Consider the following 55,543-nt stretch of genomic DNA (forward strand, 5'->3'; position numbering starts at 1 on the left):
ATGGTGCATCCGGGAGGATTCGAACCTCCGACCGCTCGGTTCGTAGCCGAGTACTCTATCCAGCTGAGCTACGGATGCATCAGGGAACTGCTTCAGAAATAGTAAATGGTGCATCCGGGAGGATTCGAACCTCCGACCGCTCGGTTCGTAGCCGAGTACTCTATCCAGCTGAGCTACGGATGCATCGGGATTTACTACTGTACTGCTCGATATTCATATCACTTCGAAAGCAATATGAAGTAATAGATGGTGCATCCGGGAGGATTCGAACCTCCGACCGCTCGGTTCGTAGCCGAGTACTCTATCCAGCTGAGCTACGGATGCAAAATGGCGGTGAGGCGGGGATTCGAACCCCGGATGCAGCTTTTGACCGCATACTCCCTTAGCAGGGGAGCGCCTTCAGCCTCTCGGCCACCTCACCACACAACGCCTCTTTCGAGTGCTCCGAGTAACTCGTTAAGAGCTTCTCGTCGCTGCGTGGCGCATATATTACTTTCTGGGACTTATAAGTCAAACAATTTTCCACAACCTTTTATCGTTTGGACAAATCGCAGGCAATTCGCATGTAAAAGCCGCAAAGAGGGTGTTTTATAAGCGGATTTTGCAGTCATCTTCACAGAAAACTCTTGTGAGAAACATGCAGTCAGGGCGAGATAAGAGTGAGGGAGTGGTCAAAAACAGAGCGATTGAAATAGAACGGTAACTTTATGCAGGAAAAATAGCAGGAGGGTTGCGTCTCGCCCGACAGCGAGACGCGACAATATCAGTAACTGGACTGCTGGGATTTTTCAGCCTGGATACGCTGGTAGATCTCTTCACGGTGGACAGATACTTCTTTAGGAGCGTTAACACCAATACGTACCTGGTTACCCTTTACCCCTAAAACTGTCACGGTGACCTCATCCCCAATCATGAGGGTCTCACCAACTCGACGAGTCAGAATCAGCATTCTTTGCTCCTTGAAAGATTAAAAGAGTCGGGTCTCTTGTATCCCGGCATTATCCATCATATAACGCCAAAAAGTAAGCGATGACAAACACGTAAAGTGTAAGCAGTCACGGCATCACATTCTGTTAAACGTAAGTTTAGCCGATATACACAAACTCAACCTGACTTTATCGTTATCGATAGCGCAGTGAACAAGACGCCATAACGTTACCGCTATGGCGTCTGCTTGTGCTTTGTAGTTATTACAGTTTCGCGCTTACCCAGCTTTCAACGCTGGCCAATGCCGCAGGAAGTGCCGCCGCATCCGTACCACCGGCTTGCGCCATGTCCGGACGACCGCCACCCTTGCCGCCCACCTGCTGGGCGACCATACCAATCAGTTCCCCTGCTTTAACGCGGTCGGTCACATCCTTAGAGACGCCCGCAATCAGAGAAACCTTACCTTCTGCCACCGTCGCCAGCACGATAACGGTAGAACCAAGCTGGTTCTTGAGATCGTCGACCATAGTACGCAGCATCTTAGGCTCAACGCCCGCCAGATCGCTGACCAGCAGTTTGACGCCCTTAATGTCTACAGCCTTGCTGGAGAGGTTTGCACTCTCCTGCGCCGCAGCCTGCTCTTTCAGCTGCTGCAGCTCTTTTTCCAGCTGACGCGTGCGATCCAGCGCAACGCGCACTTTCTCGCCCAGGTTCTGGCTATCGCCTTTCAGCAGTTGCGCGATGTCGTGCAGCTGATCGCTCTGCGCATGCAGGCTGGCGATTGCGCCTTCACCGGTCACCGCTTCAATACGACGCACGCCTGCCGCCGTACCTGATTCGGAAACAATGCGGAACAGGCCGATGTCACCGGTGCGCGATGCGTGCGTACCGCCGCACAGCTCGGTAGAGAAGTCGCCCATGCTCAGCACACGAACGCGTTCGTCATATTTCTCACCAAACAGCGCCATCGCACCTTTTTTCTTCGCGTCCTCGAGCTCCATGATGTGGGTCTCGATTGGCAGGTTACGACGGATCTGCGCGTTCACCAGATCTTCCACCGCGCGGATTTCAGACGGTTTCATCGCTTCAAAATGCGAGAAGTCGAAACGCAGCACTTTGTCGTTAACCAGAGAACCTTTCTGTGCAACGTGGGTACCCAGCACATCACGCAGGGCAGCGTGCATCAGGTGGGTTGCAGAGTGGTTCAGACGAATGCGCGCGCGACGAGCTTCATCCACGTTAGCCTGTACGCCCTCGCCCACTTTCAGAGAACCGGAAACCAGTTTGCCCTGGTGACCAATCGCCTGACCGTATTTCTGCGTGTCGCTGACGCTGAAGCTAAAGCCGTTGCCTTTCAGTTCGCCTTTATCGCCAACCTGGCCGCCGGATTCCGCGTAGAACGGCGTTTTGTCCAGAATGACAACCGCATCCTGACCCGCGCTGATGCTGTCTACGGCTTTACCGTCAACAAACAGAGCGGTCACTTTGCCGGTCAGTTCCAGTGCGTCATAGCCTTTGAATTCAGACGCACTATCAACGCGGATCATCGCGTTATAGTCTGCGCCAAAACCGCTGGATTCACGCGCACGACGGCGCTGCTCTTCCATCGCGGCTTCGAAGCCCGCTTCGTCAACTTTGATATTGCGCTCGCGGCAAACGTCCGCCGTCAGGTCAACCGGGAAGCCGTAGGTGTCGTACAGGCGGAAAGCGGTTTCGCCATCCAGCGTGTCGCCCTTAAGCTTCGCCAGCTCCTCGTCCAGCAGCGCCAGACCGCGCTCCAGCGTACGAGCAAACTGCTCTTCTTCGGTTTTCAGAACCTGCTCAACCTGAGACTGCTGGCGTTTCAGTTCGTCACCGGCAGCACCCATCACGCCAATCAGTGGCCCAACGAGTTTATAGAAGAAGGTGTCCTTCGCGCCCAGCATGTTGCCGTGACGGATGGCACGACGAATGATACGACGCAGCACGTAGCCACGGTTTTCATTCGACGGGATAACGCCGTCGGCAATCAGGAACGCACAAGAACGAATGTGGTCTGCGATAACGCGCAGAGATTTGTTGCTGAGGTCGGTCGCACCGGTTACTTCCGCGACGGACTTGATCAGCGTGCTGAACAGGTCGATGTCATAGTTGGAGTTAACATGCTGCAGTACAGCGGCAATACGCTCCAGACCCATACCGGTATCAACGGACGGCTTCGGCAGCGGCTCCATGGTACCGTCGGCCTGACGGTTGAACTGCATGAAGACGATGTTCCAGATCTCAATGTAGCGGTCGCCATCTTCTTCAGCGCTTCCCGGAGGGCCGCCCCAGATGTGGTCGCCGTGATCGTAGAAGATCTCGGTACACGGACCGCAAGGACCGGTATCACCCATCTGCCAGAAGTTGTCAGACGCATAAGGTGCGCCTTTGTTATCGCCAATGCGAATAATACGCTCGCGCGGGATACCGACTTCTTTTTCCCAGATTTCGAACGCTTCGTCATCGGTTTCGTAAACGGTAACCCACAGACGCTCTTTCGGCAGGTTGAACCAGTTTTCACCGGTCAGCAGTTCCCATGCGTACTGGATGGCATCGTGTTTGAAGTAGTCGCCGAAGCTGAAGTTACCCAGCATTTCGAAGAACGTATGGTGGCGCGCAGTGTAACCGACGTTTTCCAGATCGTTGTGTTTACCGCCCGCACGCACGCAACGCTGTGAGGTTGTGGCGCGGGAATAATTACGCTTGTCGAGACCAAGGAACACATCCTTGAACTGGTTCATCCCGGCGTTGGTAAACAGTAAAGTCGGGTCATTGTTCGGTACCAGGGAGCTGCTGGCAACAACCTGGTGTCCCTTACTATGGAAAAAATCGAGAAACGCCTGACGGATCTCAGCGGTGCTCTTGCTCATAATTATCCTGAAATCAAGCTAACGAAATGTCGTAGCAAGCCTGTATCGGTAAACCGTTGGACAGACCAGCTACTGGAAAAAGTGGGAATAAGATAAGTTTTCTTTAGTGGGAAGTAAAATCCCGCATGCGTTCAATCGGCAAAATTACGCCAGATATCCTGAATATCTTCCATCAGGAAGCCGCGGTAGAGCAAAAAGCGCTGGATTTTGACTTTTTCTGAAAATTCACGCGGCAGCGGTTCGCCGTATTTACGAACCGCCTGTTCTCTTGCCAGCTCGCACCAGTCGGTATCGCATTCGCGCATCGCTTTCTCGATGGATTCCCGGGCCACCCCTTTCTGGTTCAGCTCCTGGCGGATGCGCGCAGGGCCGTAGCCTTTGCGGCCACGGCTGGCGAGAAAGCGGGAAGCAAAGCGCTCGTCGTCAAGATAGTGATGCTCATAGCACCAGGCAATCACGCGTTCGTAATCTTCTGCTGAAGCATCAATGTCTTCCGGCCCATTTTTGCTCATTACGGGTGCGGACAGTTTTCGCCGCAGCTCTTGTTCGCTGTGGTCACGCACGGCAAGGATGCGCACCGCGCGATCGAGCAGTCGTGCGTAGGCGGGTCGACGTGATGGGGATTCACTCATAAAAAACCTGCAGATTCAGAAATGCAAAAAGGGCCGCATCAGCAGCCCTTCATCTTTACACGAGAGACTTAAAAGTCTTCGTTGGTTTCTTCAGCATCCGCGGCATCCACCACGAAATCAGGTTTGGAGTCCTGGTTGTTCAGCAGAAGCTCACGCACTTTCTTCTCAATCTCTTTCGCTGCAGCCGGGTTCTCTTTCAGCCAGGAGATAGCATTCGCTTTACCCTGACCAATCTTGTCACCGTTGTAGCTATACCATGCGCCCGCTTTTTCAATCAGCTTCTCTTTCACGCCCAGGTCAACCAGCTCGCCGAGGAAGTTGATACCTTCACCGTAGAGGATCTGGAACTCAGCCTGTTTAAACGGCGCGGCGATTTTGTTCTTCACAACCTTCACGCGGGTTTCGCTACCGACCACGTTCTCGCCCTCTTTCACCGCGCCGATACGGCGGATATCCAGACGGACAGAGGCGTAGAATTTCAGTGCGTTACCACCGGTAGTGGTTTCCGGGTTACCGAACATCACACCAATTTTCATACGGATCTGGTTGATGAAGATCAGCAGCGTGTTGGACTGCTTCAGGTTACCCGCCAGCTTACGCATCGCCTGGCTCATCATACGTGCCGCGAGGCCCATGTGAGAGTCACCGATTTCACCTTCGATTTCCGCTTTTGGCGTCAGCGCCGCAACGGAGTCGACGATGATCACGTCAACCGCACCAGAACGCGCCAGCGCGTCACAAATTTCCAGTGCCTGCTCGCCGGTGTCCGGCTGGGAACACAGCAGGTTGTCGATATCAACACCCAGTTTACGGGCATAGACAGGGTCCAGCGCGTGCTCGGCATCGATAAACGCACAGGTTTTACCTTCGCGCTGCGCCGCTGCAACAACCTGCAGGGTCAGGGTGGTTTTACCCGAGGATTCCGGTCCGTAGATTTCTACGATACGGCCCATTGGCAAACCGCCAGCGCCCAGTGCGATATCCAGAGAAAGCGAACCGGTGGAGATAGTTTCCACATCCATGGAACGGTCTTCACCCAGGCGCATGATGGAGCCTTTACCGAATTGCTTTTCGATCTGGCCCAGTGCTGCCGCCAACGCTTTCTGTTTGTTCTCGTCGATAGCCATTATTACTCCTGTCATGCCGGGAGAAGCGACTGCGCTTCACCGTGGATTTCTGTTCTGTTGGTGCAATTATACTGTATGGTCATACAGTATCAAGTATTTTGTAGAAATTGTTGCCAGAGCGTTTTCAATGCGTATTCCGTTGCCTGCCGACGTACGCTTTCGCGGTCGCCGCTGAAGCACTCCCGGCGGGTGATCCCCTCGCCTTTGGCGGTGGCAAAACCAAACCAGACGGTGCCGACAGGCTTCACGTCGCTGCCGCCGTCCGGGCCCGCAATGCCGCTAATGGAAATGGCATAATCTGCCCGCGCCTCTTTCAGCGCGCCAATGGCCATCTCAATCACCACCGGTTCGCTCACCGCACCATGCTGTTCGAGCGTCGATTCACGCACGCCAATCATCTGTGCTTTAGCTTCGTTACTGTAGGTCACAAAACCGCGTTCAAACCAGGCGGAACTGCCGGCGATATCGGTAATCGCTTTCGCCACCCAGCCGCCGGTGCAGGATTCCGCAGTGGTGATTGTCGCGCCACGCTGCTTCAGCGCAAGGCCAACGATCTCGCTAAGCTGCATCAATTCATGGTCAGTCATTCTGGCTCCAGGCTTCGGAAAAACGTGCTGCACAAGATAGCACTTTCTCGTCAGATATGGGGATGAGCTTGCGGTTTTACGAGGGGGCTTCAGAAAAAAGCCGATGCAGGCGCACCGGCTCAGGGCATGTTATTTCATGCTGTTCGCAATCGTATCGACATTGTGACGAAACGCCTTAACGTAGGTGTCCGCTACGCCGCCTTTTGACGACAGCGCTTCCGGGTAGAGTTCGCCGCCCGGCTGCGCCCCCGTGGCGCTGGCAATCTGTTTCACCAGTCGCGGGTCAAGCTGGTTTTCCATAAACCAGGTTTTTACACCGTCAGCTTTAATCTGATTAATGATCTCAACCACCTGCGCCGCGCTGGCCTCGCTCTCTGACGACAGCCCCTGCGGGGCCATAAACGTCACGCCGTAGGCGCGGCTGAAATAGCCGAACGCGTCATGGCTGGTCAGCACCTTGCGCTTATCCTTCGGAATCGCGCTAAAACGCGTTTTGGCCCAGCTATCCAGCTGGTTGAGCTGCGCAATATACGTTTTTCCGGAGGCTTCCAGCGCAGCTTTATCTTGCGGGTCAGCTTTCACCAGCCCATCCAGAATATTTTGTGCATACAGCGCCCCGTTCGCCGCGCTGTTCCACGCGTGCGGATCGGTCACGGTTTTGCCCTCTTCCTCAAGCGTGTGGGTTTTCACCCCGGTCGACGCCACCACCAGTTGGCCTTTAAATCCGGAGGCTTTTACCAGACGGTCAAGCCAGCCCTCCAGCCCCAGACCGTTGACCACCACCACATCAGCCTTATTCAGCGCCGCGCTGTCTTTCGGTGACGGTTCGAAGGTATGCGGATCGCCGTCCGGCCCGACCAGCGTTGTCACTTTCACGTGGTCACCGCCTACCTCCTGCGTGATATCCCCCAGTATCGAAAAGCTGGTGACCACATTCAGCGTTTTCGCCATCACGCCGTGCGACATCATCCCCAGCGCGAGCGCCACTACAAATCCTGTACGTTTCATCATTTCCCCTTGCGTTAAAAAAGCGCCCGCAGGCTGCCAGCCAGCCTGCTGCGCGTACCAAATAAAACAGAGATAAAGAACAGCGCGCTGGCGGTGAGCACGATGGATGGCCCCGCAGGCAAACTCGCCGCCCAGGAGAGGCTTAGCCCGAGCCACGCACAGAAAATACCGCTGATGCCCGCCATCAATAACAACCCAGGTAACGTGCGTACCCAGCAGCGTGCGGCCACCGCGGGGAGCATCATCAGCCCGACGGCCATCAGCGTGCCAAGCACCTGAAACCCGGCCACCAGGTTAAGCACCAGCAGCGCCAGAAACAGTCCGTGCAATACGCCAGGTAGCCCGCGAGCATTCACCTGCAGCCAGGCGGTATCAAAGGCCTCTGTCACCATCCCGCGATAGAAAATCGCCAGCGTGATAAGAGTGAAAATGCAAACGCCGGTGACGAACAGCGCGGCGTCGTTGTCCACGGCGAGAATGGAGCCAAACAGCAGATGCAGCAGATCGACGTTTGAGCCGCGCAGCGAGACCAGCGTGACGCCCAGTGCCAGCGAGCCAAGATAAAACCCGGCAAAGCTGGCATCTTCTTTGAGCGGCGTGCGGCGACTGACCAGACCGGCCACCAGCGCCACGGTAATTCCGGCAATAAAGCCGCCGATGCTCATCGCCAGCAGCGACATACCGCTGAGCAAATACCCCACGGCAACACCCGGCAAAATGGCGTGAGAAAGCGCATCCCCCATCAGGCTCATCCGACGCAGCTGAAGAAACACGCCGAGCGCGGTGGTGCTGACGGAGAGCGCCAGGCAAACTACCAGCGCGCGGCGCATAAAGCCGTATTCGATAAACGGCTGGAAAAATGTATGCCAGATCATGCCACCCTCACCCGCTCGGTTTTCCATTGGGGAACGTCAGCATCCAACCGTAGGGTTTGCGGGAAGTGGCGCGACACGCGCTCGCTGTCGTGTAAAACCGCGAGCAGGGTTTGCCCCTGCATATACATCTCCAGCATCAGGTCCATCAGCACGTTGCAGGTGGCTTCATCGACGCCAGTAAAGGGTTCATCCAGCATCACCAGCGGCGCCTGCTGCACTAACACGCGGGCAAACAGCATGCGCTGAAACTGACCGCCGGAGAGTTCATCGATGGTGGATAACGCCATGGATTCCAGCCCGACGCGCTCAAGCGCGCTGGCAATCCGCAACCGCGTCTCGCGACGAAACCCGGAAAAAAGCGATATGCGCGGCCAGCAGCCCATGCTCACCACGTCCTGTACGGTCAGCGGAAACTGCGCCTCCAGCGCGTGACGCTGTGCCAGCCAGCCGATTACCGGGTGCTTACCCTGCCAGCGGAAGCCGCCGCTGACGGGAGGAATAAACCCCGCCAGCGTTTTCAGCAGCGTGGATTTCCCGCAGCCGTTAGCGCCGATAATGGCGGTCATGCTCCCCCGTTCAATGACACCTGAAAGAGGACGCGTAACAGGCTGGCGGTCGTAGCCCGCGACCAGTTCGTTCATCACGATCATGGCAGTGCCACCGCCCAGCGCACGGCCAGCCCGATAAAGACAACAAGCACCAGCGCCAGCAAAAGCCGAACCAGAGCAGAGAGAGAAAACAGGGACGTTGACATGTCGACACCACATTAAATGTTATAACATAACAATAATGAAAGGCGGTTAAGATGTAAATGGCGGGTTTGAAAAGGGAGTGTGGCGAAATGTTTCTGCGGAATTTCCCTCTCCCGTGGGAGAGGGTCAGGGTGAGGGGATCAGGCCGCACGGTGCGTGCAGCCATGCCGGGTGGCGGCGTTGCCTTACCCGGCCTACCCGTCAGAGCGTCTTACTGACTAAACGGTGACGCCGCCGGCACGCGGGCCTGCGACACCGCCAGCCCCAGCTGCCACACCGCCATTGCATAGTGGGTGCTGTGGTTATAGCGGGTGATGGTGTAGAAGTTCGGCATGCCGTACCAGTACTGATAACCGGTACCCACATCCAGACGCAGGAGGCTCACCTGATCGACATTGCCCAGCGGCTGCGTCGGCGTTAAGCCTGCCGCCGTCAGCTGTGCGACGCTGTATTTGGTTTTGAAGCCGTTTTCCAGACCAAACGCCTCGCCGTTTGCCTGCACTGCAACTTGCCCACCCGGCGTCCAGCCGTGTGCTTTGAAGTAGTTCGCCACGCTGCCGATGGCATCCACCGGATCCCACAGGTTGATGTGACCATCCCCGTTAAAGTCGACGGCATATTGCTTATAGGAGGATGGCATAAACTGGCCGTAGCCCATCGCACCGGCAAACGACCCTTTCAGATCGAGCGGATCGTCCTGCTCGCTGCGCGCCATCAGCAGGAAGGTTTCCAGCTCGGAAGAGAAATACTCGGCGCGGCGCGGATAGTTAAAGGAGAGCGTCGCCAGCGCGTCGAGGATGCGGGTTTTACCCATCACGCGGCCCCAGCGGGTTTCCACGCCGATAATCCCAACGATGATTTCCGGCGGTACGCCGTAGGTCTGCCAGGCGCGGTTGAGCGCATCTTCATACTGATTCCAGAACACCACGCCGTTTTGCACGTTGTCCGGGGTAATAAACTGTTTGCGATAGCGCAGCCACGCGCCGTTCGGCCCGCTCGGTACCTGGGCCGTCGGTGCCTGTCGGTCCATCAGGCGCAGCACGTAGTCCAGACGCTTGGCCTGAGACAAAATTTCGTGCAGCTGCTGACGGTCAAAGCCGTGTTTGCTCACCATTTTATCGATGAACTGTTCGGCCGCCGGGTTATTCGCGAAATCGCCGCCCATCTGCATCATATTGTGCTGCGGCTCCAGCAGGAATCCTCCGGAAGGCGCGCCCGCCGTTTGCTGAACGGCTTCGGTCTTAGGTTTGCTACTACAGGCAGACAGCAGAATAAGCGCAGGCAACAGCGCTGCATAACGACGCTTGAACATGAGACATCCATTTAACGGGTTCGATAAGAACCCAGTATGGTAAAGCATCCGCAACACCTCAAGGAAGCGGTACGCACTTCCCCCACGCAAATCCGCGCTTTTTTCCACCGAAAATCATTCACACCATCAATAAACTTTCAAAATAATCCATTTTTCTTTCATTGTGAGATCTCACTAACACTTTAAAACCTTTCAAAGTGATTATTATTAACCGCAGTCAGACAAAAACAAAAAAGCCCCACAGGAGAGAAGAATGATAGAAACCATCACCCACGGCGCCGAGTGGTTCATCGGGCTGTTTCAGAAAGGCGGAGAAGTGTTCACCGGAATGGTGACCGGGATCCTGCCCCTGCTGATCAGCCTGCTGGTGATCATGAACGCGCTGATCAACTTTATCGGCCAGCAGCGCATTGAACGCTTCGCCCAGCGCTGCGCCGGGAATCCGCTGTCCCGTTACCTGGTACTGCCGTTCATCGGTACCTTCGTGTTCTGTAACCCGATGACCTTAAGCCTCGGTCGATTCATGCCGGAAAAGTACAAGCCGAGCTATTACGCCGCCGCCTCCTACAGCTGCCATTCCATGAACGGCCTGTTCCCGCACATCAACCCCGGCGAGCTGTTTGTCTATCTCGGGATCGCCAGCGGCCTTACCACCCTTGGCCTGCCGCTCGGCCCGCTGGCGGTGAGCTATCTGCTGGTCGGCCTGGTCACCAACTTCTTCCGCGGCTGGGTGACTGACCTCACCACCGCCATTTTTGAGAAAAAAATGGGCATCCAGCTTGAACAAAAAGTCCATCTTTCAGGAGCCACAGCATGAACCGGATCCGCATTGAGAAAGGCACGGGCGGCTGGGGCGGCCCGCTGGAGTTCGACGCCACCGAAGGCAAAAAGATCGTCTACATCACCGCAGGGACGCGCCCGGCGATCGTCGACAGGCTGCGCGAGCTGACCGGCTGGGAAGCGGTCGACGGCTTCAAGGAAGGCGAACCGCCGGAAGCGGAAATCGGCGTGGCGGTGATCGACTGCGGCGGCACGCTGCGCTGCGGTATCTATCCGAAGCGCCGTATCCCGACGGTGAATATTCACTCCACCGGAAAATCCGGCCCGCTGGCGCAGTACATCCTTGAGGACATTTATGTCTCGGGCGTGAAGGAGGACAACATCACGCTGGTGAATGGGACTCCCGCGCCGCAAAAAGCGGCCCCGCGCGAGTACGACACCAGTAAGAAAATCACCGAGCAGAGCGACGGCCTGCTGGCGAAGGTCGGGATGGGCATGGGTTCCGCCGTGGCGGTGCTGTTCCAGTCCGGGCGCGACACCATCGACACGGTGCTGAAAACCATCCTGCCATTTATGGCGTTCGTCTCGGCACTGATCGGCATCATCATGGCGTCCGGCCTGGGCGACTGGATTGCCCACGGCCTCGCCCCGCTCGCCAGCCACCCACTGGGGCTGGTGACGCTGGCGCTGATCTGCTCCTTCCCGCTGCTGTCGCCGTTCCTCGGCCCGGGCGCGGTGATTGCCCAGGTCATCGGCGTGCTGATTGGCGTGCAGATTGGTCTGGGGAACATTCCTCCGCACCTCGCCCTGCCCGCGCTGTTTGCCATTAACGCCCAGGCGGCGTGCGATTTCATCCCCGTTGGGCTGTCGCTGGCCGAAGCGCGCCAGGACACCGTGCGCGTGGGCGTGCCGTCCGTGCTGGTCAGCCGCTTCCTGACGGGCGCGCCGACGGTGCTGATTGCCTGGTTTGTCTCCGGCTTTATTTATCAATAAGAGGTTCCTGCGATGACCGTCATTTACCAGACCACCATTACCCGCATCGGCCAGAGCGCGGCCGACGCGCTGAGCGACCAGATGCTGATCACCTTCCGCGAAGGCGCCCCGGCGGATATCGAAGAGTTTTGTTTTATCCACTGCCACGGCGAGCTGAACGGTGAGCTGAAGGCAGGAAGCCAGCTGGAGCTGGGCGAGGCGCGCTATGCCGTCACCGCCGTCGGCGACGTGGCCGAGCAAAACCTGCGCGAGCTGGGACACATCACCCTGCGTTTCGACGGCCAGCCTCAGGCCGAGTATCCCGGCACGGTTCACGTGGCGGGCCCGGTTCCGCAGGCTGTCACCCCAGGCTGCACGTTAAAATTTGTTGCGTAATTAAGGAGAAACACATGAGTCAGGTTGCCGTTGTCATTGGTGGAGGACAAACCTTAGGCGAGTTCCTCTGCCGTGGGCTTGCCGCAGAGGGTTACCGCGTGGCGGTAGTGGACATTCAGAGTGAAAAAGCCGCCCGCGTGGCGGATACCCTCAACACCGAGTTTGGTGAAGGGACGGCCTACGGGTTTGGTGCCGACGCCACCAGCGAGCAGAGCGTGATGGCGCTGGCTCGCGGCGTGGACGAGATTTTTGGACGTACCGACCTGCTGGTCTACAGCGCGGGGATTGCGAAAGCGGCCTTTATCAGCGATTTCGAACTGGGAGACTTTGACCGTTCGCTGCAGGTGAATCTGGTGGGCTATTTCCTCTGCGCCCGCGAGTTTTCCCGTCTGATGATCCGCGACGGCATTCAGGGGCGCATCATTCAGATCAACTCCAAATCAGGGAAAGTGGGCAGCAAGCATAACTCCGGCTACAGCGCGGCGAAGTTTGGCGGCGTGGGGCTGACGCAGTCTCTGGCGCTGGATCTGGCCGAGTACGGCATTACCGTGCATTCGCTGATGCTGGGCAACCTGCTGAAATCGCCGATGTTCCAGTCCCTGTTGCCGCAGTACGCCACCAAGCTCGGCATCAAGGCTGAGGAAGTGGAGCAGTACTACATCGATAAAGTGCCGCTGAAGCGCGGGTGCGATTATCAGGACGTGCTGAACATGCTGCTGTTTTACGCCAGCCCGAAAGCCTCGTACTGCACCGGGCAGTCGATTAACGTCACCGGCGGGCAGGTCATGTTCTGAGTACACTCCCCGGTGGCGCTGCGCTTACCGGGGCTACAAAACCCCGTAGGCCGGGTAAGGCGCAGCCGCCACCCGGCAATTAAGGAGTGAAATATGGTAACCGCACTCATCACCGTCGCCGCCCTCGCCTGGATTTGCCAGATGGCGTTTGGCGGCTGGCAGATCCACCAGTTTAACCGCGCCTTTGACGCGCTGTGCCAGAAAGGTCGCGTCGGGGTCGGACGTTCCGGCGGACGCTTCAAACCGCGCGTGGTCGTCGCCGTTGCGCTGGATGAAAACAATAATGTCTGCGATTCCCTGATCATGCGCGGCATGACCGTCTTCGCCCGTCCGGTGAAAATCCAGGCAATCAACGGCATTTCGCTGCAGGAATTACGGCCTGATGTGATCTTTCCCCATGATCCACTCTGTCAGAATGCACTATCATTAGCGCTTAATCTGAAACATGGATAATTTCGTTGTGAAAGCTATAGACTTGCGAAATTATCATTTCGCAACCTAAGGAACGAAGCGCCTATGAAACCTCGTCAGCGGCAGGCGGCCATTCTCGAACATCTGCAAAAGCAGGGAAAATGTTCGGTAGAGGATCTGGCCCACTACTTTGACACCACCGGCACGACAATACGCAAGGACCTGGTATTGCTCGAAAACTCTGGCGCCGTCATTCGAACCTACGGCGGCGTGGTGCTCAATAAAGACGAAGCCGACCCGCCTATCGATCACAAAACGCTGATCAATACCCACCAGAAAGCGCTAATTGCCGAAGCTGCCGTCAAATTTATCCACGATGGCGATTCCATCATTCTGGATGCAGGCAGTACCGTCCTGCAGATGATCCCGCTGCTCAGCCGCTTTAACAACATCACGGTGATGACCAACAGCCTGCACATCGTCAACGCTCTGTCGGAGTTCGACAGCGAGCAGACCATCCTGATGCCCGGCGGCACCTTCCGCAAAAAATCGGCGTCGTTTCACGGCCAGCTGGCGGAGAATGCCTTCGAGCACTTCAGCTTTGATAAACTGTTTATGGGCACCGACGGCATCGACCTGAACGCGGGCGTGACGACCTTCAACGAGGTATTCAGCGTCAGTAAAGCGATGTGCAACGCCGCGCGGGAAGTCATTTTGATGGCAGACTCGTCGAAGTTTGGCCGCAAAAGCCCCAACATTGTCTGTAGCCTTGAAAGCGTTGATAAGCTGATTACCGACGCGGGTATCGACCCGGCGTTCAAGAAAGCGCTGGAAGAGAAAGGTATCGACGTGATCGTAACCGGAGAAAGAGATGAGTGATTTTCTGTTAGAAACGGGCCGCCAGACGCTGATGCTGGAACTGCAGGAAGCCAGCCGCCTGCCGGAACGTCTGGGCGAGGATTTTGTCCGCGCCGCCAACACCATTATCCACTGCGAAGGTAAAGTGATCGTGGCGGGCATCGGTAAATCCGGCCATATCGGCAAAAAGATTGCCGCGACGCTCGCCAGCACCGGCACCCCGGCGTTCTTCGTGCATCCTGCTGAGGCGCTGCACGGCGATCTGGGGATGATTGAAAGCCGCGACGTGATGCTGTTTATCTCCTACTCCGGTTCGGCCAAAGAGCTGGACCTGATTATTCCGCGCCTGCAGGAAAAATCGGTCGCCCTGCTGGCGATGACCGGCAAATCCCGCTCGCCGCTGGCGCTGGCAGCCAAAGCGACGCTGGATATTTCCGTTGAGCGTGAAGCCTGTCCGATGCACCTCGCTCCGACCTCCAGCACCGTTAACACCCTGATGATGGGCGACGCGCTGGCAATGGCGGTGATGCAGGCGCGCGGCTTTAACGAAGAAGATTTCGCCCGTTCGCATCCGGCGGGTGCGCTCGGCGCACGCCTCCTCAACAAGGTTCACCACCTGATGCGCACCGACGATGCCATTCCGCAGGTCAAACTCGATACCAGCGTCATGGATGCAATGCTGGAGCTGAGCCGCACCGGTCTGGGGCTGGTAGCGGTGTGCGATGACAACGGGAGCGTCAAGGGCGTGTTCACCGACGGCGACCTGCGCCGCTGGCTGGTGGGCGGCGGCAGGCTGGAAACCAACGTGTCGGACGCCATGACCAAAGGCGGGCTGACGCTGAACGCCGAGAGCCGCGCCATTGAAGCCAAAGAGGTGCTGATGAAGCGCAAAATCACCGCCGCACCGGTGGTGGATGACGCCGGCAGGCTATGCGGCGCCATCAACCTGCAGGATTTCTATCAGGCCGGCATTATCTAACCCTTCAGCCCCAGACGCTTCGCCAGCCTGTGCAGGTTGGCGACGTCCATCTCCAGCGCCCGCGCGCACGCCGCCCAGCTGCGGTTATTCTGCTCCAGCGCGCGGGTAATCCTCTGACGCTGAAACGCCTCCGTGGCTTCACGCAGATTTTCATTCGCTATCTCTGGCGCAGCCTGCGCAACAGCCGGTGCGCTTTCATCCTGCAGCGCAAAATGCCGCGCGTGGATCACCACCTCGTCACCCGAACGCGTCGCCCGCGCCAGCACCACCGCGCGGTGGATCGCATGCTCCAGCTCGCGCACGTTGCCCGGCCAGCCATAGCTCAGCAGATGCGACCTCGCTCCCGGGCTCAGCACCACGCGGGAAAGCCCCATCCTGAGACGGCACTGCTCGCAGAAAAAGCCCGCCAGCAGCACCACGTCGTCCCCGCGCTCGCGCAGCGGCGGCACGGTAAGCGGGAACACGCTCAGGCGATGAAACAGGTCAGCGCGGAACTGCCCGGCCAGCACCGCTTCACGCAGGTCGCGGTTGGTGGCCGCCAGCACGCGCACGTCCACTCGGTGACTGCGGTCATCCCCCACGCGCTGGATGTCGCCGTACTGCAATACGCGCAGCAGCTTGGCCTGCAGCGACAGGGACAGCTCGCCGATTTCATCCAGAAACAGCGTGCCGTTATCGGCCATTTCGAACTTGCCGCTGCGGTTGCTGATGGCCCCGGTAAACGCTCCCTTAACGTGACCAAACAGCTCGCTTTCCGCCACGCTTTCAGGCAGCGCGGCGCAATTGAGGTACACCAGCGGGTTCACCGCACGCGGCGAAGCTTCGTGAATGGACTTCGCGACAAGCTCCTTACCGGTGCCGGTTTCCCCGAAGATCAGCACGTTCAAATCTGAGGCGGCAACAATCTCAATCTCTTTTTTGAGCTGCGCCATACCCGGAGAAAGGCCGATCATCTCCGTGTGCGTCACCTGCTCAAACGCCGCCGGGCTGCCGGGAAGAATGTTCTGGCTCTCGAGCTGTTCAATCAGCAGGGCATTGTTCAGCGCCCCGGCGGCCAGGGCGGCAATCAGGCGCAGCTCTTCGTCGCTAAAGGTGTCGAACTGGTCCGACGACAGGCCGTCGAGGGTCAGGGCGCCAATCAGGTTTTGTCCGGCAAACAGCGGCAGGCCGATACAGGCGTGTACCTTCAGGCTCTCCTGTCCGGGAATCAACCCGTCGTACGGGTCGGGCAAGTCGCTGTCCGCCGGGAAACGCACCACGTCACCCGCCCGGGCGATGGTTTCCAGACGCGGATGGCCTTCCAGGGTGAAGCGCCGCCCGAGCACGTCCTTCGCCAGCCCATCGATAGCCAGCGGAATAAACTGCCGCCCTTCGTAGCGCAGCAGCGCGGACGCATCGCACTCAAGCACGTGGCGCAGCGTGGAGATCAGCCGCTGAAAGCGGTCCTGATGGCCGATACCGGTTTGCAGCTCAATGGCGATCTTCGCCAGCACGTCCACGGAAAAGCTCATATTGACCTCGCTGTCATTTTGACAATACATATTGTCATATTGACACTGCTTTTGATAGTCAAAATGACTACCCATTACGGATCATGAAAAAATTAATTCACTAAAATCAGCAAATTAAAAGTTGGCACGCAACTTGATATAGGCAAACCATCTTATTTGAACATGTTGTATTACGTAGAGGTTGCTATGTCTATTCTGGTTAAAAATAACATTCATTGGGTGGGTCAACGTGACTGGGAAGTGCGCGATTTCCACGGGACGGAATACAAAACGCTGCGCGGCAGCAGCTACAACAGCTATCTCATCCGCGAAGGAAAAAACGTGCTGATCGATACCGTCGATCACAAGTTCAGCCGCGAGTTCGTGCAGAACCTGCGCAGTGAAATCGACCTGGATGCCATCGACTACATCATCATCAACCACGCGGAAGAAGATCACGCCGGTGCGCTGACCGAGCTGATGTCTTACATTCCGAATACGCCTATCTACTGCACTACTAACGCCATCGACTCAATCAACGGTCACCACCACCATCCGGAGTGGAACTTCCACACCGTGAAAACCGGCGACGCGCTGGATATCGGCAACGGCAAGCAACTGATCTTTGTTGAAACACCCATGCTGCACTGGCCGGACAGCATGATGACCTACATGACCGGCGACGCGGTGCTGTTCAGCAACGACGCCTTCGGCCAGCACTACTGCGACGAGCGCCTGTTCAACGACGAAGTGGACCAGACCGAGCTGTTCGAGCAGTGCCAACGCTACTACGCCAACATCCTGACCCCGTTCAGCCGCCTGGTGACGCCAAAAATCACCGAGATCCTCGGCTTCAACCTGCCGGTGGACATGATTGCCACCTCCCACGGCGTGGTATGGCGTGAAAATCCCACCCAGATCGTCGAGCTGTACCTGAAGTGGGCGGCGGACTATCAGGAAGACCGCATCACTATTTTCTACGACACCATGTCCAACAACACCCGCATGATGGCGGACGCCATTGCCCAGGGCATCAACGAAGTTGACCCCAACGTGGCGGTGAAAATCTTCAACGTGGCGCGCAGCGATAAGAACGAAGTATTGACCAACGTGTTCCGCTCCAAGGGCGTGCTGGTGGGCACCTCCACCATGAACAATGTGATGATGCCGAAAATTGCCGGTCTGGTAGAAGAGATGACCGGCCTGCGTTTTCGCAACAAGCGCGCCAGCGCCTTTGGCTCCCACGGCTGGAGCGGCGGCGCGGTAGACCGTCTGTCGACCCGCCTGCAGGATGCCGGTTTTGAAATGTCCCTGAGCCTGAAGGCAAAATGGCGTCCGGATATCGACGCCCTGGAGATCTGCCGCCAGCACGGTCGCGACATTGCCCGTCAGTGGGCGCTCGCCCCCCTTCCGCAAGCGGCACAACCATCCGAACAGCAGGAAGCCTGCGCCTGTGCGGCAGCCGCGGCAGCCGCCGATCTCGGCCCGCGCATGCAGTGCAGCGTCTGCCAGTGGATTTACGATCCTGAGCTGGGCGAGCCGCTGCAGGATGTTGCTCCGGGCACGCCGTGGCGCGACGTGCCGGACAACTTCCTCTGCCCGGAATGTTCCCTCGGAAAAGACGTTTTTGACGAACTGGGTACGGAGGCAAAATGAGCAACGGTATCGTCATCATCGGCTCGGGCTTTGCCGCCCGCCAGTTGGTGAAAAACATCCGCAAGCAGGATGCCAGCGTGCCGCTGACGGTGATTGCCGCCGACAGCATGGACGAGTACAACAAGCCCGATTTAAGCCACGTCATTAGCCAGAATCAGCGCGCCGAAGATCTCACCCGCCAGACGGCGGGGGAGTTCGCCGAGCAGTTTAACCTGCGTCTGTTCCCGTACACCTGGGTCACCGATATCGACGCCGCCGCCCGCGTGGTTAAAGCAAAAGAGAAGACCTGGCATTACGACAGGCTGGTGCTCGCCACCGGTGCCTCTGCGTTCGTACCGCCGATTGAGGGGCGTGAGCTGATGCTCACCCTCAACAGCCAGCTGGAGTATCAGGCTAGCGAAACGGCGCTTCGCGACGCGCAGCGCGTGATGATTGTCGGCGGCGGGCTGATCGGCACCGAGCTGGCGATGGATTTCTGCCGGGCGGGCAAATCCGTCACCCTGGTTGACCACGCGGCGAGCATTCTGTCGTCGCTGATGCCCGCAGAAGTAAGCAGTCGCTTACAGCATCGTCTGACCGACATGGGGGTGCATCTGCTGCTCAAATCGCAGCTGCACAGCCTGAGCAAAACCGAAGGCGGTATTCGTGCCACGCTCGACCGCAGCCGCAGCGTTGAGGTGGATGCGGTTATCGCGGCGACGGGCCTGCGCCCGGAAACCGCGCTGGCGCATCGCGCCGGGGCCGAAACAGGCCGCGGCGTGAAGGTAAATAACTACCTGCAAACCACGCAGCCGGATATTTACGCCCTCGGCGACTGCGCTGAAATTAACGGTCAGGTGCTGCCCTTTTTACAGCCAATTCAATTAAGCGCGATGTATCTGGCGAAAAACCTGCTCGGCGGCAGCGCGCCGCTGAAATTACCCGCCATGCTGATTAAAGTCAAAACGCCGGAATTACCGCTGCATCTTGCCGGTGAAACGCAGCGTCAGGATCTCAACTGGCAAATAACTCTGGAGCCGCAGGGAATGGTCGCACGCGGTGCCGATAACGAGGGCCAGCTACGTGCTTTTGTCGTCAGTGAAGATCGGATGAAGGAGGCTTTCGCGCTGCTGAAGCTTTTACCTGCTTAACCCTCGTCTTGCCGGGTGACGCTTCGCTTACCCGGCCTACAGCACGGCCACGCTTACTTAACCTTTGGATTTTATTATCCACCGCCCCGATGTCCCGGGGCTTTTTTTTTACGCATCCTATTCATCAAATAAATGCAAAGCAGGTATATCATCGCCATCAATCCTTTATTAATTATTTTCATAAATACTTAAATGCGGAACAGCTGAAAAACATCACCCTGTTTTATTATTCTCGGCCGGACTAGTCTGATAAGTAATTAATCAGCCGGAGGTAAATCATGGCGACTTTTAATACAGAACTCAAATATCTTTCTCATTATTTCAGACAAACAAAACATGCTGAGCACATTTTATTTCGCTGGCTTTATCTTAGCCCTGAGGCGCGCATTGAGCGTTTGCGTGAATTGATGGTACCGGTCAGTGAACGCAGTAGGTGACTGCCGGACAAAAAACCGGAACACTTTACGTAAACCAGCACTTTTTCTTCCGCAAAAAAATCCTACACTCTCAGCATCCCTTTTTTACCGGTATGCCGCTATGCGCCAGCTTCAGAAAATCCGTCAGTATCAACGGCTTTATCAGCACTACGGCGTAACACCTGCGTCCACGACCATTGCCGAAGTCGCGGAGGTTGCGCTGTGCAGCGAACGTCATGCGCGCACCCTGCTGCGACAGCTCGCGCAAAGCGGCTGGCTAAGCTGGGACGCGCAGCCGGGGCGCGGGCACCGTGCCACCCTGCACTGCCTGACCACCACCAGCGAGCTGAGCGCGCCGCTGATGCACGCCTGCCTTGAGAAAGGCGATTACCAGAGCGCGCTGCAGCTGGCCGACGGCGATCCGGCCAGCCTGCATCATATCATCACCCCGTTTTTAGGCGGCAAATGGCTTAAGCATCAGCCGACGCTGCGCATTCCGTGGTATCGCGCGCTGACCTCACTGCACCCTGCCCTTCAGCGCCGCCGCGCCGAACAGCATATTATCTGCGCGGTTCACGCGGGACTGACGCGCTACGTGCCCGGCCAGCCGCAGCCGGTAGCGGATTTAGCCCACCACTGGGATACCCGTGACGACAAACGTCGCTGGCGCTTTTACCTGCGCAGCGGCGCGCACTGGCATAACGGGCAGGCCATCAGCGATGAAGATATTCTCAGCGCGATGCAGCAGATGCTGGCCGATCCGGCGCGCAGCGCGGGGCTCGCGCACGTTCAAACGGTGTCGCTTGTCGCCCCCTGGTGTCTGGAGATCACGCTTAACGCGCCCGATGCCATGCTGGTGCATCGTCTCGCGCATCACGCCTGTCGCCTGCCGCATCCGCAGCAGCCGACTATCGGCGCGGGTCCCTTTGCTATCGCCCATCACCACTCGCACTACCTGCGCCTTGAGCGTCAGCCCTGGTACTTTGCAGCACACCCGCTGCTGCATGCGATTGAGTTCTGGCGAACCCGCAGCGAGGCGGAAAAATCGGCGTGGATCACCGTGGGGAAAGGCGAAAATGCCCGGGAGTCCGTCACCTCCACCAGCGGCGGGTTTGCCTGGCTGATGCTGAATGCCGGGCTGCCGCAGCCGCTGGCCGCCTGGCTGCGTCAGGAAATTCAGCATATTAACCAACAGCACCTCCGCCGGGAGGATGTCGATACCCGCACGGAAATCCTGCCCGGCATCACCACGCCCGCGTTTGCGGATGCGTCCGACGTGGCGCTGCCCGCGGCCCTTTCGCTGGTCTGCTACGACACGCCGGGGCTGTGCGATCTGGCCAGCATGCTGCAAACGCGTCTTAAAAAGCGCGGCTGTAACGTTAACATCCAGCGGAAGGACCGCGAGGCGTGGCATGCTCCCGACGCGCTGGCGCAGGGGGATATTTTACTGGGGGATTATCTGGCGGGTGAAGCCGCGGAATTCGCGCTGGCTGAGTGGTTTACCGAAGAGCCCGCGTGGGCCGCCGCGCTGGGGCAGACCGCCTGGCAAAAAGCGAAGCAGGCGCTGATGACATACTGCGAAAGCGAAGAAAGCCTGCGAAAACACCTGCCCGCCTTCTTTCAGCATCTGCTGGAAAGCGGCGCCTGCACGCCGCTGTTCCACTACCGCTATCGCCTTAACACCCTGGAAAACGTGCAGGACATTGTGCTGACCGCCAGCGGCTGGCTTGATTTTACCCGCGCCTGGCTGCCGCCGGTTCAGGAGCGCACCACCAGCGCGTCGTAGCCGCGCCAGCGGTAGTTGACCATGGAGATCAGCCAGCAGGCAACGAACAGCCCAACCACCACAAACCCGGCGTTGCCCAGGTTGTCGTTGACCGCGCCAATCAGATCCCAGACGCCGCCGCTGAGGGCGAACTTGTCCATCAGCAGGCCCAGCGCTTCCAGCCCGCCGATAAACAGCGCCACCACCACGGAGGTGCCGGTGATGGTCATGTTGTAGTAGAGCTTGCGCTGCGGCTTGTTAAACGCCCAGCCGTAGGCACCGACCATCAGCAGGTTGTCGAGGGTATCCACCAGCGCCATGCCGCTGGCGAAGAGCGCCGGAAAAATCATGATTGACCACACCGACATCCCGCTGGAGGCGCTGGCGGCAGAGATCCCCAGCACGCCAATCTCGGTGGCCGTGTCAAAGCCGAGGCCAAACAGGAAACCGACCAGGTACATCTGCCAGCTTTTATTCACCAGGCGGAAGGTTTTGCCAAACAGCCAGTTCATGACGCCGCCCTGCGCAGGCAGCGTAATGTCGCCCTGCACGGGCCTGCCGTGTTTCAGCGCCTGAAAACTGCGCCAGACGCCGCGCAGGATCACCATGTTCACCAGCGCCATTGCCAGCAGGAAGGTGGCGGAAACGGCGGTGCCAATCAGGCTGCCGGTTTCGTGGAACCATTCCATGTTTTTCTGAAACGCCGTTGCGGTAGCGGCGATAGCAATGGAGGCCAGCACTACGATGGTGGAGTGCCCCAGCGAGAACCACGCCCCCACGCCGGACGGGCGTTTGCCCTGCTGCATCATCTTACGCGTCACGGTATCAATGGCCGCGATGTGATCGGCGTCCACCGCGTGACGCAGCCCGTAGCACCACGCCAGCAGGCTGGCGGCCATCAGCGCCGTGCTGCCGCTAAAGGCGTGCCATGCCCATCCCCAGGCCAGCAGGTTTGCCATTACCAGAGCCAGCAGCAGAAGCGCGGCGCGAGGTTCATTGCGTAAGCGTCGTAACATTTTAAATCCTTTGTGAACATGACCGGGCGGCGGCGATCGCCGCCTGCCCGAAGGAGATCGCTCCGTCACCTGCGGGCAGGCGCGAAGGAAAAAGAAGCGTAAAGTCAGAAAGATAATGACGCAGGCGCACGCACAGCAGACGGTTGTGCAACACGCCACCGCTGAGGCAGATTGTCGACAGCGATAAGCGTCGGGCATGGAGCGCGGCGAGTTCCGCCAGCCCTTTTGCCAGCGCGTCGTGAAACGCCCACGCGCGCTCGCACGGCTCAGCCTGCCAGGCCAACCACTGCTGCCAGAAAAGCGCGAGGTTGTCGACAGACAGCGTCACCGGATGGTCGACGCCCGTGCACTGCGAGGCCAGCGCTTCCAGCCTGCAGGCGGCTTCACCCTCCCAGGACTGCGCGTCGATACCGAGCGCACAGGCGACGGCATCAAACAGGCGACCACAGGATGAGGCACGCGGCGCGTTGATGCCGCGCCCGATCGCCGTCGCCAGCAGCGGCCAGTTCTGGTGCTGAACCACGCGCGTTTCCGGGTACTGCTGCCAGTCAGGGACAAACGCCAGACAGTGGGCGAGCAGATTGCGCCACGGCTGCCGCGCCGCCAGATCGCCGCCCGGCAGCGCAACGGCAGGCAGCCCGCCCAGACGCTCGCACGCGAGATAGTTCACCCGCAGGCACTCCCCACCCCACAGCGCGCCGTTTTCACCCATGCCGATCCCGTCCAGCGTCAGGGCGATAACGTCACCGCCGTCAAGCGGCCAGCCGTTTTCCGCCAGGCACGCCGCCGCGTGGGCGTGATGGTGCAGTACGGTTTCAACCGGCAGCCCCTGTGCCTGTGCCCATTGTTGCGTGTGGTAGCCCGGATGGGCATCGCACACCACGCGCTCCGGCTGGAAGGCGTAGATGTCCTGCATCGTCGAGAGCGCGGCGCGCCACTGCGCTTCGACACCCTCGTCGCCGAGATCGCCAAAGTGCTGGCTCAGCACCGCCTGGCTGCCACGCACCAGGCAGAAGGTGTTTTTCATCTCCGCGCCGGTGCATAACATGGCGGGGATATTCTCGAAACCCGCAGGCAACGTGATGGCATCCGGCACAAAACCGCGCGCCCGGCGCAGCATCGCGCCGTCCCGATCCATCACCGAATCGTCCATCCGTTGAAGAATAGCGCGATTGTGCAGCAGGAAGCCGTCCGCAATGCTGCCCAGTTCATCCAGCGCCTGTTGATTACTGATGGCAGGCGGCCTGCCGCTGAGGTTGCCGGAGGTCATCACCAGCGGGCGCCGGCAGTCCATCATCAGAAGATGCTGCAGCGGATTGGCGGGCAGCATGATGCCCACGCTATCCAGACCCGGCGCAATAGCCCCAGGCAAGTCAGGCAGCCAGGCTTTTGGCGTGAGCACGATGGGTGCAGCGGGTGAGCCGAGCAGCGTCTGAATCGACTCAGGCAGCTTATCCGCCTGCGGGCTCATCACCGCCAGCGGCTTCGACGGGCGCTGCTTGCGTGAGCGCAATTTCTGTATCGCCTGCGGGTTTTGCGCATCGCAGACGAGGTGAAAACCGCCCAGCCCTTTAACCGCAACGATGCCGCCGCTTTTCAGCATCTCCACCGCCGCACGCAGTGCCGCTTCACGGGTGGCAAGAGTGTCGCCCGCACGCCATTCCAGCGCGGGCCCGCAGTCCAGGCAGGCCACCGGCTGGGCGTGAAAGCGGCGGTCGGACGGATTACGGTATTCCGTTTCGCACGGCACGCAGAGCGGGAAAGGTGCCATCGACGTGGCCGGACGGTCATAGGGCATGGCGCGGATAATGGTAAACCGCGGCCCGCAGTGGGTGCAGTTGATAAACGGGTAGCGATAACGGCGCTCGCCGGGGTCGCGCATTTCAGCCAGGCACGCCGGACAGGTCGCGGCATCGGGGACAATCTGTGTGTCCATCGCCCCGCCCGCGCTGTGGCGGATGGTAAAATCCTCCGGCAGATGCGCCCAGGTAAACGGCTGCGTGTCAACGTGGTCAATGCGTGCCAGCGGTGGGCAGTCCTGATGCAGCCTCGCGGTAAAGGCCCCCCCATTACCCGCGAGGCGCACCAGTACGCCCTCTCCGTCGTTGCAGACATCGCCCGTTAGCTGAAGCTGATGCGCAAGCTGCCAGACGAAGGGCCGAAACCCCACGCCCTGCACCTTGCCGCGCACGCGCAGCTGTACGCCGTTACTGCTCATGGCGGATCAGAACAGCAGTGATGCTGAGGTATCGAACGCCGCACGACGGCGCTTTTCGGCGCTCATCTGCTCAAGTTTGTCGCGATCCACGCAGACCAGCGCGTGTGTCGGGCAGGCTTCCATGCAGGCCGGGCCGGCATCGCGGTGGTAGCACAGGTCACATTTGTTGGCTTCGGCTTTCTCCGCCCGCACGCTCAGCCCCATGCCGCTGTTGCGCACAACCGGACGGACAACCACCTCCATCGCGCCGTACGGGCAGGCGACCACGCAGGTTTTGCAGCCAATGCAGCGCTCCTGCATGACATGCACAAAGCCTTTCTCGCGTTTAATCGCCCCGTTCGGGCAGACGTTCGCACAGGGTGCGTCTTCGCACTGGCGACAGATGGCGGCGGTAGAAATATTCACGCCTTTGATGACGTGGATGCGCGGCAGGAACGTGTCAGGAGTCAGCGACGCGCAGTCCTGCTCCGCCTGATGGGAAACCACGCACGCCACTTCACAGGTACGGCAACCAATACACTTACTGGCATCGGCCATAATAAAACGGTTCATCTGCTTCTCCAGCATTACAGTTATGCGCGGAGATATTCATAAACCGTGCCAATTATTAACACGATGATTTTTAAGTATTTTAAAAATGAGCATGGTGCTGTCATCGTCACTTATGACGACAACAGCTGTCGACGTCACCGATGCGGACCGTCGATCACGGAGTCGCGCAGGATAAGCTCGCCGGAGAAGGTTTGCTGGTATTTAAACTCACCGCCGTCGAGCATGAAGATCAGGCGGCTGATGGTCTCCTTGATCATCTCCGTCACCGGAATGCGCACGCTGGAAAGCGACGGCACCATGTACGGCGCGATGGCCACATCGTCAAAGCCAATCACCGACACCGCGTCCGGCGTGGCGACACCGCTGTCGTGCAGCTGCTTCATGGCACCAATCGCCATATCGTCATTACTTGCCACCAGCGCCGTAAAGCCTTCGCCGCGGGATAACAGCTCCGCCACTGCCGCCGCGCCGCTGGCCGGATTCCATTTCCCCTGCGCAATCAGCCCCTCCCGCAGAGGAATGCCGTGCTGCATCAGCGCTGCCCGGTAACCGGAAAGACGCTCAACGCCGGTCGGGGAATCGAGTGAGCCGGTGATAAACGCAATATCCCGGTGGCCTTTCGCAATCAGCTTCGACACCGCGTCCTGGCAGGAGGCGTTATGATCGGACCAGACGCTGTGGCTGCTGTTTTTCCGCAGGCGGCGGTTGAGCACCATAATCGGCTGCTCGCACTTTTCGACGATCTCGTCCATCTCCTCGACGCTCAGAAAACGCGGATAGATGATCACCGCGTCGCAGCGCATGTCGAGCAGATACTGAATGGCCTCGCGCTCCTCGTCGGCGCTGTGCTTGCCGTCCGCGAGGATCAGCTGCCGCCCCTTCTCTTCGGTCATGCGCGCGGCGTGAAACAGCAGTTCGCTAAAGTAGACGCCGTGGTAAAGGGTGTTGGTCACCACCAGCCCCAGCGTCTGGGTACGTTTGGTCGCCAGGTTGCGCGCCAGCAAATTCGGGCGATAGCCGCTCTCTTCAATGGCCTGAAACACCCGGTCTTTGGTCTCCTGGCTGACGTAGCCATTTCCCGACAGCACCCGGGAGACCGTCGCTTTCGAAACGCCTGCCCGCTTCGCCACTTCCAGCATCGTGGTCATGTTGTTATTCCGTTTGAAACTGATGAGCGCAGTGTACTGCACTGCAAAAAAATTGTCGCAGCGGTGAAATCACGCTTTCACCGTCGATAGGTGATCGTCATCACGAATGTGAAAAATGTACAAAAAGCGATCTTGTTTCATTCAAAGAAACTCATGATGATTATGTGAAACCGGTTTCCTACATTTCTCACAACGATAACAGGATCACATCCGATGGCCAAAAATTACGCCGCGCTGGCGAACGACGTTGTCAGCGCGCTGGGCGGCAAAGAGAACATTGTCGCCGTCACTCACTGCATGACGCGTCTGCGCTTCGTCCTGAAAGACGAAAGCCTCACCGATGCCGCGCGCCTGAAAAGCATCAGCGGCGTGCTCGGCGTGGTGCGCAATGACAACCAGTGTCAGGTCATTATTGGCAACACCGTTTCTCAGGCGTACCGCGAAGTGGTGAGCCTGCTGCCAACCAGCCTGCAGCCTGCCGTACCGGAAGGCCCGCAGAAACTGACCTTACGCCGCATTGGCGCGGGGATCCTCGACGCGCTGATCGGCACCATGTCCCCGCTGATCCCGGCGATCATCGGCGGCTCGATGGTCAAGCTGCTGGCAATGATCCTCGAGATGACCGGCGTGCTGGGCAAGGGCGATCCCACGCTGACCATCCTGACGGTCATTGGCGACGGCGCGTTCTTCTTCCTGCCGCTGATGGTGGCGGCCTCGGCGGCGGTGAAGTTCAAAACCAACATGTCGCTGGCGATTGCCATTGCGGGCGTGCTGGTGCACCCGAGCTTTATCGAGCTGATGGCGAAAGCCGCACAGGGCGAGCACGTTGAGTTCGCCTTTATCCCGGTGACGGCGGTGAAATACACCTACACGGTGATCCCGGCGCTGGTGATGACCTGGTGCCTGTCGTACATCGAACGCTGGGTGGATCGCATCACCCCGGCGGTGACGAAAAACTTCCTCAAGCCGATGCTGATCGTGCTGATTGCCGCCCCGCTCGCCATCGTGCTGATTGGCCCGCTGGGGATCTGGATCGGTAGCGCCATCTCTGCGCTGGTCTACACCATTCACGGCTATCTGGGCTGGCTCTCCGTCGCCATTATGGGCGCGCTGTGGCCGCTGCTGGTGATGACCGGTATGCACCGCGTGTTTACGCCGACCATCATTCAGACCATTGCCGAAACGGGCAAGGAAGGGATGGTGATGCCGTCGGAAATCGGCGCCAACCTGTCGCTCGGCGGCTCGTCGCTGGCGGTGGCGTGGAAAACTAAAAACCCGGAACTGCGCCAGACGGCGCTGGCGGCGGCGGCCTCCGCCATCATGGCGGGGATCTCTGAACCGGCCCTGTACGGCGTGGCGGTGCGGCTGAAACGTCCGCTGATTGCAAGCCTGATCAGTGGCTTTATCTGCGGCGCGGTGGCGGGCATGGCCGGACTTGCCAGCCACTCGATGGCGGCACCGGGGCTGTTCACCAGCGTGCAGTTCTTCGACCCGGCCAACCCGATGACCATCGTATGGGTGTTTGGCGTGATGGGTCTGGCAGTGGTGCTCTCGTTTGTTCTGACCCTGATCTTAGGCTTTGAGGATATTCCGGTCGAAGACGAGGCCGAAAAAGCGCGCGCCCTGCAGACCGCACCGGTACAGAGCAAAGCAGCACAAGCATAAATTGAAAGCGAGGTAAGAATGTCTGTTTTTCCACAAGGATTTTTATGGGGCGGCGCGCTTGCCGCCAACCAGAGTGAAGGTGCTTACCGCGAAGGCGGCAAAGGGCTGACGACGGTCGATATGATCCCCCACGGCGCGAATCGTCTGGCGGTGAAGATCGGTAAGGAAAAGCGTTTCTCGCTGCGTGACGACGAGTTCTACCCGAGCCACGAGGCGATTGATTTTTACCATCGCTATAAAGAAGACATCGCCCTGATGGCGGAGATGGGCTTTACGGTATTCCGCACCTCGATTGCCTGGAGCCGCCTCTACCCGAACGGCGACGAGCCGCTGCCGAACAAAGAGGGTATTGCCTTCTACCGCGCGGTGTTCGAGGAGTGCAAAAAGTACAACATCGAGCCGCTGGTCACCCTGTGCCACTTCGACGTGCCGATGCACCTGGTGACGGAGTACGGCTCGTGGCGCAACCGTAAGATGGTCGATTTCTTCGCCCGCTACGCCCGCACCTGCTTCGAGGAGTTTAACGGGCTGGTGAAATACTGGCTGACCTTCAACGAAATCAACATCATGCTGCACAGCCCGTTCTCCGGCGCGGGGCTGGTGTTTGAGGAAGGTGAAAACGAGGACCAGGTGAAATACCAGGCCGCGCACCACGAGCTGGTGGCGAGCGCGCTGGCGACCAAAATTGCCCACGAGGTGAACCCGGAAAACCAGGTCGGCTGCATGCTGGCGGGCGGCAATTTCTACCCGTACTCCTGCAAGCCGGAAGACGTGTGGATGGCGCTGGAGAAAGACCGCGAGAACCTGTTCTTTATCGACGTGCAGGCGCGCGGCAGCTACCCGGCCTACTCCGCCCGCGTGTTCCGCGAGAAAGGCGTGGTGATTGTGAAAGACCCTGGCGACGATCTACTTCTGAAAAACACCGTCGACTTTGTCTCGTTCAGCTATTACGCCTCGCGCTGCGCGTCGGCGGACATGAACGCGGGCAACACCAGCGCGGCGAACATCGTGAAGTCCCTGCGCAACCCGCATATTCAGGTGAGCGAATGGGGCTGGGGCATCGACCCGCTCGGCCTGCGCATCACCATGAACATGATGTACGACCGCTACCAGAAGCCGCTGTTCCTGGTGGAAAACGGCCTCGGTGCGAAGGACGAGATCGATGCCAACGGCGAGATCAACGACGACTACCGTATCAGCTACCTGCGCGAGCACATCCGCGCGATGGGCGACGCGATTGAAGACGGCGTGCCGCTAATGGGCTACACCACCTGGGGCTGCATCGACCTGGTGGCCGCCTCAACGGGCGAGATGAGCAAGCGCTACGGGTTTGTGTACGTCGACCGGGACGATACCGGGAACGGCACGCTGGACCGCAAGCGCAAGAAATCGTTCGGGTGGTATAAGAAGGTGATTGCGAGTAACGGGGCGGATCTGGAGTAGCCTGTTGCCCTCACCCCAGCCCTCTCCCGGTGGGAGAGGGAGATGGGTCTGGTAGGCCGGGTAAGGCGAAGCCGCCACCCGGCACTGCTCAGAGCTGAGAAAAACCTCCATCCCCAACCCACTCCGCAAGCCGTGAATAGACCACTTCCACCGCCTCTTTCACCGGCGGCGTCATCGGGTAATAAAATCCGACAATGTCCGGCTGGATCCCCAAAAACAGCACCTCGCCCACGTCGTCTTTAATCTGATCGACCAGGTAGTTCAGCGGCATATTGTGCGTCGTCATCATAAACATCTCGGCAATGTCGTCCGGGTCAATCAGGCGGATCTCGCCGGGATTGAGCCCCATATCGGTGGCATCGACGATCAACAGCCTGTCCGGGCGCAGTTCGCGAATGGCGACCACGTCGTTTTCCGGCGCGCTGCCGCCGTCGATAACCACCCAGCTGCCCTGCGGGTTCGCAGCGCACATCTCTGCCAGCAGTGGGCCCGCGCCGTCGTCGCCCATCATGCTGTTGCCAACACACAGTAAAACGTCAGTCACGTAATCTCCTCACCATCAGGTAGATGGCGCTCTCCTGATGAATATCGTGCAGCATGCTTAGCAGCGTTTTGCTCCACGCCTGCTGCACGGGGGTTTGCCTGCTCAGCGCCGCGTCAAAGGCGTTGGCGAGCATCGCAATGTGGTTGGCGTCGATGACGATCTCGCCGTACTTCGGCACGCCCTCCATCTTGCGCCGCGCCGTGCTGCCCTCCTCCAGCGTGGCGATCCACGCCAGGTAATCGGCCCACGGGCAGCTCAGCGCCGCCTCCAGGCAGTCGATCACCCCGAGGTGATGCCCAATCGCCAGGCTGTAATAGACCACCTGCTGCGCCGCATCCGGCGTGGCATCGTTCTCATCAATAAACTTACGGCTCAGCTGGCTGAACACCACCGTTTCACTCATCGGATACGCGCCTCATCCACGATGCTGTTCAGGTTCGCCACGATCTCATTGAGACGCGGATCGTTTTCCGCCTCCAGCCAGCGCGCCACCTGATGGTCACCCTGGCTGAGCAGACGCAGATAATCGTCGGCAATCTGACGCCCGTAGCGATAGCCCGCCAGCCTGCGCGCCGTGCGGTCGACCTTCACGCGCAGCGGCTGCACCATGTCCGGGTGCAGAATGGCGGCCGGCTGGTTGTCCAGCTCGCCCGGTTCGCGGGCGTGGATTTTCTGCTCCAGCAGGCCGAGCGCCATCGCAAAGCCGTACAGCGTCGCGGCGGGTGTCGGCGGGCAGCCTGGAATGTAGACGTCCACCGGCACGATTTTGTCGGTGCCGCCCCAGACGCAGTAAAGGTCGTGGAAGATGCCGCCGCTGTTGCCGCAGGCCCCGTACGAGATGCATATTTTCGGGTCCGGCGCGGACTGCCAGGCGCGCAGCGCGGGGGATCGCATGGCGCGGGTGACGGCCCCGGTAAACAGCAGAATGTCCGCATGGCGCGGGGACGGCACCACCTTGATGCCGAAGCGCTCGGCGTCAAACAGCGGCGACAGCGTGGCGAAGATCTCGATCTCACAGCCATTGCAGCCACCGCAGTCCACGCGGTAGACGTAGGCCGAGCGTTTGATTTTTTTCAGCAGCGACGCCTTCATGCTGGCGATGGACTCCTCCACCGTCATCGGCACCGGAATGCCGTTAGCGTCGCGCGGGCCCAGTAGGTTTTCCATCAGCTGGCCTCTCTCATATGGCGGGTGATATCAATGCGGTCGGACGGCAGCAGGCACTTCTGGCGCTTGCACTCCGGGCAGGTTTCAAAGCTTTCGCGGTGATGCTCTGCGCGGGCGTCGCCGTTGTGCTGCAGCAGCGCGATGGCGTAGTCGATCTCTTTCTGCACGGCGAACGGGCGTCTGCAGACGCGGCAGTTGCACAGGTCAAAGCGCGACTGCTGCAGAAAATCCTCTTTCTTCCACACCGCCAGCTCGTATTCCTGCGACAGGCGAATGGCGACCGTCGGGCAGACCTCCTCGCAGCGGCCGCAGAAGATGCAGCGCCCGAGGTTAAACTGCCAGGCCAGCTCGCCGGTTTTGAGATCCGTTTCGACCGTTAAGGCGTTCGACGGGCAGGCGTTGACGCAGGCCGCGCAGCCGATGCACTGCTGCGGATTGTGCTCCGGCTTGCCGCGAAAGTTTTTATCCACCGGCATCGGCTCCAGCGGATAGCTGCTGGTCTGCGTGCCCGTTTTGATCACTTTTTTGATAAAGGTAAACATGGCGAGTCCTTATTTCAGCGGCGAGTTTTTACGCTCGATGCTGTATCGCTCAAGCTCTTTGTACGGCACTACCTGGCTTTTCTTCTTGCGTACGTCCACGACGGTCATGCGGTCGGTGCAGGAGTAGCACGGGTCGAGGCTGCCGATGATCAGCGGCGCATCGGAAACCGTGTTGCCGCGTAGCATATAGCGCAGGGTTGGCCAGTTGGCGTAGGTGGCCGCGCGGCAGCGCCAGCGGTAAAGCTTCTGGTTGTCGCCGGTCATGCTCCAGTGAATGTCATCCCCGCGCGGCGCTTCGGCAAAGCCGAGGGCAAAGCGGTTTGGAATGTAGGTGAAGCCCTCCACCATCAGCGGGCCGCCCGGCAGGTTATCGAGGCCAAAGTCGATCATGTTCAGGGCGGTAAACACTTCGTTGATGCGCACCTTAAGGCGCGAGATGACGTCGCAGCCCTGCTCGCTGTGCACGGTCATCGGCAGCAGGCCGTAGCCGACGAACGGGTGATCGGCACGCGTGTCGCGGGCGTGGCCGCTGGCGCGCACCATCGGGCCGACGTTGCTGAAGTCGCGGGCGATTTCCGGGTCAAGGCGGCCGATGCCGACGGTGCGCTGCTCGATGTTTGGCGTGCTGAGCAGCATGTCCACCAGCTCCTGCACGTCGCGGCGCATCTGCTGCGCCAGCTGACGGGTCTGGATCATGTCGTCCTTCAGCAGGTCGCGGCGGATCCCGCCGATCAGGTTCAGGCCGTAGGTTTTACGTGCCCCGGTGAGGATCTCCGCCATCTTCATCGACGCTTCGCGCACGCGGAAGAACTGCATAAACCCGGAGTCAAAGCCGACGAAGTGGCAGGCCAGGCCAAGGTTCAGCAGGTGCGAGTGCAGGCGTTCCACCTCCAGCAGAATGGCGCGGATCATCTGCGCGCGCTCCGGCACCACGATCCCCATGCCGTTCTCCACCGAGGTGGTGTAGGCGGTGCTGTGGGCGAAGCCGCAGATGCCGCACACGCGGTCAGAAAGGAACGTCACTTCGTTGTAGCCCATGCGGGTTTCCGCCAGCTTTTCCATGCCGCGATGGACGTAGAACAGGCGATAGTCGGCGTCGATGATGTTCTCGCCGTCGACGAACAGGCGGAAGTGGCCCGGTTCGTCGGAGGTGACGTGCAGCGGGCCGATCGGCACCACGTTGTTCTTTTTGCTGCCCAGCTCGTTGATAAACTCGTAGGTTTCGCTGTCGGTGGTCGGCGCCGGGCGCTGGCGGTAGTCCATGCTGTCTTTACGCAGCGGATAGAGTTCGTCCGGCCAGTCGTCCGGCAGCACCAGGCGGCGCTCGTCCGGCAGGCCGACCGGCACCAGGCCGTACATGTCGCGCACTTCGCGCTCGCCCCAGACCGCGGCAGGCACGCGCGGCGTGACGGACGGGTATTCCGGCTTAGCCGGGTCGACTTCGACGCGCACGGTGAGCCAGCATTTTTCGCCCTGCTCCATCGACATCACGTAGTACACCGCATAGCTGCCGCACAGCTGGCGCTCGTCGTTGCCGAACAGCACCGACAGCCAGCCGCCCTGCTGGTAATAGAGAAACTCCACCACTTCCGGCAGATAGTTCACCTTAATGGTGACGGTAATCTGGTCTTTGGTTTGCCAGGACTCCTCCAGCACCACGCCGGGGAACGCCTGATGCAACGCGGCGAGATACTGCTGACCTTTTTTTTCTTCAGACATAAATACTCTCTTTAATCACGCCACCAGCAAGGAGACGAACGCTAAAAATGCAAAACCAAAACCGGCCCAGGTGATGCGTGACGTTTCAACAAAACGCAGGCGCGCCATGCTGTTTTCAAACAGGGCAATCACCAGCACGCCGACCAGCAGCTTGAGGGCGGCAACTACCACGGCAAGCACCAGACCGGCCGCGGAGAAGTGCGTCATTTGCCCCCACGGGAAGAAGACGCCGACAAACATCTGCAGCACCACCAGCTGTTTAAGGCTGATGCCCCACTTCAGCACCGCGAAGCCGTAGCCGCTGTATTCGGTAAGCGGCCCTTCCTGCAGCTCCTGCTCGGCTTCCGCCAGGTCGAACGGCAGTTTGCCCATCTCAATAAAGGTGGCGAACGCGCAGGCGCACAGCGCCAGCACCAGCGGGATCGAGCGCGCCACCGGCCAGTGATAAACGGAGTCGGTGATAAAGCTGATGTGGGTTGAACCCGCCACCTGCGCGGCGACCCACAGCCCCAGCAGCAGGATCGGCTCAACCAGCACGCCGAGCATCGCCTCGCGGCTGGCACCAATGCCGGTAAACGGGCTTCCGGTGTCCAGGCCCGCAATCGCAAAGAAGAAGCGGGCAATGGCAAAGAGGTAAATCAGCGTGATCAGATCGCCGAGCACGGGCAGCGGCGACGCCACCGTGACCACCGGCAGCGCGGTGGCGATGGTCAGCATCACGCCCACCATCACGAACGGCGTCAGGCGGAAGACCCAGCCTGCGGCGTCCGGTGCCACGCTCTGACGAGAGAGCAGCTTGAAGAGATCGCGGTACTCCTGAAGCACCCCAGGCCCGCGACGATTGTGCATTCGGGCACGCGCCACGCGCGTGATGCCCGACAGCAGCGGCGCGGCGGCGAACAGCACCAGCGCCTGAAGAATTGCCAGTAACAGACTCATGTCAGGCTCCTCGTGAAATCACAATGACCACCAGCACCGCCAGCTCGATGACCGCCAGACGGCGAAACAGCGCGGGCGCGGCGGCACTCTGCCAGCCGGGTACCCAGCCCACCGGGTTCAACCAGTGGCGCAGCTTCAGCACGACGGCGAAGTTCTCTTTCACCGGCATGGCGAAACCGTGGGCGGTGATGACCATCGACTGTTCGTGTTCGTAGCCGCAGGCCCACGCCGCCCCGCGCGAGCGGGAGGCAAGACGGTCGCGCCTGAAGAACAGCATCAGCACGAACGGCAGCAGCGGTGCGCCAATCAGCAGCAGCGCCATCATCGGCTGGGAAACGACGGTATGCGCCGTCGCGAGCGGCAGCGGAATAGCGTTACCCAGCAGCGGCAGCAGCCACGGCGCGGCAACGCCGCCCGCGATGCAGCACAGTGCCAGCGCGACCACGCTCACGCCCATCAACAACGGCGCGCAGCAGGCGTTTTCCGCTTCGCGGGTGCGCGGCGCGCCGAGGAAGGTCACGCCGTAGACTTTCGCCATGCACATCACCGCCAGCGCCCCGGTAATCGCCAGCCCGACCGCCAGCAGCGGGCCGAGCAGTCGCGCGATAAATGCGTCGCTCTGACCGAGCGCGAAGAAGGACTGATAGATCACCCACTCCCCGGCAAAGCCGTTCAGCGGCGGCAGCGCGGCCATCGCCATCAGCCCAACCAGCATCGCGAGTGAAATCACCGGCATCTTTTTGCCAATCCCGCCGAGCTTTTCGATATCCCGATGACCGGTGCGGAACCAGACGCTTCCCGCGCCGAGGAACAGGGTGCTTTTAAACAGGCTGTGGTTGACGAGGTGATAAAGGCCGCCGATAAAACCGGCCGCAATCAGCGCCGGCTGGTTAAGCGCCAGCCCGGTAACACCCGCGCCAATGCCGAGCAGGATGATGCCGATGTTTTCCAGGGTGTGGTACGCCAGCAGGCGCTGGATGTTGTGCTCCATCAGGGCGTACAGGCCGCCGACGAACGCGGTGATCATGCCCGCAATCAGCAGCGCCACGCCCCACCACAGCGGCGGCTGGCCGCCGGTCAGCGTAATCGCCATGATGCCGAACAGCCCCACTTTCATCACCACCACGGAGAACAGCGCGGCGGCGGGCGCGGAGGCATTCGCATGCGCCTGCGGTACCCAGCCGTGCAGCGGGATGATCCCGGCGAGCAGGCCAAAGCCGACCACGCCCAGCAGCCAGACGTCATTCCCCAGCGGATGCCCGTTGAGCGCAGAAAAATCCAGGGTGCCGAAACGCTGCCACACCCGCCAGCAGGCCAGCGCCAGCAGCAGCGTGCCGAGGCGGCCTAGCGCAAACCACAGCTTGCCGGAGGCGCTGCAGCCCGTCAGGAACACGCCGCACAGCGCCATGATCTCCGCCATCACCACCAGCGCGCCGAGGTTGCTGGCGATAACGGTGCAGACCGCCGTCGCCATCAGCAGATTCACCAGCAGGCCGTTGGCTTTGGCGTGCGGATGGCGGTGCCAGTCGAAATTGAACAGGCTGATAAACACCCCGCACAGGCCAAAGGTCACCAGCCAGATGGCGTTCAGCGGCGTAATAGCCACGGTGTGGCGAATCAGCGGCATGAGTGTTTCAACAGATTGCCCTCCGATCAGGACGACACCGCCCGCAGCGAGCGTCATCACGCTGCCGACCGCCCCGCCGATACCGGCGATCCCGCCGCTCAGGGTTTTATGGAAAGAGAACACCAGCGCCAGCACGGCGGCGGCAGCGAAGCACGCCACGGCGCCGTTAATCATGAATATCGCGTTCATTTCGCCCCCTCGTTTAGCGCCTGCAAAAGCGAAAGATCGCCAAAATCGCTGTTGATGGTCAGCTCGCGCTTGCGCTTGCTGGTGCGGGCGATGTCGCGAATGTTGACCAGAATCAATGCCTTAGTCGGACAGGTGCGCACGCAGGCCGGGCCCTGCTCATCGAAGCTGCACAGGTCGCATTTCACCGCAACGGCGCGAATGCCGGGCACCCAGTCCAGCAGCGTGCTTACGCGTGCAGGAGCCGGTGGTGCAGGTGGGGCTTTTGGCGAGTTGGCGTTCGCCGGAATGTGCAGCGGACGGCTGCCGGAAAATTCAATCGCGCCGAACGGGCAGGCAATGCCGCACAGCTTGCAGCTTACGCACAGGCTTTCGTTCAGCTGGACCGCGCCATCAACGCGGGTGATGGCATTCACGGGACAGACACCCGCACACGGAGCATCTTCACAGTGGTGGCAGAGCTGCGGAGCAGACTCCTTTTCATTACGCATGACGCGCAGACGCGGCATGGACTGCAGCCCATGCAGGCGGTGGGTTTCCGAACACGCCGCCTCACAGGTTCGACAGCCAATACAGACCGTCGAGTCAGCAATTACAAAACGGTTCACCGGGCAATCCTCAGGTGATGGTCATTTTTGACGAAGAAAAACTGTCTTATCGACACTTTCGACACTTGGTTATCAGGCAACGTGTGCGGAGGCATTTCCCGCCGTCAGCTGTTTCAGATCGACCGGCAGGTCGTGCTCAACCGCGGTATAAAGACCGTTGTAAACCGGCGCGATTTTCTCCAGATAGTGCTCGAGCACCTGCTGGCGATCGCGGTTGCTGACGTAGCCATCGACCATGCCGTCAGCCATCAACTGCGCTTGCGCAATACACTGTTTTTCACCCTCTTTGTTCTCAACAAAGTACTCAATGGTGTGGCTGTTAAAGCTGTCTGCCAGGGTGACAAAGACCGTGAAGTGGCCGAAAAGGACAAAGCGCATATCGCCCTGCGCCGCGCAGCTCATCGCATGATGCAGACGGGCTTTTGACAGGGTGATCCCCTGAACCAGAGAGTTGCAGTAGAGGTGCCACTGATCCTGAAGCTGCTGATGACGCTGCGCGATGTAATCCGCTTTTTCGCTGATTTCCCAAATAGTCATAGAAGGTATCCGGTTAATGGAGATAGCGGCTGTTAAGCAGATTCCATGCCAATCTTTAACTTATTGAATTTCGTCGACTTTAATTCTTATCACACTGTCAACCGCGCGGTGTCGACGTGTCATTTCGACAGCGTTGACATCGTCACGCCTTAACAAAAATCAAGCTGGCACCGTTATTGCATTCAATGGCGCAATTCATTGAGGAGGCGTCATGCACGAAATCACCCTCTGCCAGCGGGCCCTGGAGCTTATCGAACAGCAGGCAGTGCAAAACCACGCGAAGCGCGTTACCGGCGTCTGGCTGAAGGTCGGCGCGTTTTCCTGCGTCGAGACCAGCGCCCTGACCTTCTGTTTTGAGCTGGTGTGCCGCGGCACGCTGGCGGAAGGCTGCGAGCTTCATATTGAAGAGCAGCAGGCGGAGTGCTGGTGCGAGCAGTGTCAGCAGTACGTGACCCTGCTGTCGTCAAAGGTTCAGCGCTGCCCGCAGTGCCAGAATACCGGGCTGCGGATCGTGGCGGATGACGGTATGCAGATCCAACGCCTCGAAATTGAGAAGGAGTAATGTATGTGTAGCACCTGCGGTTGCGCCGAAGGCAACCTGTATATCGAAGGGGATGAACATCGCCCTCACTCCGCGTTTCGCTCCGCGCCCTTTTCACCGGCCCCGCGTCCTGCGGCAACGCTGACCGGCATCACCTTTGCGCCTCAGCAATCCCCTGCGGGCGATCTGCACTACGGCCACGGCGAAGCGGGCACCCACGCGCCGGGCATCAGCCAGCGCCAGATGCTGGAGGTAGAGATCGACGTGCTGGACAAAAATAACCGGCTCGCGGCGCGCAACCGCGCGCGCTTTGCCGCCCGTCAACAGCTGGTGCTGAACCTGGTCTCCAGCCCCGGCTCCGGTAAAACCACGCTGCTGACCGAAACCCTCAAACGCCTGAACGAACGTGTTTCCTGCGCTGTGATTGAAGGCGATCAGCAAACCGTTAACGACGCGGCGCGCATTCGTGAAACCGGCACGCCGGCAATTCAGGTCAACACCGGCAAAGGCTGCCACCTGGATGCGCAGATGATTGCCGATGCGGCCCCGCGCCTGCCGCTGGCGGATAACGGCATCCTGTTTATTGAAAACGTCGGCAACCTGGTCTGCCCGGCGAGCTTTGACCTTGGGGAACGGCATAAAGTCGCGGTGCTCTCCGTCACCGAAGGAGAAGACAAACCGCTGAAGTACCCGCATATGTTTGCCGCCGCCTCCCTCATGCTGCTGAACAAAGTCGACCTGCTGCCGTACCTGAATTTCGACGTGGATAAGTGCCTGGCGTATGCCCGGGAAGTGAACCCGGACATTACGATCCTGCTGGTCTCCGCCACGCGCGGCGACGGGATGGACGCATGGCTGAACTGGCTGGAGAGCGAACGATGTGCATAGGCGTACCGGGACAAATCCATTCCATTGACGGGAACCAGGCCAAAGTCGAGGTCTGCGGCATCCTGCGCGACGTTGACCTGACGCTGGTGGGCAGCACCGATGAAACGGGCACATCGCGTCTCGGCCAGTGGGTGCTGGTCCACGTGGGGTTCGCCATGAGCGTGATTAACGAAGCGGAAGCCCGCGACACGCTCGACGCCCTGCAAAACATGTTCGACGTGGAGCCTGACGTGGGCGCGCTCCTGTACGGCGAGGAGCGATAGCACATGCGTTACGTTGATGAATACCGCGCACCAGAACAGGTGATGCAGCTTATCGGGCACCTGAAAACACGCTCGGCGCTGCTGGACTACACCAAAGAAAGACCGCTGCGGATCATGGAGGTGTGCGGCGGGCATACGCACGCCATCTTCAAATTCGGCCTCGACCAGCTGCTGCCGGAGAACATCGAGTTTATCCACGGCCCCGGCTGCCCGGTCTGCGTTTTGCCGATGGGGCGTATCGACAGTTGCATCGAAATTGCCAGCCAGCCCGACGTCATTTTCTGCACCTTTGGCGACGCGATGCGCGTGCCAGGGAAAAATGGCTCGCTATTGCAGGCAAAAGCGCGCGGCGCCGACATCCGGATCGTCTATTCGCCGATGGATGCCCTGACGCTGGCAGCAGATAACCCCACGCGCAAGGTGGTGTTTTTTGGCCTGGGATTTGAAACCACCATGCCAGCCACCGCCATCACGCTGCAGCAGGCCAAAGCCCACAGCGTCGATAACTTCTTCTTTTTCTGCCAGCACATCACGCTCATTCCCACGCTGCGCAGCCTGCTGGAGGAGCCGGAAAACGGCATTGACGCCTTTCTGGCTCCGGGCCACGTCAGCATGGTGATTGGCACAGACGCCTATGGTTTTATCGCTGAACAGTACAATCGTCCGTTAGTGGTGGCTGGTTTCGAACCGCTTGATCTACTGCAAGGCGTAACCATGCTGGTTGAGCAGAAAATAGCGGCCCTGAGCGCGGTGGAAAATCAGTATCGCCGCGTGGTGCCCGATGCGGGTAATGAACGAGCGCAGCAGGCGATAGCCGACGTGTTTAGCGTTGAGGGCGACAGCGAGTGGCGCGGTCTGGGGGTCATTGCCGAATCCGGCGTGCGCCTGACGCCCGCGTATCAATCCTTCGACGCAGAGGCGCATTTTCGCCCGCAGCCGCAGCAGGTGTGCGACGATCCGCGCGCGCGCTGTGGCGACGTGCTTACCGGCAAATGCAAACCTCATCATTGCCCGTTATATGGCAACACCTGTAACCCGCAAACCGCGTTTGGCGCGCTGATGGTCTCCTCCGAAGGAGCCTGCGCCGCGTGGTATCAGTTCCGCAATCAGGAGTGTGAAGCATGAACACGGTTGAAATGGCGCACGGAAGCGGTGGTCAGGCGATGCAGCGGCTCATTAATCAGCTGTTTATGGAAGCATTCAACAACCCCTGGCTTGCCGAGCAGGAAGACCAGGCGCGCATTGACCTGTCAACGCTCACCGCCCACGGTGACAGGCTGGCGTTTTCGACCGACAGCTACGTCATCGACCCGCTGTTCTTTCCCGGCGGTGATATCGGCAAGCTCGCCATTTGCGGTACGGCCAATGATATCGCCGTCAGCGGCGCGGTTCCGCGCTACCTCTCGTGCGGGTTTATCCTTGAAGAGGGTTTACCGATGGCAACACTTGAAGCGGTGGTCAGCAGCATGGCGCAGACCGCACGCGAGGCGGGCATTGCTATCGTCACCGGCGATACCAAAGTGGTCCAGCGCGGCGCGGCGGATAAACTTTTTATTAATACTGCAGGAATGGGGGCGATACCGGCCGACATTCACTGGGGTGCGCAGCAGCTTAGCGCAGGCGACGTGTTGATCGTGACCGGAACGCTGGGCTGCCACGGGGCAACCATTCTTAACCTGCGCGAAGGCTTAGGGCTGGACGGCGAGCTGCGCAGTGACTGCGCGGTACTCACACCGCTGATTCAGACGCTGCGTGCCGTGCCCGGCGTGAAAGCCCTGCGGGACGCCACCCGAGGCGGCGTGAATGCCGTCGTGCACGAATTTGCGGCAAGCTGCGGATGCGGCATTGAGCTGACCGAGCGCGACCTGCCCGTCAAGCCTGCCGTGCGCGGGCTGTGCGAGCTACTGGGGCTTGATCCGCTTAACTTTGCTAACGAAGGTAAACTGGTGATCGGCGTGGAACGTACCGCTGCAGAAGCGGTGCTGGAACAGCTTCGCGCCCACCCTTCAGGAAAAAACGCCGCTATCATTGGCGAAGTGGTTGAGCGCAAAGGGGTGCGCCTGGCCGGGCTGTATGGCGTTAAACGCACGCTGGACCTGCCGCACGCTGAACCCTTACCCCGAATTTGCTAGAACCGCGCCATAAGCGGTCAGCACTGAATCTCTTTTTTTGCCAGTTTCTATTGGAAAGCAATATGCCGTATACACCGATGAGCGATCTTGGACAGCAGGGCCTGTTTGACATCACGCGCACACTTTTACAGCAGCCCGATCTCGGCGCGCTAAGCGATGCCCTGACCCGGCTGGTCAGGCAGTCTGCGCTGGCGGACAGCGCCGCGATTGTGCTCTGGCATAGCGGAACGCATCGCGCGAGCTACTACTCAACGCGTGATAATGGCAAAGCCTTTGAGTATGAGGACGAAACCTACCTCGCGCATGGCCCGGTGCGCCGTATACTCTCCCGACCTGAAGTCCTGCACTGCAATTTTGCGGAGTTCCGGATGGCGTGGCCAAGGCTGGCAGAGAGCAATCTCTATCAGCCTTTCGGGCATTACTGCATGTTGCCGCTGGCGGCAGAGGGCCAGATTTTTGGCGGCTGCGAGTTTATCCGCATGACCGACCAGCCCTGGAGCGAAGCGGAGTACGAACGCCTGCACACCTTTACCCAGATAGTGGCCGTGGTGGCGGAGCAGATCCAGAGCCGCGTCACCAACAACGTGGACTACGACCTGCTGAGCCGCGAGCGCGACAACTTCCGCATTCTGGTCGCCATCACTAACGCCGTGCTGTCGCGCCTCGACATGGATGAGCTGGTCAGCGAAGTCTCGAAAGAGATCCACCACTATTTCAAAATCGACGCTATCAGCATTGCGCTGCGCGGGCATCGCAAGGGCAAGCTGAATATCTACTCCACCCACTATCTTGATGAGGCCAATCCGGCACACGAGCAGAGCGAAGTGGACGAAGCCGGTACCCTTTCTGAGCGGGTCTTCAAAAGCAAAGAGATCCTGCTGCTCAACCTGAACGAACAGGATCCGGTCGCGCCGTACGAGCGGATGCTGTTCAACACCTGGGGCAACAAAATTCAGACCCTGTGCCTGCTGCCGCTGATGTCCGGCAACACCATGCTGGGCGTGCTGAAGCTGGCGCAGTGTGAGGAAGGCGTGTTCACCACCGCCAACCTGAAGCTGCTGCGCCAGATTGCCGAGCGTATCTCTATCGCCCTGGATAACGCCCTCGCCTACCAGGAGATCCACCGCCTGAAAGAGCGGCTGGTGGACGAAAACCTCGCCCTGACCGAACAGCTCAACAACGTGGACAGCGAGTTTGGTGAAATCATCGGGCGCAGCGACGCCATGTACAGCGTGCTTAAGCAGGTTGAGATGGTGGCGCAGAGCGACAGCACGGTGCTGATCCTCGGCGAAACCGGTACGGGTAAAGAGCTGATTGCCCGCGCTATCCACAACCTGAGCAACCGCAACAGCCGCCGGATGGTGAAGATGAACTGCGCGGCGATGCCCGCGGGTCTGCTGGAAAGCGATCTCTTCGGCCACGAGCGCGGCGCATTCACCGGGGCCAGCAGCCAGCGGCTGGGCCGCTTTGAGCTGGCGGACAAAAGCTCGCTGTTCCTCGACGAAGTGGGCGACATGCCGCTGGAGCTACAGCCGAAGCTGCTGCGCGTATTGCAGGAACAGGAATTTGAGCGCCTTGGCAGCAACAAGCTTATCCAGACCGACGTGCGGCTGATTGCCGCCACCAACCGCGACCTGAAAAAAATGGTCGCCGACCGCGAGTTTCGAAGCGATCTCTATTACCGCCTGAACGTCTTCCCGATCTGCCTGCCGCCGCTTCGCGAACGCCCGGAAGATATCCCGCTGCTGGTCAAAGCGTTTACCGCGAAGATTGCGCGGCGGATGGGCAGGAACATCGACAGCATTCCTGCCGAGACGTTGCGCACCCTTTCCTCGATGGAATGGCCTGGCAACGTGCGCGAGCTGGAAAACGTCATCGAACGTGCGGTGCTGCTGACGCGCGGGAGCGTACTGCAACTGTCGCTGCCTGAAATTTCTCTGCCAGACGAGAGCCTCGTGGCGGCAGAAGTGGCGCAGGCAGGCGAAGACGAATACCAGCTTATTATGCGCGTACTGAAAGAGACTAACGGCGTGGTCGCCGGGCCGAAAGGTGCCGCCCAGCGTCTGGGGTTAAAACGCACCACCCTGCTGTCACGCATGAAGCGTCTCGGGATTGATAAAGAGAGCCTCATTTAAAACCTTATTCCGGCGGTGTTTTTCTGACACCGCCTTTTGTTCCCCTGCGTAATTGTCCCTCATTGACACAAAATCGTTTCCTCTGTATAAAATTCCGCCTTAATAATGCGTTTCATTTGCATCAAAAATAATTTTAATGAAGGGTAGCGTTTAATGAAAAAGGTTCTCTGCGCGTTAGGCCTGGCGGTTGCTTCGATCAGTTCAGCTCTGGCTACCACGTACCCACTCACCATCGAAAATTGCGGGTATAAAGAGACGTTCACCAAAGCGCCGGAACGCGTCGTGGCCCTGGGGCAGAATACCGTTGAGATCCTGCTTCTGCTGGGTCTGGAAGATAAGGTTAAAGCCAGCGCCTTCTGGCCGACAAAAGTGCTGCCGCAGTTGGCTGAGCAGAATGCAAAAGTGAAGACGCTGACGGTTGAAATTCCTACCCTTGAATCCATCCTTTCGCAAAATCCCGATTTTGTTCCTGCCCAGCTGCCGCTGCTGCTCGGGCCGGAAAGTAAGGTCGCAAAACGTGAAGATCTGGCTACCGTCGGCGTGAACAGCTATTTATCACCAGGCATGTGCGCCACCAAAAAGGCCGCAGGCGATATGTACGGCAGCCGCCAGACGCTGTGGGATATGACGTACCTTTATAAAGAGATTGAAGACTTCGCGAAGATTTTCAACGTTGAAGCGCGCGGCCAGGCCGTCATTGCCGATTTCAAAAAACGCGAGGCCGACCTGCGTCAGGAATTTGGTAAAAACAAAAAAGATCTCTCGTTTGTCTTCTGGTTCTCAAGCGCCTCGCCTTCGGCGGATGCCTATGTCGGCGGGAAAAACAGCGCCTCCGGTTTTATTGCCAACGTGCTGGGCGGCCATAACGCCATTACCGCTGAGACCGAATGGCCAACCGTCGGCTGGGAAAGCATTATCGCCGCGAACCCGGACGTGATTGTTGTCTCCAGCCTGGACCGCAACCGCTGGGCGCTAGATAACGCCGAAGAAAAAATCAAATTCCTGAAAAGCGATCCCGCCGTCAGCCAGCTGGACGCGGTGAAGAAAGGCCATATCGTGGTGATGGACGGCCAGGCCATGAACCCGACAATCCGCACGATTTACGGTGCTGAACAGGTGGGTGGACAGCTCAGAAAGCTGGGGCTGAACTGATGACCGTTGCCGTACTTCAGGCCCGCCAGGGCCTGATCCTGACCACCTCTGCTCTGCTTGCCCTTATTCTGCTGTTTCTGGTGATTGCCCTTGGCGTCAGCGTCGGCGAGCTGTCGATTCCGCTCTCCAACGTCTTTTACGCTATCGGCAATAAGCTGGGGCTGACCGACGTTCCGCTCAACCGCATCTATGAGAGCGTGATCTGGGACTTTCGCCTGAGCCGCGCGCTGGTGGCGGCCTGCTGCGGCGCGGGGTTAGCCATCTGTGGCGCCGTGCTGCAAAGCCTGCTGAAGAACGCGCTGGCGGAACCTTACGTGCTCGGCGTGTCGGCGGGTGCGTCAACCGGTGCGGTGTCGGTCGTCGTATTGGGGATTGGCACCGGCGCGGTGTCGCTCTCTGCGGGCGCGTTTGCCGGGGCGTTTGCCGCCTTTGCGTTTGTCGCCTTCCTGACGAACGGCGCGCGCGGGGGGAATGAACGTACCATTCTGGCAGGGGTCGCCGCCTCACAGCTGTTCAACGCCATTACCGCCTATACCATCAGCACCTCCGCCAGCGCGCAGCAGGCGCGCGACGTGATGTTCTGGCTGCTGGGCAGCTTCAGCGGCGTACGCTGGCCGGAATTCCAGCTGGCGCTGGTGGTCGTGCTGGCAGGCCTTGCCGTCTGTCTTTACTATTCCCGGGCGCTGGATGCGTTCACCTTCGGTGACGATGCCGCCGCCTCTTTAGGCATTGCCGTACCCTGGGTGCGTCTTGCCTTGTTCACCACCACCGCACTGATTACCGCGACCATCGTCAGCATGGCGGGTTCAATCGGCTTTGTGGGGCTGGTGGTGCCGCACGTCATGCGCTTCCTGTTCGGGCCGCTGCACCGCACGCTGCTGATTGCCAGCGCGCTGGCGGGCGCGATCCTGATGGTGCTGGCCGATATCGCCTCGCGCATGCTGATTGCCCCACAGAGCCTGCCCGTCGGCGTAGTCACTGCGCTGGTGGGCGTGCCGTTCTTTGCCGTGATTATCTACCGTTCAAGGAATAAGTGATGAGTATCTGCGCTGAAAATATTACCTGGAAGGTAGGCAAAAAGGTCATCGTCAATGACGTCTCGCTGAAGGTTTCACGCGGCGAAACGGTAGGACTGCTCGGCCCTAACGGCTGCGGAAAATCGTCGCTTTTGCGCATTCTGGCAGGCCTGCGTCGCCCGGATAGCGGCAGCGTTACCCTGGACGGTCAGGACATCTCCCGCATCGCCAAAAAGCAGCTGGCGCGCCGCGTGGCGTTCGTTGAGCAGCACGGTATGACCGATGCCAACATGCGCGTGCGCGACGTGGTGAAGCTCGGGCGCATTCCGCACCACTCCCCTTTTTCGAACTGGAGCGCGCAGGATGACGAAACCGTCACTGCCGCCTTGCAGCGTGTCGATATGCTGGACCGCAGCGAGCAGGGCTGGATGAGCCTGTCGGGTGGGGAACGGCAGCGGGTGCATATCGCCCGCGCGCTGGCGCAAACGCCAACCGAAATCCTGCTGGATGAACCCACCAACCACCTGGACATTCACCATCAGATGCAGCTGATGCATCTCATTAGCGAGTTGCCGGTGACCAGCATCGTCGCCATCCACGATCTTAACCACGCCTCGATGTTCTGCGATTCGCTGATTGTTATGCAAAAAGGGCAGATCGTCGCAACCGGCACCCCGCAGGCGATCCTGTCGGAGGAGCTGCTCTGGGACGTTTTCAGAGTGAAAACCAAAATTGAGCTCTCGCCGTACCATGGTAAAAAGCACATTCACTTTATTGTGTAGAGCCGAGTAAACAGCATGCCATTGCGCCCTGCCGCCACCCTCTGGCCGCCCGTCCTGCTGGGCAGCCAATTTGTTTTCAACATTGGCTTTTATGCCGTTGTGCCCTTCCTGGCGATATTCCTGCGCGATGACCTGCTGCTTTCCGGCGGGCTGATCGGGCTGGTGCTTGGTCTGCGCACGTTTTCGCAGCAGGGGATGTTTATCGTTGGCGGCGCGCTGTCGGACCGCTACGGCGCGAAAATCGTTATCCTGAGCGGCTGCGTCATCCGCGTAGCGGGTTATCTGCTGCTGGCATTAGGGCAATCGCTGTGGCCTATTATTCTCGGGGCGTGTCTGACCGGCATCGGCGGTGCGCTCTTCTCGCCCTCCATTGAAGCACTGCTGGCGAAAGCGGCAACGCAAAGTGAGGCAAAAGGTAAACGGAGCCGCGCTGAGTGGTTTGCGCTCTTTGCCGTTTGCGGGGAACTGGGCGCGGTGCTAGGCCCGATTGCGGGTGCCCTGCTGACGGGGCTTGGCTTTCGTCAGGTTGCGCTGGCAGGCGCCGGCGTGTTTGTCGTCGCACTCGCGGTGCTCTACTTCAGCCTGCCGGATGCCCGCCATAGCCAGCGTCCGCTCGCTATTCAGCCCTGGTGGACAACGTTTCGACAGCCGCGATTCGTCGCCTTTATTATCGCCTACAGTTCGTGGCTGTTGAGCTATAACCAGCTCTACCTGGCGCTACCGGTGGAGATCCAGCGCTCCGGAGGCAGCGAGAAAGATCTGGGCCCACTGTTTATGCTGGCCTCGGTGCTGATCGTCGCGTTTCAGCTTCCCCTTGCGCGTGTTGCAAGGCGGATCGGCGCGGTCAGAATTTTGCCCGTGGGCTTTTTGCTGCTCTCCGCGGCCTTTGCCAGCGTGGCGCTGTTTGCCGCAAAGGAGCCGCCGGAAGGCTGGCTGCGGCTGTTGCCCTCCGCGAGCATGGTCACGCTGTTAACGCTGGGGCAGATGCTGCTGGTGCCGTCTGCGAAAGATCTCATCCCCCGCTTCGCCGAGGAATCGACGCTTGGGGCCCACTATGGCGCACTTTCAACCGCCGGGGGCATTGCGGTACTGGCAGGAAATCTGCTGTTTGGCAGCCTGCTGGATCGCGCGCTGGTGCCCTCGCTGGAGGCCGTATATCCCTGGCTGCTACTGGCCATTTTCCCACTCTGCAGCGCTGTCGCCTTGAATATTATCTGTCGACCGCTTCGGTAATAAATACGTTACGTTTTCGGTCGATACTTTTGCGGCAACGCCGGTACTGGACGACGATCGTCAATCAGGTGACGAAGAGTCAGAATCGGATGACGCCACAGCATTCTCGGCCCCGCCCAGCGCATCACCTGCTTCATCTCTTCTCGCTTCGCGGGTTGATAGCAGTGAATGGGGCACTGTTTACAGGCCGGCTTTTCTTCCCCATACGCACATTTATCGAGACGCTTATCGGCATAGGCCCTAAGCGCCTGATAATGCCCCTCCTCTGTTGAAGCCAGAGGACATTTTTTCTCATATAAGGCGATCATTTTGGCGATCGTCACTTTTTCTCTTGCGATGCGTTTACCGGACATGGGAGATCACCCTATCATAAATTGCATTTATGATACTCCTTTACGCAGTGATTTTCAGTCGTTGCATTCCGCTTTCTGAAGACGCCTTCCGCTATTAAGCCAGCAAGATGCCAGGGTTACTGGTATTTTATACAGCCAATACGTTCCCCTGTTAGCCAACCAAGTGGAGTGCCTATGCAAGCGATTACCGCGACAAAAACGTACCGTCATTTAAAAGTCGGCTATTTTAGAAAGCGCCATGAAGATCGCAAAACCAAGATCCCGCGTCGCTATAGTATGCACGCGGCCCTGAGCCTGAAAGGTGATTGGCTAGAGAAAGCGGGCTTTACAACCCATTCGCGGGTCAGAGTGGGCGTCGAACAGGGGAAAATCATCATTGAGCTGGTGGAAGAAGACGGGAAATGACCATGCCGCCGTGCAGGCGGCGACATCACCTATTCCCGGCCAGTCAGCGCGCGCAGAAGAATATTGGGCGCTTACCCACGGAGAACATAAACCCCTTAGGCCCTTGTTTTGTAATTGAATAATTCATTTTTTTATTCGGATAAACAAAGAAGTCGGGCAGAACATCGCTGATAACGTCATTGGGCAGTGATTCATCATCATTCACATGATGAATATTGAGCGACGTAAAGTGAAAGGAGTCCTTATTTTCCGTCCAAACGTAGGAGACATCCCTGCGGATAACCCCTATCACTTTATCGTTCTTATAATACGTACCGCTTACCGCAACAATGCCGGTTTGCGTCTTCATCGTGTACATGAAGTCGAGCGTAATGTGAGCGCGGGCATCCTCGTGATAAACCACGATTGACGCTGAGCAGGCCTCTGTGTTTTCCCGTTTTTCCAGACGTAAATGATACAGCCAGGAAATCAGCGCGCCCGCGGCAAAAAACATGAGGCACAGTAACACTATCGTCCGTTTCTTCAATGCATATACCCCCTAAAATACAATGCCGTGCATTCTGCATTGGGTTTTGCTTCATAAGGCTTTCTGCAGGCGAGCACGGACAGGGCAGGCGCATTGCTGGAAGAAGAGAAATAAATCCACGGGTACTTTTTACAATCAAGCCCGGTTTTCATGATGATTTTAATAAAGCGCGAGAAATTTCCAATACTTTTAATATCATCACTTTGCGAGAAATAGTGGCAACCGTTTTCGGTTCGGTTAATGGTGTAATTCTGGAAAAAATCTTTATCCGGATTATCTCGGAATATGTGATGCAGCATGAAATAGCCCAGTGCAAAGGAGATAATCATTAAGAGCACAGGAAAAAACAAGCGACGTAATTTACGCGGCGATTTTTTTTCGACCGGCACCTGATACGTATTCACCGCCGGTTGTTCAACAGGCACCTTCAGAGGCGATTCGGGCAACGAAATCTCTGCAGGTTCTTCTGTATCCACCCCATCCGTTTCAACGCGGGTGACCTTTACGCTTTTATGAATCTGGAAACCTTTTCTCGGTACCGTCGCAACCAGCGTGTCGCTCGTTTCTCCAGCCGAACGTAAACCGCGCCGGATAATAGAGATATTCTGATAAAGCGTATTTGCCGGGACGATCATTCCATCCTCGCCCCACACTTTATCGAAGAATTCTTTCTGGTTCACCACCTCTGGCGAGGATTCCAGTAAAAGCGCGAGACAACGACTTGCAGGCGTCGTCAGAATTACGCTTAATTCAGGTTTATTCAACGAGACAAGGACGTTTTTGTCAGGACAAAATTTAATATTATCGTTAATTATCCAAAACATACGCTACTCGCTCGACAGCAAACAGACTCGGGAAACTGTTGATATGAATGATAATTATACGCTGCGGCTATTTCTTGTCAAAGCAAGAAGTTACGGTATAAATCAGCGAAAGAATACGTTCCTAAATGAATTAATAATATAACGGGTGCTCTTATGCGGAAGGTACGTGCGAAAAGCCCCTTTTTCGCATAGATGGAATCCGGTACGCACTTTAGTCGAAAGAGCCTTCTCCTTCTGTTTTCCTGCCATACAGACTCCGTTATCATGGTCACCAGACATTGCATGGTAAGACGCTCAGGATTTCATGAGTTCCAATGAGACAGGAAGACACCTGACAATAAAAACAAAAGCCAACTCATTGAAATTTAATAAAATGGACACGATACGCTAATGAGTACACTAGAGAATTTCGACGCACATACCCCCATGATGCAGCAGTACCTGAAGCTGAAAGCACAGCATCCGGAAATCCTGCTGTTTTACCGTATGGGCGACTTTTACGAGCTCTTTTATGACGATGCGAAACGTGCGTCGCAGCTGCTCGACATCTCCCTGACCAAACGCGGCGCATCGGCGGGTGAGCCGATTCCTATGGCCGGTATCCCGCATCATGCGGTGGAAAACTATCTGGCGAAGCTGGTGAATCAGGGGGAATCCGTCGCCATTTGCGAGCAGATTGGTGATCCCGCCACGTCAAAAGGGCCGGTTGAGCGCAAAGTCGTGCGCATCGTCACGCCCGGAACCATCAGCGACGAAGCGCTGCTGCAAGAACGCCAGGATAACCTGCTGGCCGCACTCTGGCAGGATGGCAAAGGGTTTGGCTATGCGACGCTGGATATCAGCTCCGGGCGTTTTCGCCTGAGTGAACCGGCTGACCGTGAGACGATGGCTGCTGAATTGCAGCGTACTAACCCGGCAGAGCTGCTCTACGCCGAAGATTTCGCTGAAATGGCGCTGATTGAAGGCCGCCGTGGCCTGCGTCGCCGCCCGCTGTGGGAATTCGAAATTGATACCGCGCGCCAGCAGCTCAACCTGCAGTTTGGCACGCGCGACCTGATCGGCTTTGGCGTGGAAAACGCGCCCCGCGGGCTGTGTGCGGCAGGCTGTCTGCTGCAATATGTAAAAGATACCCAGCGTACTGCCCTGCCGCATATCCGCTCTATCACCATGGAGCGTCAGCAGGACAGCATCATTATGGACGCCGCCACGCGCCGTAATCTGGAGATCACCCAGAATCTGGCGGGCGGCGTTGAAAACACCCTGGCGTCCGTCCTCGACAGTACGGTGACGCCAATGGGCAGCCGCATGCTCAAGCGCTGGCTGCATATGCCGATTCGCGACACCAATACGCTTATCGGCCGCCAGCAAACCATTGCCGCATTGCAGGACAGTTACACCGAATTACAGCCGGTACTGCGTCAGGTGGGCGATCTGGAGCGTATCCTCGCCCGTCTGGCTCTGCGTACGGCACGCCCGCGCGACCTCGCGCGTATGCGTCATGCTTTCCAGCAGCTGCCGGAACTGCGTGCACAACTTAGCGGTGTTGACAGCGCACCGGTGCAAAAACTCCGCGAAACGATGGGCGAATTCACCGAGCTTCGCGAACTGCTTGAGCGCGCCATCATTGATGCGCCTCCGGTTCTGGTACGTGACGGCGGCGTGATTGCCCCAGGCTACAACGAAGAGCTGGACGAATGGCGCGCGCTGGCCGACGGCGCAACGGACTACCTCGACAAGCTGGAGATCCGCGAGCGCGAGCGTCTGGGTCTTGATACCCTGAAAGTGGGCTATAACGCGGTTCACGGATACTACATTCAGATCAGCCGCGGGCAGAGCCACCTGGCACCGATTCACTACGTGCGCCGCCAGACGTTGAAAAACGCTGAGCGCTACATTATTCCCGAGCTGAAAGAGTACGAGGACAAGGTCCTCACCTCGAAAGGCAAGGCGCTGGCGCTTGAAAAGCAGCTGTATGACGAGCTGTTCGACATGCTGATGCCGCACCTGGCCGATCTGCAGCTAAGCGCCGCCGCGTTGGCCGAACTGGACGTGCTGGTCAACCTGGCTGAACGTGCTGAAACGCTGAACTATACCTGCCCGACCTTTACCGACAAGCCCGGCATTCGCATTACCGAAGGGCGGCATCCGGTGGTGGAGCGCGTGCTGAACGAACCGTTCATCGCTAACCCGCTCAGCCTGTCGCCGCAGAGGCGTATGCTGATCATTACCGGTCCGAACATGGGCGGTAAGAGTACCTATATGCGGCAGACGGCGCTGATTGCACTGCTCGCGTATATCGGCAGCTACGTCCCGGCGCAAAACGTGGAGATTGGCCCAATCGACCGCATCTTTACCCGCGTCGGGGCTGCGGACGATCTTGCGAGCGGTCGCTCAACCTTCATGGTTGAGATGACCGAAACGGCCAACATTCTGCATAACGCGACCGAGCACAGCCTGGTGCTGATGGATGAAGTGGGACGTGGGACGTCTACCTATGATGGCCTGTCCCTGGCGTGGGCCTGTGCGGAAAGCCTCGCCAATAAAATCAAGGCCATGACGCTGTTTGCGACCCACTATTTCGAACTGACCCAGTTGCCGGAGAAAATGGAAGGAGTGGCGAACGTTCATCTGGATGCGCTGGAGCACGGCGATACCATTGCCTTCATGCACACGGTGCAGGATGGTGCGGCGAGCAAGAGCTATGGTCTGGCCGTCGCGGCGCTGGCAGGTGTACCGAAAGAGGTGATCAAGCGCGCGCGCCAGAAACTGCGTGAGCTGGAAAGCCTGTCACCGAATGCGGCGGCGACGCAGATTGATGGTACGCAGATGTCGCTGCTGGTTCCTGCGGAAGAGACGTCGCCAGCAGTGGAAGCGCTGGAGAACCTCGACCCGGATTTACTGACGCCGCGTCAGGCGCTGGAGTGGATTTACCGGTTGAAGAGTCTGGTTTAGTTCTCTGCGGTCTTTCGCCCGGTGGCGCTACGCTTACCGGGCCTACGGGCTTTGTAGGCCGGGTAAGGCGAAGCCGCCACCCGGCAAAACAGACCGCACGATGTTATCGCCCGGTAAGCGCAGCGCCACCGGGCTTTTTTTACAGCAGCGGCGGGATTGTCGGCACCTGCGGCGCCTCATCAATATCCTTCTGCGTCATGCGGAAGGCTTCCGGGTAGTGCTCGCGGCTGGTACGGCGCAGCGGTTCGGTATTGCGCCAGGTATACAAGCAGTGCTGGCACTGGTAAACCGTCCAGACCCCTTTAACGGGCGACGTCGCCATCACTTCAATATGCTCATCGGCACAACGTGGACAAATCATCTTTTCCTCCTTATTGGCGTGCAGCCAGCATCGCGGTCAATTTTTCAGCCCAGGCTTTGGTTTCAGGCAGATCCTGTACCGGCTGGCTGTAGTGGCCACGGGTGTCCGGCGCGACAGGCGTGGTGGCATCGATAATCAGCTTGTCGGTAATGCCCGCCGGGCTGGAGCCCGGGTCAAGTTCCAGCACCGACATGTTCGGCAGTTGCACCAGATCCCCTGCCGGGTTCACTTTCGACGACAGCGCCCACATCACCTGCGGGAGGTTAAACGGATCGACATCTTCATCTACCATGATCACCATCTTCACGTAACCCAGACCGTGCGGCGTGGTCATGGCGCGTAAACCGACCGCGCGGGCAAAACCGCCGTAGCGTTTTTTAGTGGAGATAATCGCCAGCAGGCCGTGGGTGTACATCGCGTTCACCGCCTGCACTTCCGGGAATTCTGCTTTTAGCTGCTGGTAAAGCGGCACGCAGGTAGCCGGGCCCATCAGATAATCAATCTCGGTCCACGGCATGCCGAGGTAGAGCGACTCAAAAATCGGTTTGGTGCGGTAAGAGACTTTGTCGATACGCACCACCGTCATGTTACGGCCACCGGAATAGTGCCCCGTAAACTCGCCGAACGGCCCTTCGATTTCACGCTTGCGGCCTTCAATGACCCCTTCGAGGATCACTTCAGAACCCCAGGGCACATCGAAGCCGGTCAGCGGTGCGGTGGCAATCGGGTACGGGCTTTCACGCAGTGCGCCCGCCATTTCATACTCGGACTGATCGTATTTCAGCGGCGTGGCGCCCATCAGCGTGATGATCGGGTCGTTGCCGAGGGTAATCGCAATCGGCAGATCTTCACCGCGCTCTTCCGCTTTATGCAGATGCAGAGCGATATCGTGCATCGGAACCGGCTGCAGGCCGAGCTTGCGCTTGCCCTTCACTTCCATGCGGTAAATCCCGACGTTCTGCTTGCCGAAGTGGTCTGGGTCGAGCGGGTCGCGCGAAACAACGCACGCTTTATCGAGATAAAAACCGCCGTCACCGTCGTTCAGGCGAAATAGCGGCAGGATATCGAACAGATTAATGTCTTCACCGTCCACCGTATTCTGCGCCCAGGCCGGGTTGGCGCGGCGCTCTGGCGTAACGGGGAATTTATCCCAGCGGCGGATAAACTCATCGATCTGTTTTTTTACCGGGGTGTTCGCTGGCAGCCCCATCGAAATGGCGTGGTTCTGCCAGGATCCGATGGTGTTCATCACCACGCGGGCATCGGTAAAGCCGCGAATGTTGTCGAACCACAGCGCGGGTGCGCCGTCGCCGATGCGGCCTGTCGCGTTGGCGGCCGCCGCCAGATCCGGCTCCGCGTTCACCTCTTCCTCAATTTTCAGCAGTTGCCCTTGCTCATCGAGCGCCTGCAGGAAGCTTCTCAAATCATCAAATGCCATCGTTGTTCTCCTGTGAAAAATGTTTCGCCTCCCGCAGTCCGTTCCATCGGCGCGCCTTTTTGTGCTCCAGACCAAACTGGTCGAGCACGCGGGTCACGATATGCTGGGTGATGTCATCGGCGGTTTGCGGGTGGTTGTAATAGGCAGGCATGGGCGGCACCATCGCCACGCCCATGCGGGAAAGTGCAAGCATGTTCTCAAGATGAATGGTGCTGAGCGGCGTTTCCCTGGGGACCAACACCAGCTTTCGCCCCTCTTTCAGCACCACATCCGCCGCACGCCCCACCAGCCCCTCGGCGTAACCCGCGCGGATGCCCGCCAGCGTTTTCATGCTGCAGGGAATGACGATCATGCCGTCGGTGCGAAACGAGCCGGAGGAGATGGTGGCGGCCTGGTCAGCCGGGCTGTGAACCACGTCTGCCAGTGCAGCAACGTCCTGCGCTGTGTAAGGCGTTTCCAGCTCAATCGTGGTTTTTGCCCACTTCGACATCACCAGATGGGTTTCCACCTCCGGCATGTCACGCAGTGCCTGCAATAAAGCCACACCCAGCGGCGCGCCCGTTGCTCCCGTCATTCCTACTATCAATCTCATTCATCACCTCAATTACTTTGTTCGTATACGAACATATTGATTAACCTACTCCCGTAACCTGTTCATGACAAGATCGTTCGCATACGATCACACTAAATGCTAAAAACTCCCGCGTTATAATCCAGGGCGTAAGCGGCTATCATAGAGAGTGATTTTTTTCGTCGGAGTGTTCATGGAACTAAGACAAGAAGCGTTCCACCTGTTGCGCCAGCTTTTTCAACAACATACTGCGCAATGGCAGCATGCTTTGCCGGAGCTGACCAAGCCGCAATATGCGGTTC

Annotated in this window: 55 protein-coding genes and 4 tRNA genes (1 of these 59 running past the window's edge); 26 read left to right on the top strand and 33 right to left on the bottom strand. The window is 58.8% G+C overall.

The features are described 5' to 3' along the window. Window position 1: 1 nt before the first annotated feature. The 13 genes from K5E19_RS11585 to mltB form a co-directional block, all read right to left on the bottom strand. Window positions 2–78, bottom strand: a tRNA-Arg gene (locus K5E19_RS11585). A gap of 28 nt (window positions 79–106) precedes the next feature. Continuing rightward, a tRNA-Arg gene (locus K5E19_RS11590) sits at window positions 107–183 on the bottom strand. A 64-nt stretch (window positions 184–247) separates the two neighbouring features. Then, window positions 248–324, bottom strand: a tRNA-Arg gene (locus K5E19_RS11595). Window positions 325–328: 4 nt separating this feature from the next. Beyond that, a tRNA-Ser gene (locus tag K5E19_RS11600) sits at window positions 329–421 on the bottom strand. 342 nt (window positions 422–763) lie between these two features. Beyond that, window positions 764–949 (bottom strand): carbon storage regulator CsrA, encoded by a 186-nt coding sequence (gene csrA / locus K5E19_RS11605; protein WP_000906486.1) that lies wholly within the window; start codon window positions 947–949, stop codon window positions 764–766. Between the two features lie 241 nt (window positions 950–1,190). After that, on the bottom strand, window positions 1,191–3,818 hold the full coding sequence (gene alaS, locus K5E19_RS11610) for an alanine--tRNA ligase (protein WP_221551327.1): 2,628 nt from the start codon (window positions 3,816–3,818) through the stop codon (window positions 1,191–1,193). 131 nt (window positions 3,819–3,949) lie between these two features. Continuing rightward, window positions 3,950–4,450, bottom strand: a complete 501-nt coding sequence (recX, locus tag K5E19_RS11615) for a recombination regulator RecX (RefSeq protein ID WP_221551328.1) — start codon at window positions 4,448–4,450, stop codon at window positions 3,950–3,952. A gap of 68 nt (window positions 4,451–4,518) precedes the next feature. After that, window positions 4,519–5,577, bottom strand: coding sequence for a recombinase RecA (recA, locus tag K5E19_RS11620; protein ID WP_028014189.1), 1,059 nt, complete (start codon window positions 5,575–5,577; stop codon window positions 4,519–4,521). An 89-nt stretch (window positions 5,578–5,666) separates the two neighbouring features. Continuing rightward, entirely contained in the window at window positions 5,667–6,164 is a 498-nt protein-coding gene (gene pncC / locus K5E19_RS11625) for a nicotinamide-nucleotide amidase (RefSeq protein ID WP_221551329.1), read from the bottom strand. 129 nt (window positions 6,165–6,293) lie between these two features. After that, window positions 6,294–7,172, bottom strand: coding sequence for a metal ABC transporter substrate-binding protein (locus K5E19_RS11630; RefSeq protein ID WP_221551450.1), 879 nt, complete (start codon window positions 7,170–7,172; stop codon window positions 6,294–6,296). Between the two features lie 14 nt (window positions 7,173–7,186). Continuing rightward, window positions 7,187–8,047, bottom strand: coding sequence for a metal ABC transporter permease (locus K5E19_RS11635; RefSeq protein ID WP_221551330.1), 861 nt, complete (start codon window positions 8,045–8,047; stop codon window positions 7,187–7,189). Then, a complete protein-coding gene (locus tag K5E19_RS11640) occupies window positions 8,044–8,697 on the bottom strand; it encodes a metal ABC transporter ATP-binding protein (protein WP_221551331.1) in 654 nt (217 codons plus the stop codon). Before K5E19_RS11640 ends, K5E19_RS11635 begins: the two co-directional genes overlap by 4 nt. A 313-nt stretch (window positions 8,698–9,010) precedes the next feature. Continuing rightward, window positions 9,011–10,111 (bottom strand): lytic murein transglycosylase B, encoded by a 1,101-nt coding sequence (mltB, locus tag K5E19_RS11645; protein ID WP_221551332.1) that lies wholly within the window; start codon window positions 10,109–10,111, stop codon window positions 9,011–9,013. Window positions 10,112–10,364: 253 nt separating this feature from the next. Here mltB and srlA point away from each other — a divergent pair, with 253 nt between their 5' ends. From srlA to gutQ, 7 genes are all read left to right on the top strand, one after another. After that, window positions 10,365–10,928, top strand: a complete 564-nt coding sequence (gene srlA / locus K5E19_RS11650) for a PTS glucitol/sorbitol transporter subunit IIC (protein WP_023333189.1) — start codon at window positions 10,365–10,367, stop codon at window positions 10,926–10,928. Further along, complete coding sequence (locus K5E19_RS11655; RefSeq protein WP_063144185.1) at window positions 10,925–11,884, top strand: PTS glucitol/sorbitol transporter subunit IIB; 960 nt, start codon at window positions 10,925–10,927, stop codon at window positions 11,882–11,884. Before srlA ends, K5E19_RS11655 begins: the two co-directional genes overlap by 4 nt. Before the next feature lie 12 nt (window positions 11,885–11,896). Continuing rightward, a complete protein-coding gene (gene srlB / locus K5E19_RS11660) occupies window positions 11,897–12,259 on the top strand; it encodes a PTS glucitol/sorbitol transporter subunit IIA (RefSeq protein ID WP_008499554.1) in 363 nt (120 codons plus the stop codon). Window positions 12,260–12,273: 14 nt separating this feature from the next. Then, entirely contained in the window at window positions 12,274–13,053 is a 780-nt protein-coding gene (gene srlD / locus K5E19_RS11665; RefSeq protein WP_029742071.1) for a sorbitol-6-phosphate dehydrogenase, read from the top strand. 93 nt (window positions 13,054–13,146) lie between these two features. Continuing rightward, window positions 13,147–13,506: a transcriptional regulator GutM gene (gene gutM, locus K5E19_RS11670; RefSeq protein ID WP_045286053.1), complete on the top strand. Its 360-nt coding sequence runs from the start codon at window positions 13,147–13,149 to the stop codon at window positions 13,504–13,506. A gap of 63 nt (window positions 13,507–13,569) precedes the next feature. Further along, window positions 13,570–14,343 (top strand): DNA-binding transcriptional repressor, encoded by a 774-nt coding sequence (locus K5E19_RS11675; protein ID WP_032660362.1) that lies wholly within the window; start codon window positions 13,570–13,572, stop codon window positions 14,341–14,343. After that, window positions 14,336–15,301, top strand: coding sequence for an arabinose-5-phosphate isomerase GutQ (gutQ, locus tag K5E19_RS11680; protein WP_029742068.1), 966 nt, complete (start codon window positions 14,336–14,338; stop codon window positions 15,299–15,301). Before K5E19_RS11675 ends, gutQ begins: the two co-directional genes overlap by 8 nt. On the opposite strand, the gene norR is transcribed toward gutQ, so the two are convergent. Then, window positions 15,298–16,812, bottom strand: a complete 1,515-nt coding sequence (norR, locus tag K5E19_RS11685) for a nitric oxide reductase transcriptional regulator NorR (protein WP_221551333.1) — start codon at window positions 16,810–16,812, stop codon at window positions 15,298–15,300. The genes gutQ and norR overlap by 4 nt on opposite strands. Before the next feature lie 186 nt (window positions 16,813–16,998). On the opposite strand from norR, the gene norV reads away from it, so the two are divergent. The 4 genes from norV to K5E19_RS11705 all read left to right on the top strand — a co-directional run bounded on the left by norV (window position 16,999) and on the right by K5E19_RS11705 (window position 21,779). Continuing rightward, window positions 16,999–18,447 (top strand): anaerobic nitric oxide reductase flavorubredoxin, encoded by a 1,449-nt coding sequence (norV, locus tag K5E19_RS11690; RefSeq protein ID WP_221551336.1) that lies wholly within the window; start codon window positions 16,999–17,001, stop codon window positions 18,445–18,447. Continuing rightward, complete coding sequence (gene norW, locus K5E19_RS11695; protein ID WP_221551337.1) at window positions 18,444–19,577, top strand: NADH:flavorubredoxin reductase NorW; 1,134 nt, start codon at window positions 18,444–18,446, stop codon at window positions 19,575–19,577. Before norV ends, norW begins: the two co-directional genes overlap by 4 nt. A 278-nt stretch (window positions 19,578–19,855) precedes the next feature. Continuing rightward, window positions 19,856–20,014: a hypothetical protein gene (locus K5E19_RS11700; protein WP_221551338.1), complete on the top strand. Its 159-nt coding sequence runs from the start codon at window positions 19,856–19,858 to the stop codon at window positions 20,012–20,014. 100 nt (window positions 20,015–20,114) lie between these two features. Then, entirely contained in the window at window positions 20,115–21,779 is a 1,665-nt protein-coding gene (locus K5E19_RS11705) for an SgrR family transcriptional regulator (RefSeq protein ID WP_221551339.1), read from the top strand. Here the strand turns inward: K5E19_RS11705 and K5E19_RS11710 are convergent. The 4 genes from K5E19_RS11710 to K5E19_RS11725 all read right to left on the bottom strand — a co-directional run bounded on the left by K5E19_RS11710 (window position 21,752) and on the right by K5E19_RS11725 (window position 26,692). Continuing rightward, complete coding sequence (locus tag K5E19_RS11710) at window positions 21,752–22,774, bottom strand: HoxN/HupN/NixA family nickel/cobalt transporter (protein WP_221551340.1); 1,023 nt, start codon at window positions 22,772–22,774, stop codon at window positions 21,752–21,754. The two genes, K5E19_RS11705 and K5E19_RS11710, sit on opposite strands and share 28 nt — an antisense overlap. Before the next feature lies 1 nt (window position 22,775). Continuing rightward, the gene (hypF, locus tag K5E19_RS11715) at window positions 22,776–24,992 is read right to left on the bottom strand and encodes a carbamoyltransferase HypF (RefSeq protein ID WP_221551341.1); all 2,217 of its coding nucleotides are present in this window, start codon (window positions 24,990–24,992) and stop codon (window positions 22,776–22,778) included. Window positions 24,993–24,998: 6 nt separating this feature from the next. Beyond that, window positions 24,999–25,544, bottom strand: coding sequence for an electron transport protein HydN (gene hydN, locus K5E19_RS11720; RefSeq protein WP_174340997.1), 546 nt, complete (start codon window positions 25,542–25,544; stop codon window positions 24,999–25,001). Between the two features lie 134 nt (window positions 25,545–25,678). Beyond that, window positions 25,679–26,692, bottom strand: a complete 1,014-nt coding sequence (locus K5E19_RS11725; RefSeq protein WP_221551342.1) for a LacI family DNA-binding transcriptional regulator — start codon at window positions 26,690–26,692, stop codon at window positions 25,679–25,681. Between the two features lie 213 nt (window positions 26,693–26,905). On the opposite strand from K5E19_RS11725, the gene ascF reads away from it, so the two are divergent. Both ascF and K5E19_RS11735 read left to right on the top strand, forming a co-directional pair. Then, on the top strand, window positions 26,906–28,357 hold the full coding sequence (gene ascF / locus K5E19_RS11730; RefSeq protein ID WP_221551344.1) for a PTS cellobiose/arbutin/salicin transporter subunit IIBC: 1,452 nt from the start codon (window positions 26,906–26,908) through the stop codon (window positions 28,355–28,357). Between the two features lie 18 nt (window positions 28,358–28,375). Beyond that, on the top strand, window positions 28,376–29,800 hold the full coding sequence (locus K5E19_RS11735) for a 6-phospho-beta-glucosidase (protein WP_221551346.1): 1,425 nt from the start codon (window positions 28,376–28,378) through the stop codon (window positions 29,798–29,800). A gap of 88 nt (window positions 29,801–29,888) precedes the next feature. Here the strand turns inward: K5E19_RS11735 and hycI are convergent, their stop codons facing one another. The 9 genes from hycI to hycA all read right to left on the bottom strand — a co-directional run bounded on the left by hycI (window position 29,889) and on the right by hycA (window position 37,669). Further along, window positions 29,889–30,344: a hydrogenase maturation peptidase HycI gene (gene hycI, locus K5E19_RS11740; protein ID WP_121932282.1), complete on the bottom strand. Its 456-nt coding sequence runs from the start codon at window positions 30,342–30,344 to the stop codon at window positions 29,889–29,891. Next, complete coding sequence (locus K5E19_RS11745; RefSeq protein ID WP_221551348.1) at window positions 30,337–30,747, bottom strand: formate hydrogenlyase maturation HycH family protein; 411 nt, start codon at window positions 30,745–30,747, stop codon at window positions 30,337–30,339. The genes hycI and K5E19_RS11745 overlap by 8 nt, the downstream gene beginning before the upstream one ends. Beyond that, the gene (locus tag K5E19_RS11750) at window positions 30,744–31,511 is read right to left on the bottom strand and encodes an NADH-quinone oxidoreductase subunit B family protein (RefSeq protein WP_061097269.1); all 768 of its coding nucleotides are present in this window, start codon (window positions 31,509–31,511) and stop codon (window positions 30,744–30,746) included. The genes K5E19_RS11745 and K5E19_RS11750 overlap by 4 nt, the downstream gene beginning before the upstream one ends. Further along, window positions 31,511–32,053 (bottom strand): formate hydrogenlyase complex iron-sulfur subunit, encoded by a 543-nt coding sequence (locus K5E19_RS11755; protein ID WP_047173493.1) that lies wholly within the window; start codon window positions 32,051–32,053, stop codon window positions 31,511–31,513. Before K5E19_RS11755 ends, K5E19_RS11750 begins: the two co-directional genes overlap by 1 nt. A 9-nt stretch (window positions 32,054–32,062) precedes the next feature. After that, window positions 32,063–33,772, bottom strand: coding sequence for a formate hydrogenlyase subunit HycE (hycE, locus tag K5E19_RS11760; protein ID WP_221551349.1), 1,710 nt, complete (start codon window positions 33,770–33,772; stop codon window positions 32,063–32,065). A 15-nt stretch (window positions 33,773–33,787) separates the two neighbouring features. After that, entirely contained in the window at window positions 33,788–34,711 is a 924-nt protein-coding gene (locus K5E19_RS11765; protein ID WP_221551350.1) for a respiratory chain complex I subunit 1 family protein, read from the bottom strand. Between the two features lies 1 nt (window position 34,712). After that, window positions 34,713–36,527, bottom strand: coding sequence for a formate hydrogenlyase subunit 3 (gene hycC, locus K5E19_RS11770; RefSeq protein ID WP_221551351.1), 1,815 nt, complete (start codon window positions 36,525–36,527; stop codon window positions 34,713–34,715). Next, on the bottom strand, window positions 36,524–37,132 hold the full coding sequence (locus K5E19_RS11775) for a 4Fe-4S dicluster domain-containing protein (RefSeq protein ID WP_221551352.1): 609 nt from the start codon (window positions 37,130–37,132) through the stop codon (window positions 36,524–36,526). Before K5E19_RS11775 ends, hycC begins: the two co-directional genes overlap by 4 nt. 72 nt (window positions 37,133–37,204) lie before the next feature. Next, window positions 37,205–37,669 carry a formate hydrogenlyase regulator HycA gene (hycA, locus tag K5E19_RS11780; protein WP_221551353.1) on the bottom strand — a complete coding sequence of 155 codons (465 nt, stop codon included), beginning with the start codon at window positions 37,667–37,669 and terminating at the stop codon, window positions 37,205–37,207. Between the two features lie 211 nt (window positions 37,670–37,880). On the opposite strand from hycA, the gene hypA reads away from it, so the two are divergent. From hypA to K5E19_RS11830, 10 genes are all read left to right on the top strand, one after another. Further along, window positions 37,881–38,231, top strand: coding sequence for a hydrogenase maturation nickel metallochaperone HypA (gene hypA / locus K5E19_RS11785; protein WP_221551354.1), 351 nt, complete (start codon window positions 37,881–37,883; stop codon window positions 38,229–38,231). Window positions 38,232–38,234: 3 nt separating this feature from the next. Then, window positions 38,235–39,098 (top strand): hydrogenase nickel incorporation protein HypB, encoded by an 864-nt coding sequence (hypB, locus tag K5E19_RS11790; protein WP_221551356.1) that lies wholly within the window; start codon window positions 38,235–38,237, stop codon window positions 39,096–39,098. Next, window positions 39,089–39,361 (top strand): HypC/HybG/HupF family hydrogenase formation chaperone, encoded by a 273-nt coding sequence (locus K5E19_RS11795; protein ID WP_221551451.1) that lies wholly within the window; start codon window positions 39,089–39,091, stop codon window positions 39,359–39,361. The genes hypB and K5E19_RS11795 overlap by 10 nt, the downstream gene beginning before the upstream one ends. Window positions 39,362–39,364: 3 nt before the next feature. Further along, window positions 39,365–40,486 (top strand): hydrogenase formation protein HypD, encoded by a 1,122-nt coding sequence (gene hypD, locus K5E19_RS11800; RefSeq protein WP_221551358.1) that lies wholly within the window; start codon window positions 39,365–39,367, stop codon window positions 40,484–40,486. Then, window positions 40,483–41,493: a hydrogenase expression/formation protein HypE gene (hypE, locus tag K5E19_RS11805; RefSeq protein ID WP_221551360.1), complete on the top strand. Its 1,011-nt coding sequence runs from the start codon at window positions 40,483–40,485 to the stop codon at window positions 41,491–41,493. Before hypD ends, hypE begins: the two co-directional genes overlap by 4 nt. A 62-nt stretch (window positions 41,494–41,555) precedes the next feature. Further along, entirely contained in the window at window positions 41,556–43,628 is a 2,073-nt protein-coding gene (gene flhA / locus K5E19_RS11810) for a formate hydrogenlyase transcriptional activator FlhA (protein ID WP_221551362.1), read from the top strand. Between the two features lie 153 nt (window positions 43,629–43,781). Next, window positions 43,782–44,780: an ABC transporter substrate-binding protein gene (locus K5E19_RS11815; protein ID WP_221551364.1), complete on the top strand. Its 999-nt coding sequence runs from the start codon at window positions 43,782–43,784 to the stop codon at window positions 44,778–44,780. Then, a complete protein-coding gene (locus tag K5E19_RS11820; protein ID WP_221551366.1) occupies window positions 44,780–45,817 on the top strand; it encodes an iron ABC transporter permease in 1,038 nt (345 codons plus the stop codon). The genes K5E19_RS11815 and K5E19_RS11820 overlap by 1 nt, the downstream gene beginning before the upstream one ends. Then, window positions 45,817–46,578: an ABC transporter ATP-binding protein gene (locus K5E19_RS11825; protein WP_221551367.1), complete on the top strand. Its 762-nt coding sequence runs from the start codon at window positions 45,817–45,819 to the stop codon at window positions 46,576–46,578. The genes K5E19_RS11820 and K5E19_RS11825 overlap by 1 nt, the downstream gene beginning before the upstream one ends. A 15-nt stretch (window positions 46,579–46,593) precedes the next feature. Beyond that, window positions 46,594–47,811, top strand: a complete 1,218-nt coding sequence (locus tag K5E19_RS11830; protein WP_221551368.1) for an MFS transporter — start codon at window positions 46,594–46,596, stop codon at window positions 47,809–47,811. An 8-nt stretch (window positions 47,812–47,819) separates the two neighbouring features. Here the strand turns inward: K5E19_RS11830 and K5E19_RS11835 are convergent, their stop codons facing one another. Then, window positions 47,820–48,164 (bottom strand): nitrous oxide-stimulated promoter family protein, encoded by a 345-nt coding sequence (locus K5E19_RS11835; protein WP_221551369.1) that lies wholly within the window; start codon window positions 48,162–48,164, stop codon window positions 47,820–47,822. 174 nt (window positions 48,165–48,338) lie between these two features. Here K5E19_RS11835 and K5E19_RS11840 point away from each other — a divergent pair, with 174 nt between their 5' ends. Further along, entirely contained in the window at window positions 48,339–48,569 is a 231-nt protein-coding gene (locus K5E19_RS11840; protein ID WP_010434511.1) for a SymE family type I addiction module toxin, read from the top strand. Between the two features lie 43 nt (window positions 48,570–48,612). Here the strand turns inward: K5E19_RS11840 and K5E19_RS11845 are convergent, their stop codons facing one another. Then, the gene (locus K5E19_RS11845; RefSeq protein WP_029485175.1) at window positions 48,613–49,062 is read right to left on the bottom strand and encodes a hypothetical protein; all 450 of its coding nucleotides are present in this window, start codon (window positions 49,060–49,062) and stop codon (window positions 48,613–48,615) included. Between the two features lie 29 nt (window positions 49,063–49,091). Further along, window positions 49,092–49,919, bottom strand: coding sequence for a transcriptional regulator (locus K5E19_RS11850; protein WP_221551370.1), 828 nt, complete (start codon window positions 49,917–49,919; stop codon window positions 49,092–49,094). Between the two features lie 390 nt (window positions 49,920–50,309). Between K5E19_RS11850 and mutS the strand changes: the two genes are divergently transcribed. Beyond that, complete coding sequence (gene mutS / locus K5E19_RS11855) at window positions 50,310–52,871, top strand: DNA mismatch repair protein MutS (protein ID WP_221551371.1); 2,562 nt, start codon at window positions 50,310–50,312, stop codon at window positions 52,869–52,871. Between the two features lie 139 nt (window positions 52,872–53,010). Here mutS and K5E19_RS11860 read toward each other — a convergent pair whose 3' ends face one another. The 3 genes from K5E19_RS11860 to K5E19_RS11870 are packed head-to-tail and all read right to left on the bottom strand — an operon-like array spanning window position 53,011 to window position 55,262. Beyond that, on the bottom strand, window positions 53,011–53,232 hold the full coding sequence (locus K5E19_RS11860) for a non-oxidative hydroxyarylic acid decarboxylases subunit D (protein ID WP_033146398.1): 222 nt from the start codon (window positions 53,230–53,232) through the stop codon (window positions 53,011–53,013). A 10-nt stretch (window positions 53,233–53,242) separates the two neighbouring features. Then, window positions 53,243–54,670: a non-oxidative hydroxyarylic acid decarboxylases subunit C gene (locus K5E19_RS11865; protein ID WP_023308982.1), complete on the bottom strand. Its 1,428-nt coding sequence runs from the start codon at window positions 54,668–54,670 to the stop codon at window positions 53,243–53,245. Further along, entirely contained in the window at window positions 54,660–55,262 is a 603-nt protein-coding gene (locus K5E19_RS11870; RefSeq protein ID WP_221551372.1) for a non-oxidative hydroxyarylic acid decarboxylases subunit B, read from the bottom strand. Before K5E19_RS11870 ends, K5E19_RS11865 begins: the two co-directional genes overlap by 11 nt. A 172-nt stretch (window positions 55,263–55,434) precedes the next feature. Between K5E19_RS11870 and K5E19_RS11875 the strand changes: the two genes are divergently transcribed. Further along, window positions 55,435–55,543, top strand: partial view of a MarR family winged helix-turn-helix transcriptional regulator gene (locus K5E19_RS11875; protein ID WP_221551373.1) — the start only. The gene runs 299 nt beyond the window's last position; the window shows 109 of its 408 coding nt (coding positions 1–109); the start codon lies at window positions 55,435–55,437; the stop codon falls past the right edge of the window.

The organism is Enterobacter sp. RIT637 (assembly GCF_019718755.1).
Classification (GTDB): Bacteria; Pseudomonadota; Gammaproteobacteria; order Enterobacterales; family Enterobacteriaceae; genus Enterobacter.

What these genes read in the sequence shown, in the direction of transcription:
- csrA (WP_000906486.1), bottom strand. Translation starts at nt 949, where the DNA reads ATGCTGATTCTGACTCGTCGAGTTGGTGAGACCCTCATGATTGGGGAT.
- alaS (WP_221551327.1), bottom strand. Translation starts at nt 3,818, where the DNA reads ATGAGCAAGAGCACCGCTGAGATCCGTCAGGCGTTTCTCGATTTTTTC.
- recX (WP_221551328.1), bottom strand. Translation starts at nt 4,450, where the DNA reads ATGAGTGAATCCCCATCACGTCGACCCGCCTACGCACGACTGCTCGAT.
- recA (WP_028014189.1), bottom strand. Translation starts at nt 5,577, where the DNA reads ATGGCTATCGACGAGAACAAACAGAAAGCGTTGGCGGCAGCACTGGGC.
- pncC (WP_221551329.1), bottom strand. Translation starts at nt 6,164, where the DNA reads ATGACTGACCATGAATTGATGCAGCTTAGCGAGATCGTTGGCCTTGCG.
- K5E19_RS11630 (WP_221551450.1), bottom strand. Translation starts at nt 7,172, where the DNA reads ATGAAACGTACAGGATTTGTAGTGGCGCTCGCGCTGGGGATGATGTCG.
- K5E19_RS11635 (WP_221551330.1), bottom strand. Translation starts at nt 8,047, where the DNA reads ATGATCTGGCATACATTTTTCCAGCCGTTTATCGAATACGGCTTTATG.
- K5E19_RS11640 (WP_221551331.1), bottom strand. Translation starts at nt 8,697, where the DNA reads ATGATCGTGATGAACGAACTGGTCGCGGGCTACGACCGCCAGCCTGTT.
- mltB (WP_221551332.1), bottom strand. Translation starts at nt 10,111, where the DNA reads ATGTTCAAGCGTCGTTATGCAGCGCTGTTGCCTGCGCTTATTCTGCTG.
- srlA (WP_023333189.1), top strand. Translation starts at nt 10,365, where the DNA reads ATGATAGAAACCATCACCCACGGCGCCGAGTGGTTCATCGGGCTGTTT.
- K5E19_RS11655 (WP_063144185.1), top strand. Translation starts at nt 10,925, where the DNA reads ATGAACCGGATCCGCATTGAGAAAGGCACGGGCGGCTGGGGCGGCCCG.
- srlB (WP_008499554.1), top strand. Translation starts at nt 11,897, where the DNA reads ATGACCGTCATTTACCAGACCACCATTACCCGCATCGGCCAGAGCGCG.
- srlD (WP_029742071.1), top strand. Translation starts at nt 12,274, where the DNA reads ATGAGTCAGGTTGCCGTTGTCATTGGTGGAGGACAAACCTTAGGCGAG.
- gutM (WP_045286053.1), top strand. Translation starts at nt 13,147, where the DNA reads ATGGTAACCGCACTCATCACCGTCGCCGCCCTCGCCTGGATTTGCCAG.
- K5E19_RS11675 (WP_032660362.1), top strand. Translation starts at nt 13,570, where the DNA reads ATGAAACCTCGTCAGCGGCAGGCGGCCATTCTCGAACATCTGCAAAAG.
- gutQ (WP_029742068.1), top strand. Translation starts at nt 14,336, where the DNA reads ATGAGTGATTTTCTGTTAGAAACGGGCCGCCAGACGCTGATGCTGGAA.
- norR (WP_221551333.1), bottom strand. Translation starts at nt 16,812, where the DNA reads ATGAGCTTTTCCGTGGACGTGCTGGCGAAGATCGCCATTGAGCTGCAA.
- norV (WP_221551336.1), top strand. Translation starts at nt 16,999, where the DNA reads ATGTCTATTCTGGTTAAAAATAACATTCATTGGGTGGGTCAACGTGAC.
- norW (WP_221551337.1), top strand. Translation starts at nt 18,444, where the DNA reads ATGAGCAACGGTATCGTCATCATCGGCTCGGGCTTTGCCGCCCGCCAG.
- K5E19_RS11700 (WP_221551338.1), top strand. Translation starts at nt 19,856, where the DNA reads ATGGCGACTTTTAATACAGAACTCAAATATCTTTCTCATTATTTCAGA.
- K5E19_RS11705 (WP_221551339.1), top strand. Translation starts at nt 20,115, where the DNA reads ATGCGCCAGCTTCAGAAAATCCGTCAGTATCAACGGCTTTATCAGCAC.
- K5E19_RS11710 (WP_221551340.1), bottom strand. Translation starts at nt 22,774, where the DNA reads ATGTTACGACGCTTACGCAATGAACCTCGCGCCGCGCTTCTGCTGCTG.
- hypF (WP_221551341.1), bottom strand. Translation starts at nt 24,992, where the DNA reads ATGAGCAGTAACGGCGTACAGCTGCGCGTGCGCGGCAAGGTGCAGGGC.
- hydN (WP_174340997.1), bottom strand. Translation starts at nt 25,544, where the DNA reads ATGAACCGTTTTATTATGGCCGATGCCAGTAAGTGTATTGGTTGCCGT.
- K5E19_RS11725 (WP_221551342.1), bottom strand. Translation starts at nt 26,692, where the DNA reads ATGACCACGATGCTGGAAGTGGCGAAGCGGGCAGGCGTTTCGAAAGCG.
- ascF (WP_221551344.1), top strand. Translation starts at nt 26,906, where the DNA reads ATGGCCAAAAATTACGCCGCGCTGGCGAACGACGTTGTCAGCGCGCTG.
- K5E19_RS11735 (WP_221551346.1), top strand. Translation starts at nt 28,376, where the DNA reads ATGTCTGTTTTTCCACAAGGATTTTTATGGGGCGGCGCGCTTGCCGCC.
- K5E19_RS11745 (WP_221551348.1), bottom strand. Translation starts at nt 30,747, where the DNA reads ATGAGTGAAACGGTGGTGTTCAGCCAGCTGAGCCGTAAGTTTATTGAT.
- K5E19_RS11750 (WP_061097269.1), bottom strand. Translation starts at nt 31,511, where the DNA reads ATGGAAAACCTACTGGGCCCGCGCGACGCTAACGGCATTCCGGTGCCG.
- K5E19_RS11755 (WP_047173493.1), bottom strand. Translation starts at nt 32,053, where the DNA reads ATGTTTACCTTTATCAAAAAAGTGATCAAAACGGGCACGCAGACCAGC.
- hycE (WP_221551349.1), bottom strand. Translation starts at nt 33,772, where the DNA reads ATGTCTGAAGAAAAAAAAGGTCAGCAGTATCTCGCCGCGTTGCATCAG.
- K5E19_RS11765 (WP_221551350.1), bottom strand. Translation starts at nt 34,711, where the DNA reads ATGAGTCTGTTACTGGCAATTCTTCAGGCGCTGGTGCTGTTCGCCGCC.
- hycC (WP_221551351.1), bottom strand. Translation starts at nt 36,527, where the DNA reads ATGAACGCGATATTCATGATTAACGGCGCCGTGGCGTGCTTCGCTGCC.
- hycA (WP_221551353.1), bottom strand. Translation starts at nt 37,669, where the DNA reads ATGACTATTTGGGAAATCAGCGAAAAAGCGGATTACATCGCGCAGCGT.
- hypA (WP_221551354.1), top strand. Translation starts at nt 37,881, where the DNA reads ATGCACGAAATCACCCTCTGCCAGCGGGCCCTGGAGCTTATCGAACAG.
- hypB (WP_221551356.1), top strand. Translation starts at nt 38,235, where the DNA reads ATGTGTAGCACCTGCGGTTGCGCCGAAGGCAACCTGTATATCGAAGGG.
- K5E19_RS11795 (WP_221551451.1), top strand. Translation starts at nt 39,089, where the DNA reads ATGTGCATAGGCGTACCGGGACAAATCCATTCCATTGACGGGAACCAG.
- hypD (WP_221551358.1), top strand. Translation starts at nt 39,365, where the DNA reads ATGCGTTACGTTGATGAATACCGCGCACCAGAACAGGTGATGCAGCTT.
- hypE (WP_221551360.1), top strand. Translation starts at nt 40,483, where the DNA reads ATGAACACGGTTGAAATGGCGCACGGAAGCGGTGGTCAGGCGATGCAG.
- flhA (WP_221551362.1), top strand. Translation starts at nt 41,556, where the DNA reads ATGCCGTATACACCGATGAGCGATCTTGGACAGCAGGGCCTGTTTGAC.
- K5E19_RS11815 (WP_221551364.1), top strand. Translation starts at nt 43,782, where the DNA reads ATGAAAAAGGTTCTCTGCGCGTTAGGCCTGGCGGTTGCTTCGATCAGT.
- K5E19_RS11820 (WP_221551366.1), top strand. Translation starts at nt 44,780, where the DNA reads ATGACCGTTGCCGTACTTCAGGCCCGCCAGGGCCTGATCCTGACCACC.
- K5E19_RS11825 (WP_221551367.1), top strand. Translation starts at nt 45,817, where the DNA reads ATGAGTATCTGCGCTGAAAATATTACCTGGAAGGTAGGCAAAAAGGTC.
- K5E19_RS11830 (WP_221551368.1), top strand. Translation starts at nt 46,594, where the DNA reads ATGCCATTGCGCCCTGCCGCCACCCTCTGGCCGCCCGTCCTGCTGGGC.
- K5E19_RS11835 (WP_221551369.1), bottom strand. Translation starts at nt 48,164, where the DNA reads ATGTCCGGTAAACGCATCGCAAGAGAAAAAGTGACGATCGCCAAAATG.
- K5E19_RS11840 (WP_010434511.1), top strand. Translation starts at nt 48,339, where the DNA reads ATGCAAGCGATTACCGCGACAAAAACGTACCGTCATTTAAAAGTCGGC.
- K5E19_RS11845 (WP_029485175.1), bottom strand. Translation starts at nt 49,062, where the DNA reads ATGTTTTTTGCCGCGGGCGCGCTGATTTCCTGGCTGTATCATTTACGT.
- K5E19_RS11850 (WP_221551370.1), bottom strand. Translation starts at nt 49,919, where the DNA reads ATGTTTTGGATAATTAACGATAATATTAAATTTTGTCCTGACAAAAAC.
- mutS (WP_221551371.1), top strand. Translation starts at nt 50,310, where the DNA reads ATGAGTACACTAGAGAATTTCGACGCACATACCCCCATGATGCAGCAG.
- K5E19_RS11860 (WP_033146398.1), bottom strand. Translation starts at nt 53,232, where the DNA reads ATGATTTGTCCACGTTGTGCCGATGAGCATATTGAAGTGATGGCGACG.
- K5E19_RS11865 (WP_023308982.1), bottom strand. Translation starts at nt 54,670, where the DNA reads ATGGCATTTGATGATTTGAGAAGCTTCCTGCAGGCGCTCGATGAGCAA.
- K5E19_RS11870 (WP_221551372.1), bottom strand. Translation starts at nt 55,262, where the DNA reads ATGAGATTGATAGTAGGAATGACGGGAGCAACGGGCGCGCCGCTGGGT.